General features: G+C 59.2%; 52 protein-coding genes, 1 other RNA gene and 1 pseudogene (1 of these 54 running past the window's edge). 32 read left to right on the top strand and 22 right to left on the bottom strand.

Annotated features, from left to right (window positions below):
* Together hemB and ppk1 are read left to right on the top strand one after the other, a co-directional pair.
* Positions 1-393: the 3' portion of a porphobilinogen synthase gene (gene hemB / locus ACMXYH_RS31220; RefSeq protein WP_415765903.1), read on the top strand. Its footprint begins 621 nt before the window's first position; 393 of the gene's 1014 nt are visible here — the last part of the coding sequence; its start codon lies beyond the left edge, outside the window; the stop codon is at positions 391-393.
* Between the two features lie 18 nt (positions 394-411).
* On the top strand, positions 412-2634 hold the full coding sequence (gene ppk1, locus ACMXYH_RS31215; protein WP_415765902.1) for a polyphosphate kinase 1: 2223 nt from the start codon (positions 412-414) through the stop codon (positions 2632-2634).
* Between the two features lie 168 nt (positions 2635-2802).
* Here the strand turns inward: ppk1 and ppx are convergent, their stop codons facing one another.
* From ppx to ACMXYH_RS31190, 5 genes are all read right to left on the bottom strand, one after another.
* Positions 2803-4305: an exopolyphosphatase gene (gene ppx, locus ACMXYH_RS31210; RefSeq protein WP_415765901.1), complete on the bottom strand. Its 1503-nt coding sequence runs from the start codon at positions 4303-4305 to the stop codon at positions 2803-2805.
* Positions 4306-4540: 235 nt separating this feature from the next.
* Positions 4541-5278 (bottom strand): amino acid ABC transporter ATP-binding protein, encoded by a 738-nt coding sequence (locus ACMXYH_RS31205; protein ID WP_149631192.1) that lies wholly within the window; start codon positions 5276-5278, stop codon positions 4541-4543.
* Entirely contained in the window at positions 5265-5915 is a 651-nt protein-coding gene (locus ACMXYH_RS31200) for an amino acid ABC transporter permease (RefSeq protein ID WP_033060645.1), read from the bottom strand. The genes ACMXYH_RS31205 and ACMXYH_RS31200 overlap by 14 nt, the downstream gene beginning before the upstream one ends.
* Positions 5912-6580, bottom strand: a complete 669-nt coding sequence (locus tag ACMXYH_RS31195) for an amino acid ABC transporter permease (protein ID WP_129440117.1) — start codon at positions 6578-6580, stop codon at positions 5912-5914. Before ACMXYH_RS31195 ends, ACMXYH_RS31200 begins: the two co-directional genes overlap by 4 nt.
* 36 nt (positions 6581-6616) lie before the next feature.
* Complete coding sequence (locus ACMXYH_RS31190) at positions 6617-7402, bottom strand: transporter substrate-binding domain-containing protein (protein ID WP_415767770.1); 786 nt, start codon at positions 7400-7402, stop codon at positions 6617-6619.
* Positions 7403-7658: 256 nt separating this feature from the next.
* Between ACMXYH_RS31190 and ACMXYH_RS31185 the strand changes: the two genes are divergently transcribed.
* The 5 genes from ACMXYH_RS31185 (at position 7659) to ACMXYH_RS31165 (ending at position 12996) form a co-directional block, all read left to right on the top strand.
* Positions 7659-8366, top strand: coding sequence for a FadR/GntR family transcriptional regulator (locus ACMXYH_RS31185; RefSeq protein WP_095126982.1), 708 nt, complete (start codon positions 7659-7661; stop codon positions 8364-8366).
* A gap of 120 nt (positions 8367-8486) precedes the next feature.
* Positions 8487-8816, top strand: a complete 330-nt coding sequence (trxA, locus tag ACMXYH_RS31180; protein ID WP_008150340.1) for a thioredoxin TrxA — start codon at positions 8487-8489, stop codon at positions 8814-8816.
* Between the two features lie 248 nt (positions 8817-9064).
* Positions 9065-10324 (top strand): transcription termination factor Rho, encoded by a 1260-nt coding sequence (gene rho, locus ACMXYH_RS31175; RefSeq protein ID WP_007942421.1) that lies wholly within the window; start codon positions 9065-9067, stop codon positions 10322-10324.
* 237 nt (positions 10325-10561) lie between these two features.
* Positions 10562-12028 carry a 4-hydroxy-3-polyprenylbenzoate decarboxylase gene (gene ubiD / locus ACMXYH_RS31170; RefSeq protein ID WP_056738783.1) on the top strand — a complete coding sequence of 489 codons (1467 nt, stop codon included), beginning with the start codon at positions 10562-10564 and terminating at the stop codon, positions 12026-12028.
* On the top strand, positions 12028-12996 hold the full coding sequence (locus ACMXYH_RS31165; protein ID WP_415765900.1) for a CDP-6-deoxy-delta-3,4-glucoseen reductase: 969 nt from the start codon (positions 12028-12030) through the stop codon (positions 12994-12996). The genes ubiD and ACMXYH_RS31165 overlap by 1 nt, the downstream gene beginning before the upstream one ends.
* A 14-nt stretch (positions 12997-13010) precedes the next feature.
* Here ACMXYH_RS31165 and ACMXYH_RS31160 read toward each other — a convergent pair whose 3' ends face one another.
* Positions 13011-13487 carry a sn-glycerol-3-phosphate transporter gene (locus ACMXYH_RS31160; RefSeq protein WP_165353253.1) on the bottom strand — a complete coding sequence of 159 codons (477 nt, stop codon included), beginning with the start codon at positions 13485-13487 and terminating at the stop codon, positions 13011-13013.
* Positions 13488-13838: 351 nt separating this feature from the next.
* Here ACMXYH_RS31160 and ACMXYH_RS31155 point away from each other — a divergent pair, with 351 nt between their 5' ends.
* A complete protein-coding gene (locus ACMXYH_RS31155; protein WP_129440131.1) occupies positions 13839-14507 on the top strand; it encodes a gamma-glutamylcyclotransferase in 669 nt (222 codons plus the stop codon).
* Here ACMXYH_RS31155 and glpT read toward each other — a convergent pair.
* Positions 14483-15832: a glycerol-3-phosphate transporter gene (gene glpT / locus ACMXYH_RS31150; RefSeq protein WP_129440133.1), complete on the bottom strand. Its 1350-nt coding sequence runs from the start codon at positions 15830-15832 to the stop codon at positions 14483-14485. The two genes, ACMXYH_RS31155 and glpT, sit on opposite strands and share 25 nt — an antisense overlap.
* A gap of 326 nt (positions 15833-16158) precedes the next feature.
* Here glpT and ACMXYH_RS31145 point away from each other — a divergent pair, with 326 nt between their 5' ends.
* Positions 16159-16773, top strand: a complete 615-nt coding sequence (locus ACMXYH_RS31145) for an energy transducer TonB (protein ID WP_415765899.1) — start codon at positions 16159-16161, stop codon at positions 16771-16773.
* Positions 16774-16834: 61 nt separating this feature from the next.
* On the opposite strand, the gene ACMXYH_RS31140 is transcribed toward ACMXYH_RS31145, so the two are convergent.
* On the bottom strand, positions 16835-17812 hold the full coding sequence (locus tag ACMXYH_RS31140; protein ID WP_415765898.1) for an NADPH:quinone oxidoreductase family protein: 978 nt from the start codon (positions 17810-17812) through the stop codon (positions 16835-16837).
* 150 nt (positions 17813-17962) lie between these two features.
* On the opposite strand from ACMXYH_RS31140, the gene ACMXYH_RS31135 reads away from it, so the two are divergent.
* Positions 17963-18370 carry a flagellar basal body-associated protein FliL gene (locus tag ACMXYH_RS31135; protein WP_033060630.1) on the top strand — a complete coding sequence of 136 codons (408 nt, stop codon included), beginning with the start codon at positions 17963-17965 and terminating at the stop codon, positions 18368-18370.
* Positions 18371-18495: 125 nt separating this feature from the next.
* Here the strand turns inward: ACMXYH_RS31135 and ACMXYH_RS31130 are convergent, their stop codons facing one another.
* Positions 18496-18948 carry an EVE domain-containing protein gene (locus ACMXYH_RS31130; protein ID WP_415765897.1) on the bottom strand — a complete coding sequence of 151 codons (453 nt, stop codon included), beginning with the start codon at positions 18946-18948 and terminating at the stop codon, positions 18496-18498.
* Positions 18949-19149: 201 nt separating this feature from the next.
* Between ACMXYH_RS31130 and ACMXYH_RS31125 the strand changes: the two genes are divergently transcribed.
* Positions 19150-19302 carry a hypothetical protein gene (locus ACMXYH_RS31125; protein WP_008024268.1) on the top strand — a complete coding sequence of 51 codons (153 nt, stop codon included), beginning with the start codon at positions 19150-19152 and terminating at the stop codon, positions 19300-19302.
* 34 nt (positions 19303-19336) lie between these two features.
* Here ACMXYH_RS31125 and ACMXYH_RS31120 read toward each other — a convergent pair whose 3' ends face one another.
* The 4 genes from ACMXYH_RS31120 to ACMXYH_RS31105 form a co-directional block, all read right to left on the bottom strand.
* The gene (locus ACMXYH_RS31120) at positions 19337-19942 is read right to left on the bottom strand and encodes a 5-formyltetrahydrofolate cyclo-ligase (protein ID WP_129440141.1); all 606 of its coding nucleotides are present in this window, start codon (positions 19940-19942) and stop codon (positions 19337-19339) included.
* A gap of 86 nt (positions 19943-20028) precedes the next feature.
* Positions 20029-20207, bottom strand: a non-coding RNA gene (gene ssrS, locus ACMXYH_RS31115) — 6S RNA.
* A gap of 30 nt (positions 20208-20237) precedes the next feature.
* Positions 20238-20555, bottom strand: a complete 318-nt coding sequence (locus tag ACMXYH_RS31110; RefSeq protein WP_007942435.1) for a cell division protein ZapA — start codon at positions 20553-20555, stop codon at positions 20238-20240.
* Complete coding sequence (locus tag ACMXYH_RS31105; RefSeq protein ID WP_007982902.1) at positions 20552-20761, bottom strand: TIGR02449 family protein; 210 nt, start codon at positions 20759-20761, stop codon at positions 20552-20554. Before ACMXYH_RS31105 ends, ACMXYH_RS31110 begins: the two co-directional genes overlap by 4 nt.
* A 128-nt stretch (positions 20762-20889) precedes the next feature.
* Between ACMXYH_RS31105 and ACMXYH_RS31100 the strand changes: the two genes are divergently transcribed.
* The 8 genes from ACMXYH_RS31100 (at position 20890) to gcvH (ending at position 29938) form a co-directional block, all read left to right on the top strand.
* Positions 20890-21450, top strand: coding sequence for a YecA family protein (locus ACMXYH_RS31100; RefSeq protein WP_129440143.1), 561 nt, complete (start codon positions 20890-20892; stop codon positions 21448-21450).
* Positions 21451-21477: 27 nt separating this feature from the next.
* Positions 21478-22812 (top strand): Xaa-Pro aminopeptidase, encoded by a 1335-nt coding sequence (gene pepP, locus ACMXYH_RS31095; protein WP_129440145.1) that lies wholly within the window; start codon positions 21478-21480, stop codon positions 22810-22812.
* Positions 22809-23996 (top strand): 2-octaprenyl-6-methoxyphenyl hydroxylase, encoded by a 1188-nt coding sequence (gene ubiH / locus ACMXYH_RS31090; protein WP_033060622.1) that lies wholly within the window; start codon positions 22809-22811, stop codon positions 23994-23996. Before pepP ends, ubiH begins: the two co-directional genes overlap by 4 nt.
* A gap of 66 nt (positions 23997-24062) precedes the next feature.
* Complete coding sequence (locus tag ACMXYH_RS31085; RefSeq protein ID WP_415767769.1) at positions 24063-25280, top strand: 2-octaprenyl-3-methyl-6-methoxy-1,4-benzoquinol hydroxylase; 1218 nt, start codon at positions 24063-24065, stop codon at positions 25278-25280.
* A 221-nt stretch (positions 25281-25501) separates the two neighbouring features.
* Positions 25502-26506, top strand: a complete 1005-nt coding sequence (locus tag ACMXYH_RS31080) for an extracellular solute-binding protein (RefSeq protein WP_415765896.1) — start codon at positions 25502-25504, stop codon at positions 26504-26506.
* 142 nt (positions 26507-26648) lie between these two features.
* Complete coding sequence (locus ACMXYH_RS31075; RefSeq protein ID WP_415765895.1) at positions 26649-28265, top strand: ABC transporter permease; 1617 nt, start codon at positions 26649-26651, stop codon at positions 28263-28265.
* Between the two features lie 156 nt (positions 28266-28421).
* Complete coding sequence (gcvT, locus tag ACMXYH_RS31070) at positions 28422-29504, top strand: glycine cleavage system aminomethyltransferase GcvT (protein ID WP_415765893.1); 1083 nt, start codon at positions 28422-28424, stop codon at positions 29502-29504.
* A 50-nt stretch (positions 29505-29554) separates the two neighbouring features.
* Positions 29555-29938, top strand: coding sequence for a glycine cleavage system protein GcvH (gene gcvH, locus ACMXYH_RS31065; protein ID WP_111448365.1), 384 nt, complete (start codon positions 29555-29557; stop codon positions 29936-29938).
* A gap of 129 nt (positions 29939-30067) precedes the next feature.
* Here the strand turns inward: gcvH and ACMXYH_RS31060 are convergent, their stop codons facing one another.
* Positions 30068-31207, bottom strand: a complete 1140-nt coding sequence (locus ACMXYH_RS31060; protein WP_415765892.1) for a DegT/DnrJ/EryC1/StrS family aminotransferase — start codon at positions 31205-31207, stop codon at positions 30068-30070.
* 141 nt (positions 31208-31348) lie between these two features.
* Here ACMXYH_RS31060 and gcvP point away from each other — a divergent pair, with 141 nt between their 5' ends.
* Positions 31349-34222: an aminomethyl-transferring glycine dehydrogenase gene (gcvP, locus tag ACMXYH_RS31055; protein WP_415765891.1), complete on the top strand. Its 2874-nt coding sequence runs from the start codon at positions 31349-31351 to the stop codon at positions 34220-34222.
* A 178-nt stretch (positions 34223-34400) separates the two neighbouring features.
* Here the strand turns inward: gcvP and ACMXYH_RS31050 are convergent, their stop codons facing one another.
* From ACMXYH_RS31050 to ACMXYH_RS31040, 3 genes are all read right to left on the bottom strand, one after another.
* Positions 34401-34718 carry a DUF2388 domain-containing protein gene (locus ACMXYH_RS31050; RefSeq protein WP_010466645.1) on the bottom strand — a complete coding sequence of 106 codons (318 nt, stop codon included), beginning with the start codon at positions 34716-34718 and terminating at the stop codon, positions 34401-34403.
* 73 nt (positions 34719-34791) lie between these two features.
* Positions 34792-36576, bottom strand: a complete 1785-nt coding sequence (locus ACMXYH_RS31045) for a GspE/PulE family protein (protein ID WP_415765890.1) — start codon at positions 36574-36576, stop codon at positions 34792-34794.
* Between the two features lie 90 nt (positions 36577-36666).
* On the bottom strand, positions 36667-37005 hold the full coding sequence (locus ACMXYH_RS31040; protein ID WP_129440166.1) for a hypothetical protein: 339 nt from the start codon (positions 37003-37005) through the stop codon (positions 36667-36669).
* Positions 37006-37131: 126 nt separating this feature from the next.
* On the opposite strand from ACMXYH_RS31040, the gene ACMXYH_RS31035 reads away from it, so the two are divergent.
* Positions 37132-37596 (top strand): Lrp/AsnC family transcriptional regulator, encoded by a 465-nt coding sequence (locus ACMXYH_RS31035; protein WP_046045137.1) that lies wholly within the window; start codon positions 37132-37134, stop codon positions 37594-37596.
* A gap of 115 nt (positions 37597-37711) precedes the next feature.
* Here ACMXYH_RS31035 and ACMXYH_RS31030 read toward each other — a convergent pair whose 3' ends face one another.
* Positions 37712-39079, bottom strand: coding sequence for an inorganic triphosphatase (locus ACMXYH_RS31030; RefSeq protein WP_129440168.1), 1368 nt, complete (start codon positions 39077-39079; stop codon positions 37712-37714).
* Positions 39080-39236: 157 nt separating this feature from the next.
* Between ACMXYH_RS31030 and argE the strand changes: the two genes are divergently transcribed.
* Both argE and argA read left to right on the top strand, forming a co-directional pair.
* Entirely contained in the window at positions 39237-40406 is a 1170-nt protein-coding gene (argE, locus tag ACMXYH_RS31025) for an acetylornithine deacetylase (protein WP_415765889.1), read from the top strand.
* Positions 40407-40672: 266 nt separating this feature from the next.
* Positions 40673-41971, top strand: coding sequence for an amino-acid N-acetyltransferase (gene argA / locus ACMXYH_RS31020; protein WP_134420805.1), 1299 nt, complete (start codon positions 40673-40675; stop codon positions 41969-41971).
* Positions 41972-42082: 111 nt separating this feature from the next.
* On the opposite strand, the pseudogene tauA reads toward argA, so the two are convergent.
* Positions 42083-43071, bottom strand: a pseudogene (gene tauA, locus ACMXYH_RS31015) (taurine ABC transporter substrate-binding protein).
* 350 nt (positions 43072-43421) lie between these two features.
* Here tauA and ACMXYH_RS31010 point away from each other — a divergent pair.
* From ACMXYH_RS31010 to ACMXYH_RS30970, 9 genes are all read left to right on the top strand, one after another.
* Positions 43422-44759, top strand: a complete 1338-nt coding sequence (locus tag ACMXYH_RS31010) for an OprD family outer membrane porin (protein WP_415765888.1) — start codon at positions 43422-43424, stop codon at positions 44757-44759.
* Between the two features lie 354 nt (positions 44760-45113).
* On the top strand, positions 45114-46493 hold the full coding sequence (locus ACMXYH_RS31005) for an OprD family porin (RefSeq protein WP_134420801.1): 1380 nt from the start codon (positions 45114-45116) through the stop codon (positions 46491-46493).
* Positions 46494-46788: 295 nt separating this feature from the next.
* A complete protein-coding gene (locus ACMXYH_RS31000; RefSeq protein ID WP_415765886.1) occupies positions 46789-47427 on the top strand; it encodes a peroxiredoxin in 639 nt (212 codons plus the stop codon).
* A gap of 334 nt (positions 47428-47761) precedes the next feature.
* Positions 47762-48355 carry an NADPH-dependent FMN reductase gene (gene ssuE, locus ACMXYH_RS30995; RefSeq protein ID WP_415765884.1) on the top strand — a complete coding sequence of 198 codons (594 nt, stop codon included), beginning with the start codon at positions 47762-47764 and terminating at the stop codon, positions 48353-48355.
* Positions 48356-48456: 101 nt separating this feature from the next.
* Entirely contained in the window at positions 48457-49422 is a 966-nt protein-coding gene (locus ACMXYH_RS30990; protein ID WP_415765883.1) for a sulfonate ABC transporter substrate-binding protein, read from the top strand.
* Positions 49423-49447: 25 nt separating this feature from the next.
* A complete protein-coding gene (gene ssuD, locus ACMXYH_RS30985) occupies positions 49448-50596 on the top strand; it encodes an FMNH2-dependent alkanesulfonate monooxygenase (RefSeq protein WP_415765881.1) in 1149 nt (382 codons plus the stop codon).
* An 8-nt stretch (positions 50597-50604) separates the two neighbouring features.
* Positions 50605-51387 carry an aliphatic sulfonate ABC transporter permease SsuC gene (ssuC, locus tag ACMXYH_RS30980; RefSeq protein WP_415765880.1) on the top strand — a complete coding sequence of 261 codons (783 nt, stop codon included), beginning with the start codon at positions 50605-50607 and terminating at the stop codon, positions 51385-51387.
* Complete coding sequence (gene ssuB / locus ACMXYH_RS30975; protein WP_129440195.1) at positions 51384-52190, top strand: aliphatic sulfonates ABC transporter ATP-binding protein; 807 nt, start codon at positions 51384-51386, stop codon at positions 52188-52190. The genes ssuC and ssuB overlap by 4 nt, the downstream gene beginning before the upstream one ends.
* A 33-nt stretch (positions 52191-52223) precedes the next feature.
* Positions 52224-52439 (top strand): TOBE domain-containing protein, encoded by a 216-nt coding sequence (locus ACMXYH_RS30970; protein WP_003229256.1) that lies wholly within the window; start codon positions 52224-52226, stop codon positions 52437-52439.
* A 63-nt stretch (positions 52440-52502) separates the two neighbouring features.
* On the opposite strand, the gene ACMXYH_RS30965 is transcribed toward ACMXYH_RS30970, so the two are convergent.
* The 3 genes from ACMXYH_RS30965 to ACMXYH_RS30955 form a co-directional block, all read right to left on the bottom strand.
* Complete coding sequence (locus tag ACMXYH_RS30965; RefSeq protein WP_415765879.1) at positions 52503-53267, bottom strand: hypothetical protein; 765 nt, start codon at positions 53265-53267, stop codon at positions 52503-52505.
* Between the two features lie 15 nt (positions 53268-53282).
* Entirely contained in the window at positions 53283-53915 is a 633-nt protein-coding gene (locus ACMXYH_RS30960) for a TetR/AcrR family transcriptional regulator (protein ID WP_129440199.1), read from the bottom strand.
* Between the two features lie 243 nt (positions 53916-54158).
* Entirely contained in the window at positions 54159-55535 is a 1377-nt protein-coding gene (locus tag ACMXYH_RS30955; protein WP_129440201.1) for a glutamine synthetase family protein, read from the bottom strand.
* Positions 55536-55643 lie beyond the last annotated feature (108 nt).

Here is a 55643-nt window from a genome sequence, read left to right as displayed (position 1 = left end):
AGCGCCTATTACGGCCCGTTCCGCGATGCGGTCGGTTCGGCGCTGAACCTGGGCAAGGCCAACAAGGCCTCCTATCAGATGGACCCGGCCAACAGCAACGAAGCCCTGCACGAAGTGGCGGCGGACTTGTCAGAAGGCGCGGACATGGTCATGGTCAAGCCAGGCATGCCGTATCTGGACATCCTCTACCGGGTCAAAGAAGAATTTAAAGTGCCGACCTTTGTTTATCAGGTCAGCGGTGAATATGCCATGCACATGGCAGCGATCCAGAATGGCTGGTTGAGCGAAGGGGTTATCCTCGAATCCCTGACCGCTTTTAAACGTGCAGGCGCTGATGGCATCCTGACTTACTTTGCCGTCCGTGCCGCTCAATTGTTACGAGAGCAAAAATAGCCCTCCCAGGAACATTCGATGAATACCGAAGGACTCACTGAAGTTGCCGTAAAAGATGCTCAACCTGTGGTGGAGCAAATCGCCGAAACCCCGCCGGAACTGGAGCCTGCTCCATCCGCGGTGATGGCCGAGACCGCAATAGCGGCGCCAGCGATTGCCATTCCCGGTCTGGATGACAGCAGCCTGTACATCCATCGCGAGCTCTCGCAACTGCAGTTCAACATCCGCGTGCTGGAGCAGGCGCTGGATGAGTCCTACCCGCTGCTGGAGCGGCTGAAGTTTCTGCTGATCTTCTCCAGCAACCTGGACGAGTTCTTCGAAATTCGTGTGGCCGGCCTGAAGAAGCAGATCACCTTCGCCCGTGAACAGGCTGGCGCCGATGGCCTGCAACCGCACCAGGCCCTGGCTCGCATCAGCGAACTGGTGCACGGTCACGTCGACCGCCAGTACGCGATCCTCAATGACATTCTGTTGCCGGAACTGGAAAAGCATCAGGTCCGCTTCATCCGCCGGCGTCACTGGACCACCAAGATCAAAACCTGGGTGCGCCGCTATTTCCGCGACGAGATCGCGCCGATCATTACCCCGATTGGCCTCGACCCGACGCACCCGTTCCCGTTGCTGGTCAACAAGAGCTTGAACTTCATCGTCGAGCTCGAAGGTATCGATGCCTTCGGCCGCGATTCCGGTCTGGCGATCATCCCGGCGCCACGTTTGCTGCCGCGCGTGATCAAGCTGCCGGAAGAAGTGGGCGGCTCGGGCGACAACTACGTGTTCCTGTCGTCGATGATCCACGCTCACGCCGATGACCTGTTCCAGGGCATGAAGGTCAAGGGCTGCTACCAGTTCCGTCTGACCCGAAACGCCGACCTCGCCGTCGACACCGAAGATGTAGAAGACCTGGCCCGCGCCCTGCGCGGCGAGTTGTTCTCGCGTCGCTACGGTGACGCGGTGCGTCTGGAAGTCGCTGACACCTGCCCGAAACACCTGTCCGACTACTTGCTCAAGCAGTTCAACCTGCACGAGACCGAGCTGTATCAGGTCAACGGTCCGGTCAACCTGACCCGCCTGTTCAGCATCACCGGTCTGGACAGTCAGCGAGCGCTGCAATACACGCCGTTCACCCCGCAGATCCCGAAACTGCTGCAAAACAGCGAGAACATCTTCAGCGTGATCAGCAAGCAGGACATCCTGTTGCTGCACCCGTTCGAGTCATTCACCCCGGTGGTCGACCTGCTGCGCCAGGCTGCCAAGGACCCGCATGTATTGGCGGTCCGTCAGACCCTGTACCGCTCCGGCGCCAACTCGGAAATCGTCGATGCGCTGGTCGATGCGGCGCGTAACGGCAAGGAAGTCACTGCGGTGATCGAGTTGCGTGCGCGGTTCGACGAAGAGTCCAACCTGCAACTGGCCAGCCGTCTGCAAGCGGCCGGTGCGGTGGTAATTTACGGCGTGGTCGGTTTCAAGACCCACGCCAAGATGATGCTGATCTTGCGTCGCGAGGCCGGCGAGATTGTGCGTTACGCGCATTTGGGTACCGGCAACTACCACGCGGCCAACGCCCGTCTGTACACCGACTACAGCTTGCTGACCTCGGATGACGCCTTGTGTGAAGACGTTGGCAAACTGTTCAGTCAACTGATCGGCATGGGTAAAACCCTGCGCATGAAGAAGCTGCTGCACGCGCCGTTCACGTTGAAGAAGGGCATGCTCGACATGATTGCCCGGGAGACCCAGTTCGCCCTCGATGGCAAACCGGCGCACATCATCGCCAAGTTCAACTCGCTGACCGATCCGAAGATCATCCGCGCGCTGTACAAGGCCAGTCAGTCCGGGGTGCGTATCGATCTGGTGGTGCGCGGCATGTGCTGCCTGCGTCCGGGCATCGCCGGGGTTTCGCACAACATCCACGTGCGCTCGATCATCGGGCGTTTCCTGGAGCACACCCGGGTGTTCTACTTCCTCAATGGCGGCGAAGAGCAGATGTTCCTGTCCAGTGCCGACTGGATGGAGCGCAACCTCGACAAGCGCGTCGAGACTTGCTTCCCGGTCGAGGGCAAGAAGCTGATCATGCGGGTCAAGAAAGAGCTGGAGCTTTATCTCACCGATAACACTCACAGCTGGAGCCTGCAGGCGGACGGCCGTTACATCCGCAACACGCCGACCGGCAACCAGAACCCGCGCAGCGCGCAGGCGACTTTGCTGGAACGTTTGGGCAGCCCGATTCTGACCGTGCGTTAATACGCAAAACCTGTGGGAGCGGGCTTGCTCGCGAAAGCGGAGTGTCAGTCAATACTGATGTCGACTGACACACTGCATTCGCGAGCAAGCCCGCTCCCACATGGGGATTGCGTCGTCTGCTGAATTGCGCACACAAAAAAGGCCTTCCGAAGAAGGCCTTTTTCAATTTCAGCGGACGTTAAGCACAAAGCCGACGCGGGTCAGCCACTCCGCTTCCAGGCCGAAGTCGGCCTGAGTCAGCTGGTTTTCGTCCAGCCAGTTTTCCGGGAACAACACATCCAGGCTGTCGCCATTGGCCTGCAGCACGACTTGGGGCATTTCCTGGGTGCCGCGAATGTGATGGAACAGAATCGCAAAGCGCAGCAGCACGCACAGGCGAATCAGCTTGATGCCTTCATCGCCGAAGTCGGCAAACTTGTCCCGGGGGATATTGCGGCGGTGGCCACGTACCAGTAGCGCGAGCATCAGTTGGTCTTCGCGGGAGAACCCGGCCAGGTCCGAATGCTCGATCAGGTAGGCGCCGTGCTTGTGGTAGTGATAGTGGGCGATGTCCAGGCCCACTTCATGGACCTTGGCGGCCCAGCCGAGCAATTCGCGCCAGACGCCGTCATCCAGATCCCAATCCTCAGCCACTTGATCGAAGGCATGCAACGCCTTGCGCTCAACCCGCGCCGCTTGTTCCAGATCGACGTGATAACGCTCCATCAACGAGCTGAGGGTGCGCTCACGGACGTCTTCGTGATGATGACGGCCCAACAGATCATAGAGCACGCCTTCACGCAGGGCGCCTTCGCAGTGGTCCATGCGTTGCAGCTCGAGCGCGTCGAAGATCGCTTCGAGAATCGCCAGGCCGGCAGGGAAGATCGCCCGGCGGTCGGGCTTGATGCCTTCGAAATCGATCTTCTCGACGTCGCCGAGTTTGAACAGCTTGCGTTTGAGCCAGGCCAGGCCTTCGGCATTGACCTCGCCGGTGCCGTGTCCGCCCGCCTTGAGCGCCAGACCGATGGCGCGAATGGTGCCCGAGGAGCCGATGGCTTCATCCCAGGTCAGGCGGTGCAGGGCGTGTTCGATGCTCATGATCTCCAGCCGCGCCGCGGTGTACGCCTGGGCGTAGCGGGCCGGGGTGATCTTGCCGTCCTTGAAATAGCGCTGGGTGTAGCTGACGCAGCCCATTTGCAGGCTTTCGCGCAGCAGCGGTTCGAAGCGCTGGCCGATGATGAATTCGGTACTGCCGCCGCCGATGTCGGCCACCAGGCGTTTGCCCGGGGTGTCGGCGAGGGTGTGGGAAACGCCGAGGTAAATCAGGCGGGCTTCTTCACGACCGGAGATGACTTCCACCGGGTGGCCAAGGATTTCTTCAGCGCGGCGGATAAATTCGCCACGGTTGCGGGCTTCACGCAGGGCGTTGGTGCCGACGATCCGCACGGCGCCGGGCGGCATACCGTTGATCAGTTGGGCAAAACGCTTAAGGCAATCGAGCCCGCGTTGCATGGATTCTTCACTGAGCTGGCGCTCATCGTCGATGCCTGCGGCCAGCTGAACCTTCTCCCCGAGACGCTCGAGAATACGGATTTCGCCGTTCTGGGCCTTGGCCACGACCATGTGAAAGCTGTTGGAGCCCAGGTCGATTGCGGCGATCAGGGACAGATTCTTGGCTTGAGATTGCGGCATGGTCAGGGGGTCTCGGTCGATAACCTCGACATCGTGCCACGATCAAACGCTGCCGCCAACGCGTAGGAGCTGCCGAAGGCTGCGATCTTTTACCGCGGGAATATTTGCGGTGTTGCTGATGGCCCCTTCGCGAGCAAGCCCGCTCCCACATTCAACCGAGTACCTCAGTAAGAACGCGGTCAACTGTGGGAGCGGGCTTGCTCGCGAAAGCTGCCTCGCAGGCGCCGAAGATCGATCAGCCCGCCGCCTCAACCGTCCCGATAAAATTCGCCAGCTCCGCCGTCTGCGGATTCGCGAACAGAATCTTCGGATCCCCGACCTCATGCACCTTGCCCTGATGCATGAACACCAACTTATCCCCAACCTCCCGGGCAAAACGCATTTCGTGGGTGACCATAATCAACGTCATCCCTTCCTTGGCCAGTTGCCGGACCACGCTCAGCACTTCATTGACCAATTCCGGGTCCAGCGCCGAAGTAATCTCATCGCACAGCAAGACCTTCGGTGACATCGCCAGCGCCCGGGCAATCGCCACCCGCTGTTGCTGCCCGCCAGACAACCGATCCGGGAAGGCATCGAATTTCTCCCCCAGCCCGACCCGCTCCAACATCTCCCGCGCCAGTTCGGCCGCTTTGGCTTTCGGTACTTTCTGCACCACTTGCGGTGCGAGCATCACGTTCTCGCCGACCGTCAGGTGCGGGAACAGGTTGAACTGCTGAAACACCATCCCGACTTTCTGTCGCAAGCTGCGCAGATCGGCACGAGCGGCGTCGAGGTAGTCGCCGTCGACTTCAATCACGCCGTCGTTGATCGATTCCAGGCCATTGAGGGTGCGCAGCAAGGTGGATTTCCCCGAGCCGCTGCGGCCGATGATCGCCACCACCTGGCCTTCCTCGACGCTCAGGTCGATGCCTTTGAGTACATGGTGATCGCCGTAATATTTATGCAAAGCGGAAATTCTAAGCAGAGGCATGCAGTCTCCTTTCCAGGTAGCGGGCACTGAGGGACAAGGGGTAGCAGAGCAGGAAGTAACCGAGGGCCACGAGGCCGTAGACCATGAACGGTTCGAAGGTCGCGTTGGCGAGCATGCCGCCGGTCTTGGTCAGTTCGGTGAAGCCGATGATCGAGGTGACGGCGGTGCCTTTGACCACTTGCACGGAGAAGCCCACGGTCGGCGCCACGGCGATTCGAAGCGCTTGCGGCAGGATCACGTAGCGCAGTTGCTCCAGAGGATTGAGCGCCAGGCTCGACGAGGCTTCCCACTGGCCGTTGGGGATCGATTCGACGCAACCACGCCAGATCTCCGCCAGGTAGGCGCTGGTGAACAGCGTCAGGGCAATCGCCGCGGCCATCCACGGCGAAATCTCCACCCCGGCCAACGCCACACCGAAGAACACCAGAAACAGCTGCATCAACAGCGGCGTGCCCTGGAACAGCTCGATGTAGGTGCGTGCGAAGCTGCGCGGCAGGGATTTCTTCGAGATGCGCATGACCATGATCAACAAGCCGATCAGTCCGCCACCGATAAACGCCACCAGCGACAGCGCCAGGGTCCATTGCAGGCCGGTGAGCAGGTTGCGTACGACGTCCCAGAATGTGAAATCGCTCATTGGCTGCTCCGGGCTATGTAGCGGCGACCAATCCAGTTCAGCAATTGGCGGATCATTAGCGCCATGCACAGGTAGACCAGCGTGGTCAGCGCATAGGTTTCAAAGGCGCGGAAGTTGCGCGACTGAATGAAGTTGGCGGCGAAGCTCAGCTCTTCGGTGGCGATCTGCGAGCAGACCGCCGAACCCAGCATCACGATGATGATCTGGCTGCTCAATGCCGGCCAAACCTTGCCCAGCGCCGGCAGCAGCACCACGTGGCGAAAGGCTTCGAAGCGCGTCATTGCCAGCGCCGCAGCGGCTTCAAGCTGTCCTCGAGGGATTGCCTGGATGCCGGCGCGGATGATCTCGGTGGAATAGGCGCCGAGGTTGATCACCATCGCCAGCACCGCCGCCTGCCATTCCGAAATCTGCACACCCAGTGACGGCAGGCCGAAGAAGATGAAAAACAACTGCACCAGAAATGGCGTGTTGCGGATCAACTCGACGTAGACCCCAAAAATGCCGGCGAACGGGCGGATGTTCCACGCCCGCACCAGCGCCCCGACGGTGCCCAGACCCACCCCGAGCACCGCGCCGATGGCCGTCAGTTCAAGGGTGAACAGCGCACCGCGCAGCAGCAGGTCGGTGTTTTGCACCACCGGAATGAAATCGAACTGATAAGCCATGTTTAGGCTCCTTGTTTAAACGGCGTCGCGCGACAGTCAGAGATCGGCCGGCAGCGGCTCTTTGAGCCAGGTCCGGGAGTTCTTCTCCAGCGCGCCGTCGGTCTTGGCGGTGGCGAGGATCTGGTTGACCTTGTCCAGCAGCGCCGGCTCGTTTTTGTTCACGCCGACATAGACCGGCGAATCCTTGAGCTTCACTTTCAGCGCCGGAATGCGTTTCGGGTTGCGCTCGCTGATGGTCACCATCACCACGTTGCCGCTGGCGATCAGATCGACTTGCCCGGCGAGGTAAGCGGCGATGGTCGAGTTGTTGTCTTCGAAGCGCTTGATGTTCACGCCTTCGGGCGCGACTTTGGTCAACTCGATGTCTTCGATGGCACCCCGGGTGACGCTGATGGTTTTGCCCTTGAGGTCGTCCAGGCCTTTGATGTCGGCATCCGGCGGACCGAATACGGCGAGGTAAAACGGCGCGTAGGCACGGGAGAAGTCGATGACCTTCTCCCGCTCGGGGTTCTTGCCGAGGCTGGAGATCACCAGATCGACCTTGCCGGTGGTCAGGAACGGAATGCGGTTGGTGCTGTTGACCGGCGTCAGCTCGAGTTTGACCTTGAGTTGGTCGGCCAGCAGTTTTGCAGTATCGATGTCCAGGCCGCGCGGTTTCATGTCCGGGCCGACCGAGCCGAAGGGCGGGAAGTCCTGAGGCACGGCAACCTTGAGGACGCCGCGCTTGACCACATCCTCCAGACCGTCGGCGTGGGCGGGCGCCTGGCTCAGCATCAGGCTGGCAAACAGGGCTGCGAGGAGGGCGCTGTAACGCTGGGTCATGGCAAATCTCCGAATCGGCGAGGAATGAATGCTGCGGATCGACAGAGCACGGGCCATGCCAACATCGGGTTTTGGGGGCGCAAGGCCACGGTTTTGCTGGTGTTGCTCGGTCTTACTGGTCTGAACAGTCGTGCGCGGTTTCGCACCCCGATAGCGCATCGCTGGAATTCGCCGAACCCCCATGGGGCACGACTTGCCGGGCGTCGCGAATAGCTTTACAACTAGCCGCTCATTAGCCCGGTTTCTCTGAAAAACCATGAACTCGATCTCCCGAGCCGTACCTGAAGTGGCGTTGCAAGCCATCCGCAAACTGATCACCGAGCAAGGTTTCGGGCCGGGCGATGCCTTGCCCTCGCAACGGGATTTGGCGGTGCAATTAGGGGTCAGTCGGGCGTCGCTGAGAGAGGCGTTGTCGTCGCTGAGTGCGCTGGGCGTGATCAGCATCCAGCCGGGCAAAGGCGTGTTCGTGCAGTCACCGGTTGATTTGCCGCGAGGTGATGCGGGGCTGAGTTGGCCGTTCGCGGCCCAGGCCTCGCCGCTGGACATCTTCCAGTTGCGCTATGCCCTGGAAGGCTTCGCTGCCGGTTTGGCCGCGGTGACCCTGAGTACTCACGAGCTCGATGCACTGGAAGATAACGTCGCCGCCATGCGCATCGAATTGAAGGCCGGCGACTTCGAGGCCGCGGCGCGACTGGATTTCGAGTTTCACCGGCGCATCCTGCTGGCGAGCGGCAATCAGGCGATGCTGAGCATTCTGACGGCCAGCGCCGACATTTTTCTAGAGAGCCAGAAACTACCGTTCATCCGGGCGGAACGGGCCATGGAAACCTGGCAGGAACACCGCAAAATCCTCCGCGCACTGGCCCGGCGGGCGTCCGGCGCAGCGCAGAAGGCCATGCACGAACATGTGCGTAACGCGGCACTGCGCACAGGAATTGCCTTCGTCGCTCCCGCCACCTCGTGACTTGGGCTATACCCAAACTCATGCGGCACCATAGTGAGACTCAATCATCTGCACCTTCCTGAACGAGGGAAGGGCGGCTATGATGGGCCACGTTTTTTTGCTTACAACCTGGAGACTTCCATGAGCAGCGATCTTATTAAACACGTCACCGACGCTAGCTTCGACGTCGACGTCCTCAAGGCCGAAGGCGCTGTACTGGTCGACTACTGGGCTGAATGGTGCGGCCCTTGCAAAATGATCGCTCCTGTTCTGGACGAAATTGCTGAAACCTACAAAGGCAAGCTGACCGTTGCCAAACTGAACATCGACGAAAACCAGGAAACTCCGGCCAAGCATGGCGTGCGTGGTATCCCGACTCTGATGCTGTTCAAGAACGGCAACGTTGAAGCCACCAAGGTTGGCGCGCTGTCGAAGTCGCAACTGGCTGCCTTCCTCGACGCCAACATCTAAGCGTCGTTTAAAGCGTCATCAAAAAGGCCCCGCACATCGCGGGGCCTTTTCGTTATTGAGGGCTAGACGCTCCGAAACTCAGGTGGTACATTCGGCCCCGCACTGGTTTCTCCACTGCCCCCTGCTAGCCGTCGCCGACGCACTCCTTTTCGAATAAGTACGCGATCCTGTCGCCTTCTCTGCGGCGCGGCCTCATTAAGCCAAAAGCTTAATTTCCCCCCCTCCATAAATGATTACGTCATTCCTATATGAATCTGACTGAACTCAAGCAAAAGCCGATTACCGAACTGCTCGAATTGGCCGAACAGATGGGCATAGAAAATATGGCCCGTTCGCGCAAGCAGGACGTGATTTTCTCCCTGCTCAAAAAGCACGCTAAAAGCGGCGAGGAAATCTCCGGTGATGGCGTGCTGGAGATTCTCCAGGACGGCTTCGGCTTCCTTCGCTCCGCTGACGCTTCCTATCTCGCCGGCCCAGACGATATCTACGTCTCGCCGAGTCAGATCCGTCGCTTCAACTTGCGCACCGGTGACACCATCGTTGGCAAGATCCGTCCCCCAAAGGAAGGCGAGCGTTATTTCGCGCTGCTCAAGGTCGACACGATCAACTACGATCGTCCCGAGAACGCGAAAAACAAGATTCTCTTCGAGAACCTGACCCCGCTGTTCCCGACCGTGCGCATGAAGATGGAAGCCGGCAACGGTTCCACCGAAGACTTGACCGGTCGTGTCATCGACCTGTGCGCCCCGATCGGCAAAGGCCAGCGCGGTCTGATCGTTGCACCGCCGAAAGCCGGTAAAACCATCATGCTGCAGAACATCGCAGCCAACATCGCGCGTAACAATCCTGAAGTTCATCTGATCGTATTGCTGATCGACGAACGTCCGGAAGAAGTGACCGAAATGCAGCGCACTGTGCGCGGCGAAGTGGTTGCCTCGACGTTCGATGAGCCGCCAACCCGCCACGTGCAGGTTGCCGAAATGGTGATCGAGAAGGCCAAGCGCCTGGTCGAACACAAGAAGGATGTGGTGATCCTGCTCGACTCCATCACCCGTCTGGCTCGCGCCTACAACACCGTGATCCCGAGCTCCGGCAAAGTACTCACCGGTGGTGTCGATGCCCACGCCCTGGAGAAACCGAAACGTTTCTTCGGCGCCGCGCGGAACATCGAAGAAGGCGGTTCGCTGACCATCATCGCCACCGCGCTGGTTGAAACCGGCTCGAAGATGGACGAAGTGATCTACGAAGAATTCAAAGGCACGGGCAACATGGAACTGCCGCTGGATCGTCGTATCGCCGAAAAACGCGTCTTCCCGGCCATCAACATCAACCGTTCCGGCACCCGCCGCGAAGAGTTGCTGACAGCCGATGACGAGTTGCAACGCATGTGGATCCTTCGCAAGCTGTTGCACCCGATGGACGAAATCGCTGCCATCGAATTCCTGGTCGACAAGCTGAAAACGACCAAGACCAACGATGAGTTCTTCCTGTCGATGAAACGCAAGTAAGTCGATAAGGGCTGTGCCCTGTGTGGCTGTCTCGTTAGTTCAAATTCGGATGCCGCAGGATATGAGCTTGCGGCGCCGAAGTTGACTAACAGAGACAGCCATACAGGGCACCAGAGCCGGGGAAACCCGGCTTTTTGCTATCTGATTTTTGATGAACCGGCAGTTCGTGGTTCTGAATAGAGGGGTTCGGCGCTAAACTGCCACCCCCGAACGGCTCGGCCAACACGAGGCTCACGCATGCAGTATCGCGACTTGCGCGACTTTATCAGCGGCCTGGAAAAGCGCGGCGAACTCAAGCGCATCCAGGTTCCGGTGTCCCCAGTGCTCGAAATGACCGAGGTATGCGACCGCACCCTGCGTGCCAAAGGTCCGGCTCTGCTTTTCGAAAAGCCCACGGGTTATGACATCCCGGTGCTCGGCAATCTGTTTGGCACCCCTGAGCGCGTGGCCCTGGGCATGGGCGCAGAGGCGGTCAGCGAATTGCGCGAGATCGGCAAGCTGCTGGCGTTCCTCAAGGAGCCCGAGCCACCGAAAGGCCTGAAAGATGCCTGGTCCAAGCTGCCGATCTTCCGCAAGATCATCGCCATGGCTCCGAAGGTGGTCAAAGATGCGGTCTGCCAGGAAGTGGTCATCGAAGGCGACGACGTCGACCTCGCGATGCTGCCGGTGCAGACCTGCTGGCCGGGCGACGTCGGCCCGCTGATCACCTGGGGCCTGACCGTCACCAAAGGGCCGAACAAGGATCGCCAGAATCTCGGTATCTACCGTCAGCAAGTGATTGGCCGCAACAAGGTCATCATGCGCTGGCTGAGCCATCGTGGCGGCGCGCTGGATTACCGCGAGTGGTGCGAGAAGCATCCTGGTCAACCGTTCCCGGTGTCCGTGGCGCTCGGCGCCGACCCGGCGACCATTCTTGGCGCTGTAACGCCTGTGCCGGACAGCCTTTCCGAATATGCTTTCGCTGGTTTATTGCGTGGCAATCGCACCGAGCTGGTGAAGTGCCGTGGCAACGACCTGCAAGTGCCGGCGACCGCCGAGATCATCCTTGAAGGCGTGATCCATCCGGGCGAGATGGCCGACGAAGGTCCGTACGGCGACCACACCGGTTACTACAACGAAGTCGATAGCTTCCCGGTGTTCACTGTCGAGCGCATCACCCACCGCATCAAACCGATCTACCACAGCACCTACACCGGCCGTCCGCCGGATGAGCCGGCGATTCTCGGCGTGGCGCTGAACGAAGTGTTCGTGCCGATCCTGCAGAAGCAGTTCCCCGAGATCACCGACTTCTACCTGCCGCCCGAAGGCTGCTCGTACCGCATGGCCATCGTGACCATGAAGAAGTCGTATCCCGGCCATGCCAAGCGGGTAATGCTCGGTGTCTGGTCGTTTTTGCGACAGTTCATGTACACCAAGTTCGTTATCGTCACTGACGACGATATCAACGCACGCGACTGGAACGACGTGATCTGGGCCATCACCACGCGCATGGACCCCAAGCGCGACACGGTGATGATCGACAACACGCCGATCGATTACCTGGACTTCGCCTCGCCGGTTTCCGGCCTGGGTTCGAAGATGGGGCTCGATGCCACGCATAAATGGCCGGGCGAAACCACTCGCGAGTGGGGCCGGGTGATCGTCAAGGACGAAGCCGTTACCCAGCGGATCGATGCCATCTGGAATCAGTTAGGAATAGATTGATGCGTGTAACCTTGCAGCCCTCCGGAGCAGTGCTACAGATTCTGCCCGGCGAGCGGATTCTCGATGGCGCGCGGCGTCTGGGCTATGAATGCCCGCAAAGCTGTCGAAACGGCAATTGCCACGTGTGCGCCGCACTGCTGGTGGAAGGGCGGGTCGAACAGGAAGGCGGTGTGCGCGACCATGGCGAGTTCTACACTTGCATAGCAGAGCCGCTGGAAGACTGCATCGTGCTGTGGGATGGCGTGCTCGCGCTGGGAGAATTGCCGGTGCGCAGCTTGTCGTGTCAGGTCATTGAATGCAGGGACGTCGGCGGCGATACCTGGCGTGTGCGACTGCGAGCGCCAGCCGGCAAGTCGCCGCGTTATCACGCCGGTCAGTACTTGATGATCGAGCGCGAGAGCGGCGAGAAATCCGCGTTCTCCCTGGCCTCGGCACCGCATGGCGGGCGTGATCTGGAAATCCATGTACTGGCGCGCGAAAGCAGTGCGCTGAGCTTGATCGACCAGTTGCAACGCAACCCGATGGTGCGGATCGAAATGCCGTTCGGCGACACCCATCTGGCGGAACTGCCGGACGGTCCGCTGGTGCTGATTGCCGCGGGCACCGGCATGGGCCAGATCCATAGCCTGATCGAACATTGCCGTGCGACGGGCTTCAAACATCCGGTGCATCTGTATTGGGGCGTGCGTCGTCCTGAAGACTTTTATGACATCGAACATTGGGATGAATGGCTGAAACTGCCCAATCTATTCCTGCATAAAGTCGTCAGCGATCAATGCGGCTGGCAGGGGCGCTGTGGCATGTTGCATGAGGCGGTGTGTGAGGACTTCCCGGATCTGAAATCCTTGCATGTCTACGCCAGCGGCTCTCCGGCCATGGTCTACGGCACACTGGATGCTTTGGTCGAAGCCGGGATGGACGCTCATCAAATGCGCGCCGATGTATTTGCTTACGCCCCGCGATCGTAGGTGGGCGAACCGTTCTAGAAGCGCACCCCGGTCGTCACCATGACGGCATTGAAGCCGAGCAACACCAGCTCGGCTGCCAACGGTCCGTAGTGTGCACCTATTGAAGGAATGATCACCGGCGCGACGCCGAAGTGATTCAGGGGGATCTTGTCCTTAGACTTGCCGCTGTAACCTTGTAGCAAGCCACCACTCAGTTTGAAGTACACGGGATAGTCGGCGCTCTCGTAGCGTTTGCCCGCATACGCATAATTTGAACGCTGGCTGAACGAGTTGCGAAAAGTTGCGCCACCAAACAACCAACCGGACGCTTGCTCACGCTCAAGGCCGATGAGCTCCTGATTGTTATTGTGATCGGAGTCGTCGGAGTAGTGTTTGGTAAAGACGCTGGCCTGCAAATACCAGGAGCCCGTGTCTTTCTCGGAGGTATCTTCTGCCCGCGACTGCTGCGCCATAAGCACCAGAAGTAATCCGTAAATCCATGGTTTTTTCATTGTTCAGGCCTGTAAGGCAGTTTGGCTTGCGCCTGTGGGTGGCCGTTATACGCCATACATACTGCAACGGACAGGCGGGAAAACTGAAGGATGTGTAGGAGGTTTCTCCTAAGTGGGCTTTATCCTAGACGCGCTAATGCTTATGTATATTTCATTCCGGTATTTAAGAATTTTTCTAAATGATATTAGGGTATATGGGCAGGCCTTCAGCTTTTGCATTTGATTGCTTATGGCTGCTCCGGAAGGTCGACCGTCTCTTAGCACTTTTCGTTTTAGTATTACTGCTATATGTTCTATGACGTGAATGTTGCTTATATTTTGTAATGATTGCAGGGCCGAAATTTCATCGCCATGAGTGCCATTGAATCTGCTTTTTTGAATCTGGCTTACCCTCCGCGGCTCGATCTGGGGCCGCAGCTCACGCACGAACAATTACTCAGCTCGATGCAGTCGACGATGGCGCGCCACAAGGGCGGGCCGGTGTGGCTGTTCGCTTACGGCTCGCTGATCTGGCGTCCCGAATGCGCAGCAGTGGAGCGAGTGCGCGGTCGTGTGCATGGCTACCATCGCGGTTTGTATTTGTGGTCCCACGAACATCGCGGCACGCCCGAAGTGCCTGGGCTGGTATTTGGCCTGGATCGCGGTGGTTCTTGCAGCGGCTTCGCCTATCGCTTGCCTGAAGAACAACTTGAAGCGTCTCTTTACGCACTTTGGCAGCGCGAAATGCCATTCCCGTCCTACCGTCCACACTGGCTCAACTGCCGTCTTGAAGACGGAAGTCAGGTTCAGGCGTTGGGGTTTGTATTGGAGCGGCATCTGCCCAGCTATGCGGGCAACTTGCCGGATCACGTGCTGAGCCACGTGTTCGAAAACGCTTGCGGGCGTTACGGCACGACTCGCGATTATGTCGAGCAGACCGCCCACGCCCTGCGTAGCCACGCCATGCCAGACCGGAATCTGGAGGCGCGGCTCAAGCGCTGCAAATCAAAGGCCGATCAGGCGATTGCTTCGCGACTCTGACTGGCGACTTGTTTGTGCCACAGCGTCGGCGCAAGGAAGGCCATCGCCAGTAAGCATGCGCCGATCAGCAGCACGAAACCGCCGTCCCAGCCGAAGTGGTCCACGGTGTAGCCCATCGCTGCACTGGCCGCGACCGAACCACCCAGATAACCGAACAGGCCCGTGAAGCCCGCTGCCGTACCGGCGGCTTTCTTCGGTGCCAATTCCAGCGCTTGCAAGCCGATCAGCATCACCGGGCCGTAAATCAGGAAGCCGATCGAGACGAGCGCGATCATGTCGACTGTCGGGTTGCCCGCCGGGTTGAGCCAGTACACCAGGGTCGCAACAGTCACCAATGCCATGAACACCATGCCGGTCAGGCCACGGTTGCCACGGAAGATCTTGTCCGACATCCAGCCGCACAACAGCGTGCCCGGAATACCTGCCCATTCGTAGAAGAAGTAGGCCCACGAGGTTTTATCCACGTTGAAGCCCTTGGCTTCTTTCAAGTAGGTCGGTGCCCAGTCCAGCACGCCGTAGCGCAACAGGTAGACGAAGACGTTGGCCAGGGCGATGTACCAGAGCATTTTGTTGCGTAGCACGTATTTGACGAAGATTTCCTTGGCGCTGAATTCTTCTTCGTGGCTGGCGTCGTAGCCTTCCGGGTAGTCGTTCTTGTACTTCTCGATGGGCGGCAGGCCCACCGATTGCGGGGTGTCGCGCATGGTGACGAAGGCAAACACCGCCACCGCCATGGCGACCGCCGCCGGCACGTAAAACGCTGCGTGCCAGTCATTGAACAGGCCCATGCCGAGCAGGAACAGCGGGCCGATCAGGCCGCCACCGACGTTATGCGCCACGTTCCACAAGGACACTACGCCGCCGCGTTCCTTCTGCGACCACCAGTGCACCATCGTCCGCCCACTCGGTGGCCAGCCCATGCCCTGGGCCCAGCCATTGATAAAGAGCAGGATGAACATGATGGTCACGCTGGACGTCGCCCAGGGCGCGAAGCCGAAAATGAACATCACACCGGCCGATACCAACAGGCCGAAGGGCAGGAAGAAACGCGGATTGGAACGGTCGGACACGATGCCCATCAGGAACTTGGACAGGCCGTAGGCAATGGCGATGGCCGACAGCGCCAGGCCCAGCTCACCGCGGGTATAGCCCTCTTCGATCAGATAGGGCATGGCCAGGGAGAAGTTTTTGCGCAGCAGGTAATAACCGGCATAGCCGATAAAAATACCGGCGAAGATCTGCCAGCGAAGGCGTCGGTAGGTGTTGTCTATTTTTTCTTCAGGCAATGGAGCCTGATGTGCGGCAGGACGAAAGAAAGCAAACATTCAAGAGCTCCAGATTTCTTGTTTTGACTGCGGATACGAATGTTACAGTTTCGTTACCGAAAATAGCACCGGTTAGCATCGGCCAAATAGTGGAAATGCTGGAGATTGCATGTTCTTTTATGAACATGTCGCTCAGGTATAAATGTAGGGCGTTGTGGGAAACGTTACTTGCAGGTCTTCATGCCGCATTTCGGTCCAGGGTAGGACGAGGCTTTGGGAAATGTCCTTCGTTTGAATGGGAAGTCATGGCGTTCTGTTGCAGCTCACCGAGCTTTAACCTTTGTGCAGATGCCGGGTCTGGCATTTCAGTCGTGAAGGGGAGGGTTATGCGGTGGTTTACGTGTGTGCTTTTGCTGGTTGTGTCGGTCGGTGTTCGGGCCCAGGAAGTGTTTCTGATCCCGGAAAACAATCCCAAGCCGATTTACCCACGGGCGCTTTTCAGGGCCGGGATAACAGGTGAAGTTCGAGTCAGGTTCACTGCCAATGCCGATGGCTCGGTCAGCAAAGTGAGCATTCTGCAAAGCGACCATCCTGATCTGGCCGAAGCGACCAGGAAGGCGATAGCGCAGTGGCGCTTTAAACCGTGGACGGTAGACAGCGACAAACCTGCGGAACAGGAAGTGACGGCGCCGATGGTTTTTAGACTGGATCTGGACACACCCATTCACACTAACCATTGGCTCAAACAGTTGAGATGTCGTGACCTCAACGAGGCGCTGGTGGATTTTCCGGAGTATGCGTGGGTTGATTCAAAGGTGTTTGATTACACTCGCGCCTATCTGTCGAACGTGATTTATACGACACAGTTGCAGAATGAGCAGCGTCTGGCCTTGATTGCCAAGCTGAATAAGCGGGTACCGAAAATCGTCAGGGATTGCCGGGCGAGCCCTGTCCGCAAGTACATGAGTTTGCTGCCGGAGGATATTCGGAAGTTGCTTTAGTCCCGGACAATAAAAAGCGGTCTGAACAACTTCATGTGAAGTCCAGACCGCTTCATTGGGCTCAGCGAACCTGAACCACCACTTTCCCGACCGCTTTGCGCTGGCCAAGATCATTGATCGCCTGCGCCGCATTGCTCAGGGGATACACCTGCGACACCAACGGCTTCAACTTGCCCTCGGCAAACCAGCCAAACAATTGCTGGAAGTTCGCCGCGTTGTCTTGAGGCTGGCGCTGGGCAAACGAGCCCCAGAACACGCCGACCACCGCTGCACCTTTGAGTAGCGCGAGATTGACTGGCAGTTCAGGGATGCGACCGCTGGCGAAGCCGACCACCAGCAGGCGTCCGTTCCAGGCAATGGCGCGGATGGCCTGGTCGAACAGATCGCCACCGACCGGGTCGTAGATCACGTCGGCGCCCTGGCCATCGGTCAGGCGCTTGATTTCGTCCTTGAGACTGGTTTCGCTGTAGTTGATCAGCTCATCGGCACCGGCAGATTTGGCCACCGCGAGTTTTTCGGCGCTGCTGGCGGCGGCGATCACGCGGGCGCCCATGGCTTTGCCGATTTCCACGGCGGCCAGACCGACACCGCCGGAAGCGCCGAGTACCAGCAAGGTTTCACCCGGTTGCAGGTTGCCCCGTTGCTTGAGCGCGTGCATCGAAGTGCCGTAGGTCATGCTGAACGCGGCGGCGGTGTTGAAGTCCATCGATGGCGGGATGGGCAGCACGTTATAGCCCGGCACCGCGACCTGTTCGGCGAAACTGCCCCAGCCGGTCAGCGCCATGACCCGGTCGCCGACCTTGAGGTGGCTGACCTTTTCGCCTACTTCGCTGACCACGCCAGCCGCTTCGCCGCCCGGAGAAAACGGGAAGGGCGGCTTGAACTGATATTTGCCCTCGATGATCAACGTGTCCGGGAAATTCACCCCGGCGGCGTGCACGTCCAGCAGGATTTCATTCTTCTTCGCGACAGGACTGGCGACGTCTTCCAGCACCAGCGATTCGGCAGGGCCGAAGGCTTTGCACAGCACGGCTTTCATCAGGGCTATTCCTTTGGGAGTGATGGCCGATAAGTGTAGGTGTGTGAGTCGATGGGTCAACGAGCATGCCCGGCCCTGATAGTCAGCCATAAGCTTGTGCTTGAGCGGCGGGTCGTTATGCTAGGCCGCAAACCGGATAAGGAGCGAATTGTGAAAGCGTGGATCATGTTGTTGCTGGCCCTGTCTCTGCCTGTGGCAGCGATGGCCGAAGAAGCCAAAGAAGGTGCAGCTCCGAAGGTCAATTACATCACCCTGAGCCCGCCGTTCGTGGGCAACTACGGGCTGGACGGGACGCCGAAGCTCAAGGTCTACAAGGCCGATGTGGCATTGCGAGTGACCGGTGATGAGGCGACCAAACTGGTGAAAGCCAATGAGCCGTTGATTCGTAATCAACTGGTGGCGTTGTTTGCCCAGCAGACAACTGAAGCGATGAACAACGTCGAGGCCAAGGAAAAGCTGCGTCAGGAAGCCCTGAAGCAGACCCAGCAAATCATGAACGACGAAACCGGCAAGCCTGTGGTTGAGGATCTGTTGTTCAACAACCTGATAATCCAGTAAGACTTTTGTTGTCTGAACCGGCCTCATGGCGAGCAAGCTCGCTCCCACAATGGATCTGCATTCACTGAAGATCCCCTGTGGGAGCGAGCTTGCTCGCGATGGCATTCTTTCAGGCAATTAATCAATCAAGGCCTTAATGCAATCACCGCCGCCCACTGCTCGGCCGTCACTGGCATCACCGACAGTCGCGAGCCTTTCTGCACCAGCGGCATCTCGGCCAGCGCCGCCTGCTGTTTCAGATAATCCAGCTTAAGCACTTTGGGAAACGTCTCGACATGCGCGACATCGATCGCGCTCCAGGCGTTTTTCTCTGGCGTGGCTTTCGGATCGTAGTAATGACTCTCCGGCTCCAGCGCCGTCGGGTCTGGATACGCGGCTTCGACGATCTTTCCGATCCCGGCGATCCCCGGTTCGGGGCAGCTGGAGTGATAGAAGAAAAACTCGTCGCCCACCGCCATGGCCCGCAGAAAATTACGCGCCTGGTAGTTGCGAACCCCGTCCCAGCGCGCTTTGCCAAGCGTCTCCAGGCCCTTGATCGAGAGCTCGTCGGGCTCGGATTTCATCAGCCAATAAGCCATGGTTTTTGCTCCTTGCGAAGTGGGTGGGCAAGTTGTCGGGGAATTTTATGACAAACCGACGGTCGGTTGACGCCAGCGTTTGCGTGTCGGTTCACGTTGTCGCAAAATGCCGGCCTTCTAAGCTTGACGCTGCTGCACGGCCTACACCTACAACGGAAACCGCTGCTGTCATCGTGTTGATGTGCCTTTGGGGGGCAATCGATGAAACGCAAACCGGATTTACTATGGATTTTGGTTATTTTGTTCGGCCTCGGCGTCGTGACCACCGGCTATGCCCAAAGCCTGTGGAGCAACAAGACCGACGCTCCGATCGAAATCGCGCAGCAACAACAGCCGTCGGCCTTCAAACGCTGAAACTGTCTTCGGACGCCGCTGATTCCAGTGGCGTCTAGCCGGCGAAATACCGCGCCTTGTCTGTCACCGTTCCCTGTAACGGCACATCCCAGCTCGCTTGAGCCAATCGTTCGACCTTCTGACATTCATGGGCCAGCCCCAATAGCGTCGGCTTGCGCCAGTTTTTACGTCGTGCCAGGTACGCCAGGCTTCGATCATAGAAACCGCCGCCCATGCCCAGGCGTCCGCCGACATCGTCAAACCCCACCAATGGCAACAGCACCAGATCGAGCGCCCAGACTTTGCGTTGCCGGGCGAGGTTGTGCCGGGGTTCGAGAATACGAAAGCGGTTGGGTTTGAGTTTTTCACCGGGGCGAATTCGCTGGAACACCATTTTGGTTCGTGGCCAGGCGCTGAGCACCGGCAGATACGTTGCCTTGCCTCGACGCTGAGCGGCACGCAGCAAAACACGCGGATCGATTTCACCGTCGGTGGGTAGATAAAGGGAGATGTGTTTTGCGCGGCGAAACAGCGGGTGCTGAGCCAATTGCGTGTACAGCCCGCGAGCGGCCTGGCGCTGCTGACTGGGTGTCAGTGCGCGGCGGGCCTTGCGCAGCATGCGTCGAAGTTGCGGGCGGGGCAGCAGCGCAGGTTCGGTCATGAATTCGGGCTTCGGCAGTGCGGGTACATAAAGCGTACCGGTAAAAAAGCCGATGCCGGTATTTAAACCGGCATCGGACTGGAATCAGGCTCCCCGGATGTACCGCTGTCGACTTAGCCCTTGAACCCGAAAGTTCAAGGTGGAAGATGCAGTAGGCTTTAAGGCTTTCCGTCTAGCGGACATGCACACCAGCCCAACGTGCAACCTCCAGGGTATAGCAAATCGGCTCAGGGACATCGCCAACTGGCAAGCACCCCAGGGAGTGATGCGAGTATACCCCAAGCGGTTTCGCGTTTCAGCCCTTGGTGACGTCCGGATCGGTTGCGAGCACCAGATCGACGCGATCCAGCAGGTCGCGAACCTGCTCGCGGGTCGAGCCGCTGGCCTGCACATCCGGGCGTTCTTCCTTGTGCAGAAGGTCGTGCGTGATGTTCAGGGCGGCCATCACGGCGATGCGATCGGCGCCGATGACTTTGCCGCTGCTGCGGATTTCGCGCATTTTGCCGTCCAGGTAACGGGCGGCGCTCACCAGATTGCTGCGCTCTTCCTGGGGGCAGATGATCGAATATTCTTTATCGAGGATCTGCACGGTAACGCTATTGCTTGAACTCATGAGTCTTGCTCCAGGGCCTTGAGGCGCGAAATCATTGATTCGACCTTACGCCGGGCGATTTCGTTCTTTTCAATGAGGTGAGCGCGTTCCTCGCGCCAGGTCTTTTCCTGAGCTAATAGGAGTCCGTTTTGACTCTTTAGTTGCTCGACGCGGGTAATTAGCAGTTCGAGTCTGGCCATTAGCGCTTGTAGGTCGGTGTCTTCCATTGGGTCCACTGAAATTGTGTCAGATGGGTGATAGCTGGCGGACAGCCTTTAATAGTCTTGGCGAGTCTGTCGATGTAGGATACAAGGCCTTCATTCTAGACATAGCGCCGTCTGGCGCCTAGCTGCCCATGCCCATTCAGAATTCCCCGTACCAAGCCTTCGCCAAACTGCTGACTTCCAGCGGTCATAATGCCTCGCCTGCCGAACTGCATGGCCTGCTGCTCGGCCGCAGTTGCGCCGGTGCCGGTTTCGATGCCGAAGGTTGGCTGATTGATGCCGCCGAGCTGCTCGAAAGCGAGCCGCAGGATAATGTCCGCAACGCCTTGATTGGCTTGCAGGAGATGGTCAAGGGCGAGCTCACTGGCGACGACGTGACCGTCGTTCTGCTGCTGCCGACCGATGACGAGCCGCTGGCCGACCGCGCCGCCGCACTGGGCCAATGGTGCCAGGGCTTCCTCAGCGGTTTCGGCCTGAACTGCCGTGACAGCAGCATGCTGAGCACCGAGGCCACCGAAGTACTTCAGGATCTGGCGGCTATTTCACAGGTGCAAGACGCCCTGGAAGAGTCCGACGACGGCGAAAGCGATTACATGGAAGTGATGGAGTACCTGCGCGTCGCGCCGCTGCTGCTGTTCACCGAAACCAAAAAGCCGGACGCGCCCGCTGCCGCCAAACCGTCGTTGCATTAATCGCGTGCCAGGGAAAGCCATCTGCCCATGATTCATATCCCGAAATCGGAATACAGCCGTCGCCGCAAGGCCCTGATGGCGCAGATGGAACCCAATAGCATCGCCATCCTGCCCGCCGCCGCCGTTGCGATCCGCAACCGCGACGTCGAGCACGTCTACCGTCAAGACAGCGACTTCCAGTACCTCAGCGGTTTTCCCGAGCCTCAGGCGGTCATCGTTTTGATGCCAGGGCGTTCACATGGCGAATACATATTGTTCTGCCGTGAACGCAATGCCGAACGGGAGTTGTGGGACGGCTTGCGCGCCGGGCAGGAAGGCGCGATTCGCGACTTTGGCGCCGACGACGCCTTCCCCATCACCGACATCGACGACATCCTGCCGGGCCTGATCGAAGGTCGCGACCGGGTGTATTCGGCCATGGGCAGCAACCCGGAATTCGACCGGCACCTGATGGACTGGATCAACGTGATCCGCTCTAAAGCGCACCTCGGCGCCCAGCCGCCGAACGAATTCGTTGCTCTGGATCACCTGCTTCACGACATGCGCCTGTATAAATCGGCGGCAGAAGTGAAAGTGATGCGCGAAGCCGCACGGATTTCCGCCCAGGCACACATCCGCGCGATGCAGGCCAGCCGAGTCGGGCTGCATGAGTTCAGCCTCGAAGCCGAGCTCGACTACGAGTTCCGCAAGGGCGGGGCGAAAATGCCGGCCTACGGTTCGATCGTCGCCGCTGGGCGCAACAGCTGCATCCTGCATTACCAGCAGAATGACGCAGTGCTCAAGGACGGCGATCTGGTGTTGATCGATGCCGGTTGCGAGATCGATTGCTACGCCAGCGACATCACCCGCACCTGGCCGGTCAACGGCAAGTATTCAGCGGAACAGAAGGCGATCTACGAGTTGGTGCTGGCGTCGCAAGAAGCTGCGTTTGCGGAAATCGCCCCGGACAAACACTGGAATCAAGCCCACGAAGCCACGGTCCGGGTGATTACTGCCGGGTTGGTGAAGTTGGGCCTGTTGCAGGGCGACGTCGACGAGTTGATCGCCAGCGAAGCCTATAAAGCGTTTTACATGCACCGCGCCGGCCACTGGCTGGGCATGGATGTGCATGATGTCGGCGAATACAAGGTCGGCGGTGAATGGCGCGTGCTGGAAGTCGGCATGGCGCTGACCGTGGAACCGGGCATCTACATTGCCCCGGGCAACCAGAACGTAGCGAAGAAATGGCGCGGCATTGGCGTGCGCATCGAGGACGACGTAGTGGTCACCAAAAGCGGCTGTGAAATCCTGACCAAAGGCGTACCGAAAACGGTCGCCGAGATCGAGGCCTTGATGGCCGCCGCGCGGGCACAAGCGGCATGAGTCGAGTCAATCTGGCAATCATCGGTGGCGGTCTGGTCGGCGCCAGCCTGGCGTTGGCACTTCAGGCCGGAGCCAAGGCTCGTGGCTGGAAGATCGTGCTGATCGAACCGTTCGCCCCCGGCGATACTTATCAACCGAGCTACGACGCCCGTTCTTCGGCGTTGTCCTACGGTGCCAAGCAAATTTATCAACGGTTGGGCGTGTGGCAGGAAATCTCCCGCCGCGCCGAGCCGATCAAGCAAATTCATGTGTCCGACCGTGGGCGCTTCTCCACCGCGCGATTGTCGGCGATGGAAGAGGGCGTTCCGGCGCTGGGTTATGTGGTGGAAAACGCCTGGCTCGGCCAATGCCTCTGGCAGGGGCTGGACAAGGACGTGATCAGCTGGCGTTGCCCGGCGGAAGTCACGCGCATGGAGCCGCTGATCGATGGCTATCGCCTGACCCTCAACGACGAAACCACTCTGGAATGCGATCTTGCGGTGCTGGCTGATGGCGGCCGTTCCGGTCTGCGCGAGCAACTGGGGATCGGCATCAAAAAGCGCCCGTACAACCAGAGCGCGTTGATTGCCAACATCACACCGAGTGAAGCGCACAACGGCATGGCCTTCGAGCGTTTCACCGATGACGGGCCGATGGCCTTGTTGCCGTTGCCGGAAAACCGCTGCGCACTGGTCTGGACTCGATTGGGAATGGACGCGCAACGGCTCGCGGCCCTCGATGAAAAGAGCTTCCTCAGCGAGTTGCAAGGCGTGTTCGGTTATCGCCTCGGCACTTTGAAGCAGGTTGGTGCGCGGCATTTGTACCCGCTGACATTGATCGAGGCCGAAGAGCAGGTGCGTCCGCATCTGGCGATTCTCGGCAATGCTGCCCACAGCCTGCACCCGATTGCAGGGCAAGGTTTCAACCTGTCTTTGCGTGATGCTCAAGCGCTGGCCGATGCGTTGCTGGCCAGCGAAACATCTCCCGGAGACTTTGCGACCTTGCAGGCCTACCGCGAGCGTCAGCGTCTGGATCAGAACCTGACTGTGGGTTTCTCCGATCAGGTCACCCGTTTGTTCGGCAGCACTCAACCGCTGGTTTCCCTGGGCCGCAACATCGGTCTGCTCGGTCTTGATCTGCTGCCGCCGGCCAAACGCTGGTTCGCGCGGCAGGCCATGGGTTTGGGTACGCGTCCCGATGCTTAAGTGGCGGTCGGAAAATCCCTTTATATGCGGCTCAAGCCGCAAGCGAGACAGGCTTAAAGCATGGAAATGCGCGCAGATCTGCTGATTGTCGGGGCCGGAATGGTCGGCAGTGCCCTGGCGCTGGCGTTGCAGGACAGCGGGCTGGAAGTCCTGCTGCTGGACGGTAGCCCGATGAGCGTCAAACCCTTCGATGCCCAGGCTTCGTTCGAGCCGCGAGTGAGCGCCTTATCGACTGCCAGCCAGCGGATTCTCGAACGTCTGGGCGTCTGGGACGGCATCGCCAATCGGCGCAGCAGCCCTTACACCGACATGCACGTTTGGGACGGCAGCGGCACCGGGCAAATCCATTTTTCGGCGGACAGTGTGCATGCCGACGTGCTGGGGCATATCGTCGAGAACCGCGTGGTTCAGGACGCCTTGCTCGACCGTTTGCACGACTGCGACCTCGGAATGCTGGCCAACGCGCGCCTGGAGCAAATGCGTCGCTCCGGCGACGACTGGCTGCTGACCCTGGCCGATGGCCGCACCTTGCGCGCACCTTTGGTGATCGCAGCGGATGGCGCTAATTCCGCCGTTCGGCGTCTGACCGGTATGGCGACGCGCGAGTGGGACTACATGCACCACGCGATCGTCACCAGCGTGCGCAGCGCCAAGCCTCATCAAATGACTGCCTGGCAGCGTTTCACCGACAACGGTCCGCTGGCGTTTCTGCCGCTGGAGCGTGACGGTCAGCAGGATTGGTGTTCGATCGTCTGGTCGACCACCCCGAGCGAAGCCGAACGCCTGATGGCGCTGGATGACGAAGGTTTCTGCAAAGAGCTGGAGCGGGCCTTCGAAGGCCGACTGGGCTCGGTGCTGAGCGCCGATCCGCGTCTGTGCGTGCCGTTGCGGCAGCGTCATGCCAAGCGTTATGTGGCTGAAGGATTGGCGTTGATCGGTGATGCGGCCCACACCATTCACCCATTGGCCGGGCAGGGCGTGAACCTTGGTTTTCTCGATGCCGCCGTGCTGGCCGAAGTGCTGTTGCAGGCGGCCACGCGTGGCGAGCGTCTGGCGGATGTGAAAGTGCTCAGCCGTTACGAACGTCGGCGCATGCCTCACAACCTGGCGTTGATGGCGGCGATGGAGGGTTTCGAACGTCTGTTCCAGGCTGATCCGTTGCCGGTGCGCTGGTTGCGCAATGCCGGGTTGAAGATGGTCGACCAGATGCCCGAAGCCAAGGCGCTGTTCGTGCGTGAAGCGCTGGGATTGATCGGGGATCTACCGGCACTCGCCAAGGCCTGAGATTTTCATTGCGGCAGATGGCCTCTTCGCGAGCAAGCCCGCTCCCACATGGGAATGCATTTCAACTGTGGGAGCGGGCTTGCTCGCGAAGACGTCGGTACATCCACCACACATTCCAACTTGTGCAACATCTGGTAACTCCTCCGCAAACTGTTCGATTGAGAACCTAAATGTGAGTCCATATCATTTGGCCTCACTTTTTCAATCGAGAGATCGCTCCCATGTTGGTACCGAAGCGTCTACTGACCGCACTCGCCTTGACCGTGATTGGCAGCACCGCAGCCCAGGCCGCTGACGAGGTGGTGGTTTACTCCTCGCGTATCGACGAGCTGATCAAGCCGGTCTTCGATGCCTACACCGCGAAAACCGGCGTGCAGGTGAAGTTCATCACCGACAAGGAAGCGCCGCTGATGCAGCGGATCAAGGCCGAGGGCGAGAACGCCACCGCGGATCTGCTGCTGACCGTCGATGCCGGCAACCTCTGGCAGGCCGAGCAAATGGGCATCCTGCAACCGTTCACTTCCAAGGTGATCGACGCCAACATCCCGCTGCAATACCGCTCATCCGCCCATGCCTGGACTGGCTTGAGCCTGCGGGCGAGGACCATCGCTTACTCCACCGATCGGGTGAAACCCGGTGAGTTGACCACCTACGAAGGTCTGGCCGACAAGAACTGGGAAGGTCGCCTGTGCCTGCGCACAGCGAAGAAGGTCTACAACCAGTCACTGACTGCCACCATGATCGAAGTCCATGGCGCCGACAAAACCGAGAGGATTCTCAAGGGCTGGGTGAGTAACCTGTCCACCGACGTATTCTCGGATGACATCGCGGTGCTGGAGGCCATCAACGCGGGTCAATGCGACGTCGGTATCGTCAACACGTACTACTACGGCCGTCTGCACAAGCAGAAGCCTGACCTGGCGGTGAAGTTGTTCTGGCCGAACCAGAGCGACCGTGGCGTGCACGTGAACCTGTCGGGTATCGGCCTGACCAAACATGCTCCGCACCCGGAAGCGGCCAAGGCCTTGGTGGAATGGATGACCACACCTGAAGCGCAGAAGATCTTTGCTGACGTGAACCAGGAATTCCCGGCCAACCCTGCGGTTCAGCCTTCTGCAGAAGTGGCGAGCTGGGGCAAGTTTGTCGCCGATACCTTGCCTGTGGAAATTGCCGGCAAGCGTCAGGCTGAAGCGATTCGCATGATGGATCGGGCGGGCTGGAACTGACGCTGCACCTTTAAAGATCAAAAGATCGCAGCGTGCGGCAGCTCCTACATTGGGATGATGTACACCCGGTAGGAGCTGCCGCAGGCTGCGATCTTTTTGCGTATGACGCACATTTCGCTGATTTTCCTCAGAGAGCTTTTCCTTGGCCCACCCCGCCCAACGCCGCTGGTATCCCCTGGTCTTCGCCATCGCTGCGCTGGTCCTGCTGCCACTCAGCGTTTTGCTGTTGTCCTGGCAAACCATCGATCATCAGATCTGGTCCCACCTCTGGGATACCCAGATGCCGCGCCTGCTGGGCAATACCCTGACCCTGGTACTCGGTGTCGGTATCGGCGTGACGCTTTTGGGCGTGAGCCTCGCCTGGCTCACCAGCCTCTGCGAATTCCCCGGTCGGCGTTGGCTGGACTGGGCGCTCATGCTGCCATTCGCCATTCCCGCCTACGTGCTGGCATTCGTCTTCGTCGGCCTGTTGGATTTCGCAGGCCCCGTGCAAACCCTGTTGCGTGAATGGTTCGGCTCGGGCTTGAGGCTGCCGCGCGTGCGCTCCACTGGCGGCGTGGTTCTGGTGCTGGTGCTGGTCTTCTATCCCTATGTTTATCTGTTGGCGCGAACTGCGTTCCTGGCGCAGGGCAAAGGCTTGATGGAAGCGGCGCGAGTCTTGGGGCAATCCCCGTGGCAAGCGTTCTGGCGAGTCGCTTTGCCCATGGCGCGCCCGGCCATCGGCGCTGGCGTGGCACTGGCGCTGATGGAAACGCTGGCGGATTTCGGTGCGGTGTCGGTGTTCAACTTCGACACGTTCACGACCGCCATCTACAAGACCTGGTACGGATTTTTCAGCCTCTCCACCGCCGCGCAACTGGCCAGCCTGTTGCTGCTGGTGGTGATGGTTGTGCTGTACGGCGAGCGCCGTGCTCGCGGGGCCAACCGGGCGAGCAACGAACGGCCACGGGTCAAGGCGCTGTATCACCTGCACGGTTTCAAAGCGCTGGCGGCCATGAGTTGGTGCGGTTTGGTGTTCGCCTGCGCTTTCGTCATTCCAGTGCTTCAACTGGTGATGTGGTTCTGGCAGCGCGGGCGTTTCGATCTGGATGAACGTTACGCGGGGCTAATCGTCCATACCTTGTACCTGGGCGGCATGGCGGCGCTGATCACCGTCAGTGTTGCTTTAGTGCTGGCGTTTGCCCGGCGTCTGGCTCCGACCCGAGCGATCCGCACCGGCATCAGCCTGGCCAACCTCGGCTACGCCTTGCCAGGTTCGGTGCTGGCGGTGTCGATCATGCTGGCGTTCAGTTACCTGGACCGCGAACTGGTAATCCCGTTGTCGGGTTGGCTGGGGGGCGCCGGCAAGCCATTGTTGCTGGGCAGCCTCTCGGCGTTGTTGCTGGCGTATCTGGTGCGCTTCATCGCGGTGGCTTATGGGCCGCTGGAAAGCAGTCTGGCGCGAATACGGCCATCTTTGCCCGAAGCGGCACGTAGCCTTGGCGTCAGTGGGCCACGACTGTTTTTCAAAGTGTATCTGCCGTTATTGCTGCCAGGAACGTTGAGCGCTGCGTTGCTGGTGTTCGTCGATGTGCTCAAGGAAATGCCCGCGACCCTTCTGATGCGCCCGTTTGGCTGGGACACGCTGGCGGTGCGCATCTTCGAAATGACCAGCGAAGGCGAGTGGGCGAGGGCCTCTTTGCCGGCCTTGACTCTGGTTTTGGTCGGCCTGCTACCGGTCATCGGATTGATTCGACGTTCAGCGCATCGAAACGCCTAGGTGCCAGTCCTACACCTTGAGGCTACAATGCGCGGCATTCGGTGCGGTCCGTCCTACGGATCAGGTAGCTGAAATCGGCTGAAAGCCTTCTATTTCAAGGCTTTCACCCCGTGCAGCACCGGCCCGCACCTTCGCCACGCCCGGAAGGAGAAACCCATGGGACAGCGCACGCCTCTGTATGACCTTCATCTCGCCCTCGGCGCGAAGATGGTCGATTTTGGCGGTTGGGATATGCCTTTGCATTACGGCTCGCAGGTCGAGGAACACCATCAGGTGCGTCGCGATTGCGGGGTTTTCGATGTATCCCACATGACCGTGATCGATGTCAGCGGCCCTCAGGCCAAGGCCTGGCTCCAGCATTTGCTGGCCAATGACGTCGAACGTCTGCACAGCCCTGGCCGTGCCTTGTACAGCACCATGCTCAACGAGCGCGGCGGCATCGTCGACGACATGATCGTCTACCGTCTCGACGAAGGTTATCGGCTGGTGGTCAACGCCTCCACCCGTAATCAGGACCTCGCCTGGATGCAGGCCCATATCGATGGTTTCGATCTGCGGCTCAACGAGCGCTCCGAGCTGGCGATGCTGGCCATTCAAGGCCCCCAGGCCCGGCACAAAATCTCCGAACTGGTGACCCAGTCCCGCGGCAACCTGATTCAGATGCTCAAGCCCTTCGAAGGCCAGGCTGATGGTGACTGGTTCATCGCGCGTACGGGTTACACCGGCGAAGATGGCCTGGAAATCGTTCTGCCGGCCAGTCAAGCGCCAGGATTCTTCAACGATCTGGTGGGCGCGGGCATCTCGCCGATCGGCCTCGGGGCGCGCGATACTCTGCGGGTCGAAGCCGGCATGAACCTCTACGGTCAGGACATTCATCAAGACGTATCACCACTGGCCTCCAACATGGCCTGGAGCATTGCCTGGGAACCGGCTACTCGCCAGTTCATCGGTCGCAGCGCTCTTGAAGCCGAACGGGCGGGTGGCGTGCAGCACAAACTGGTCGGTCTGGTCCTTGAGGAGCGTGGGGTTTTGCGCGCTCATCAAGTGGTCCGCATCGCCAATGTTGGCGAAGGGGAGATCACCAGTGGTAGTTTCTCTCCTACGCTTAGCAAGTCGATAGCACTGGCGCGCGTGCCGATGGCAACTGCCGACCGCGCAGAAGTGGAAATCCGTGGCAAGTGGTACCCGGTCCGAGTGGTCAAACCGACCTTCGTACGCCATGGCAAAACCTTGATCTAACCTTTTCTGGCGGGCAACGACCGCTGACAATTCTCTTGAGGACACAGAACATGAGCGATATTCCTGCCGACCTGCGTTTTGCCGAAAGTCATGAGTGGGCCCGTCTCGAAGCCGATGGCAGCGTCACCGTGGGCATCAGCGATCACGCTCAGGAAGCCTTGGGCGATGTGGTGTTCGTTGAATTGACTGAAGTCGGAACAGTCTTTGCTGCCGGTGATCAATCCGGTGTGGTGGAGTCGGTTAAAGCCGCTTCGGACATCTACTCCCCGGTTGCCGGTGAAGTGATTGCCATCAACGAAGAACTGAGCGCTAACCCTGAGTTGCTCAACTCCGACCCGTACGGCGCCTGGATCTTCAAGCTCAAGCCAAGCAACGCGGCTGACCTGGACAAGCTGCTCGACGCAGCAGGCTACAAAGCCGCTATCGGCGAGTAATCTTCGTCCTGCGAAATCCATGTGGGAGCGGCGGTGCGACGATTCGACTTGCTCGCGAAGGCGGTGTATCAGTCAACATTCATTTCGACTGATACACCGCCTTCGCGAGCAAGCCCGCTCCCACAGGTTTTATGGCTTTAGAACGGCTTTCACCGCCGCCACCGAACGCTCAACATCCGCTTTGCTCATGGCGGTAAACATCGGCAGCGAAACAATCAGGCGACCGACCCGCTCGGCGACCGGAAACATCCCTTCCTTAAACCCGCGCTCGCGATAAAGACTCAGCAGGTGGATCGGCGGGTAGTGATAGCCGATACCAACCCCCAGTGCCTGCATCTGCTCCATGAAGGTAGCCCGCGCCGGTTGGCCATCCTTACGCTCTGGCAGCACCAACTGAAACAAATGCCAGTTGCTGTTCTCGAAATCCGCCGGGGGTAGTTGAGCCCCATACAACGCTTCGAAATCCTCGCCAAAACAAGCGAAATAGTGCCTGGCCAGTTCACGGCGATGAGCAGTGATTGCTTCGATGTGAGCAAATTGCCCAAGGCCGATGGCCGCCGCAACATCGGTCATGTTGAACTTGCCGCCCAGCACATCGACATCCAGACCATCGAAGCCGCTGCGGGTGACGCCCTGTAAACGGTACTTTTGCCCCAGTCGCACTTCCTCGGCATTGTTCAATACAAGGCAACCGCCCTCTGACGAGGTGACGTTCTTGTTCGCCTGGAAACTGAAGGACACGAAATCGCCGGTCGAGCCAATGCGTTGGCCGTTCCAGCTCGAGCCCAAGGCTTGCGCGGCGTCTTCGACAATCCGCAATCCGTGTTTTTTGGCGATCGCATACAACCGGCTCATGTCCACCGGCAAACCGGCGAGGTACACCGGAATGATCGCTTTGGTGCGCGGGGTGATTGCCGCTTCCAGCTGATCCAGGTTGATGTTGCGGGTAATCGGGTCGATGTCGGCAAACACCGGCGTGGCGCCGACTTCCAGAATGACGTTGGCGGTGGCCACCCAGGAAATCGGCGTGGTGATCACTTCATCGCCCGGTCCGACCCCGGCAATGCGCAGGGCGATTTCCATGGTGCAGGTGCCGGAATTGAAAGTGAGTACCGGGCGCCCGCCAAAAAACTCCGAGAGTTGTTGTTCAAAGGCCTGGACCTTGGGGCCGCTGGTAATCCAGCCCGAGCGCAACACGTCGCCAACAGCGGCAATCGTGGCTTCGTCGATGGTGGGTTTGGAGAACGGCAGGAAAGGCAGTTGGCTCATAAATACAGTTACCTGATCAGCGGACATTGGGCACATGCCGAGCATGATGATCCGCAATGGCCGTTGGCGCCAGGTATCGACTGCTATGCTGGTTTGACCGTGTTGCATCGACGTTGAGCGCCAGTCAAGAGAGAGCCCGTCATGTCCCAGTTGCCGTCCTTGAGCCAGTTACGCGACCCCAATGCCTTCCTTCGCCGCCACCTCGGGCCCGATGCCGCCGAGCAACAGGCGATGCTCGACAGCCTCGGCCTCGGCAGCCGGGTCGAGTTGATCGAGCAGACGGTGCCGCCAGGAATCCGCCTGAACAGGCCGCTCGACCTGCCACCCGCGCTCGACGAAGAAGCCGCACTGGCCAAACTGCGCGGTTACGCCGAGCAAAACCAGGTCTGGACCAGCCTGATCGGCATGGGTTACCACGGCACCCTCACACCGACCGTCATTGTGCGCAACGTGCTGGAAAATCCCGGTTGGTACACCGCGTACACGCCGTATCAACCAGAGATCGCCCAAGGGCGGCTCGAAGCGCTGCTGAACTTCCAGCAATTGACCATCGACCTCACCGGCCTGGAACTGGCCAACGCCTCGCTGCTGGACGAAGCGACGGCGGCGGCAGAAGCCATGGCACTGGCCAAGCGTGTCGCCAAGTCCAGAAGCAATCTGTTCTTCGTCGACGAAAACTGTCATCCGCAGACCATTTCCGTGGTACAGACCCGAGCAGAAGGATTCGGCTTCGAGCTCATCATCGACACTGTGGATAACTTGAAACAGCACCAGGTGTTCGGCGCGCTCCTGCAATATCCCGACACCCACGGTGAGATCCGCGATCTTCGTCCCTTGATCGATCATCTGCATGCTCAGCAAGCCTTGGCATGTGTCGCCACCGACCTGCTGAGTCTGCTGTTACTGATGCCGCCAGGGGAGTTGGGCGCCGACGTAGTGTTCGGTTCATCCCAGCGTTTCGGCGTGCCCATGGGTTACGGTGGGCCTCACGCGGCGTTTTTTGCCAGTCGCGATGAGTACAAACGGGCGATTCCCGGGCGAATTATCGGCGTGTCGAAGGACGCTCGCGGCAACGTCGCCCTGCGCATGGCCCTGCAAACCCGCGAGCAACATATTCGCCGGGAGAAAGCCAACTCGAACATTTGCACCGCTCAGGTGCTGCTGGCCAACATTGCCAGTTTCTATGCGGTTTACCACGGTCCGGAAGGGCTCAAACGCATTGCCCAACGCGTCCATCGGCTGACCAGCATCCTCGCCGCTGGTCTGGAGCGCCACGGAATCACCCGCCTCAACACACACTTTTTCGACACGCTGACGCTCGAGGTCGGAGGCACTCAGACGGCAATCATCGAAAGTGCCAAGGCTGCACAGATCAACCTGCGTATTCTCGGGCGCGGGCAGTTGGGGCTGAGCCTCGACGAAACCTCTGACGAATCCACCGTCGCGAAGTTGTTTGATGTGTTCCTCGGTTCTGATCATGGGCTCAACGTCGACGAACTGGACGCTGAAACCCTTGCTTGCGGCATTCCCGCAGGTCTGCTGCGTACCTCGCCTTATCTGCGTCACCCGGTGTTCAGCGCCCATCACAGCGAAACCGAGATGCTGCGCTACCTCAAGCAACTGGAGAACAAGGACCTGGCGCTCAATCAATCGATGATCCCGCTGGGCTCCTGCACCATGAAGCTCAATGCCACCAGCGAGATGATCCCGATCACGTGGCCGCAGTTCGCCAACCTGCACCCGTTTGTGCCGAAAGAGCAGGCGGTGGGTTATTCGCTGATGATCGAAGAACTGGAGCGCTGGCTCTGCGCTATCACCGGTTTCGACGCGATCTGTATGCAGCCCAACTCCGGGGCCCAAGGCGAGTACGCCGGGTTGCTGGCGATTCGTAAATATCACGAGAGTCGTCATGAGGGCGCGCGGGATATCTGCCTGATCCCGTCCTCGGCCCACGGCACCAACCCGGCTTCGGCGCAGATGGCCGGGATGCGCGTGGTGATCGTCGAATGCGACGAGGCGGGCAACGTTGATCTGGATGACCTCAAAGGCAAAGCCGCAGAGGCCGGAGACAAACTCGCCTGCCTGATGGCGACGTATCCTTCGACCCACGGCGTGTACGAGGAAGGCATCAGCGAAATCTGCGAAGTTATCCACAGCCACGGCGGCCAGGTGTACATGGATGGCGCCAACCTCAACGCCCAGGTCGGACTGGCGCGCCCGGCGGACATCGGCGCCGACGTGTCCCACATGAACCTGCACAAGACCTTCTGCATTCCACATGGTGGCGGCGGGCCGGGCATGGGGCCGATTGGTGTGCGGGCGCATCTGGCGCCGTTCGTGGCCAATCACCCGGTGATGCCGATTGACGGGCCGCTGGCGCAAAACGGCGCAGTCAGCGCGGCGCCTTGGGGCAGCGCGAGCATTCTGCCGATCAGCTGGATGTACATCGCGATGATGGGGCCGCAATTGGCGGATGCCAGTGAGGTGGCGATCCTCGCCGCGAATTACCTGGCGCAGCACTTGTCCGGGGCGTTTCCGGTGCTTTACACCGGGCGCAATGAGCGGGTGGCTCACGAATGCATTCTTGACCTGCGGCCACTCAAGGCGCTGACCGGGATCAGCGAGGAGGACGTCGCCAAGCGGCTGATGGATTACGGGTTCCATGCACCGACCATGTCGTTCCCGGTGCCGGGGACGTTGATGGTCGAACCGACCGAAAGTGAATCGAAGGCAGAGCTGGACCGGTTTATTGGAGCGATGCTGAGTATCCGCGCGGAAATCACCGAGGTGCAGAACGGCAACTGGCCGGCCGATGACAACCCGCTGAAACGTTCGCCGCATACCCTGGCGGATATCACCGGGGTCTGGGAACGGCCCTACAGTATCGAGCAGGCGGTTACGCCGGATGCTCATACCAAGGCGCATAAGTACTGGCCGGTGGTGAACCGGGTGGACAATGTTTACGGTGACCGCAATCTATTCTGTGCATGTGTCCCGGTAGACGATTACCGCTGATCTGCAGGGCAACACAAATCCAATGTGGGAGCGGGCTTGCTCGCGAAAGCGGTTCAACATTCAAAACTGATGTCGACTGACATACCGCTTTCGCGAGCAAGCCCGCTCCCACAGGGTCTTGTGTTGGGGCATAAAAAATGCCGCTCATGGGAGCGGCATTTTTGTTCAGCAGTAAACCTTATTCCGAGGCGACGGCATTCTTCGCCAGGATCGCGTTCGCCAGTTCCATGTCCGTGGCCTGCAGGCCAGGGTTGTCAGCGCGGACTTTCTGCATCGCGGCCTCCAGGTATGGACCGCGAATGCCGCCGTCACTGGCGACAAAGCTGCCGGCATCGTCTTGGGCGGCAACGATCAGCTTGTGATCCTTGAAAGTCAGGTAGGTCGAACCGGTAGTCGCACCGGACGAGATGACGTTACGCCAAAAGCTATCGGCCATCGCCGAACCGACAGGAAGGGACAACAAGGCGATGGTAGCGACAGCAAGTTTGAGACGCATATTGGGTGACTCCACTGGGTTAACTACGGCGTTTGATTGCCAATCCCCCAATCGAGTTCCATGACGACCGCGCCTACCTTTGCTCGCTCTGCGGCGTTACTCGCAGCACCTCCTCAATCGTCGTCAAACCCGCCGCCACTTTTTGCGCCCCCGACAACCGCAAACTGCGCATGCCTTCCTTGAAGGCCTGACGCCGCACGGCCAGCAAATCGGTGTCGGGATTGATCAGTGCTTTGACGCCGTCCGTCAGCTGCATGATTTCATAGACCCCGGCGCGGCCGCGGTAACCGGTATCGCGGCATTCCAGGCAACCGATGGCGCGATGTGCGTTGTTCGGCAACGGTGCCTGCCAGGGCCGGGTCAAGGTTTGCCAATCTTCTTCACCCAGGGTCAGCGGCGCCTTGCAATGCGGGCACAAGGTGCGGACCAGGCGCTGGGCCATGACGCCGAGTACCGTGGCTTTGATCAGGTAATGCGGCACACCCAGTTCCAGCAAGCGGCTGATCGCGCTCGGCGCATCGTTGGTGTGCAGCGTCGACAGCACCAAGTGGCCAGTGAGCGCGGCCTGGATCGCCATTTCAGCTGTTTCCAGATCACGGATCTCACCGATCATGATGATGTCCGGGTCCTGTCGCATCAGCGCGCGCACACCGGCGGCGAAGGTCAGGTCGATGTTGTGCTGAACTTGCATCTGGTTGAACGCCGGCTCGACCATTTCGATCGGGTCTTCGATGGTGCAGAGGTTGACCTCCGGCGTCGCCAGTTTCTTTAGCGTGGTGTACAGCGTGGTGGTCTTGCCGGAACCGGTCGGGCCGGTGACCAGAATGATGCCGTTGGGCTGGCTCGTCATGTCTTGCCAGCGGCGCAGGTCTTCGGCGGAGAAGCCCAACTGATCAAAGTCCTTGAGCAGTACCTCCGGGTCGAAGATCCGCATGACCATTTTTTCACCGAATGCGGTCGGCAATGTCGACAGCCGCAGCTCGACTTCGCCACCGTCCGGGGTTTTGGTCTTGACTCGGCCGTCCTGGGGTTTGCGTTTTTCCGCGACGTTCATCCGCCCGAGGCTTTTCAGGCGGCTGACGATGGCCATGGTCACTTGCGGTGGGAATTGATAGACGTTGTGCAGCACGCCGTCGATGCGAAAGCGCACCGTGCCTTGTTCGCGCCGGGGTTCGATGTGGATATCGCTGGCCCGTTGCTGGAACGCGTACTGGAACAACCAGTCGACGATGTTGACGATGTGCGCGTCGTTGGCGTCCGGCTCCTGGTCGCTGGCGCCGAGGTTGAGCAGCTGCTCGAAATTGCCCAGGGTGTTCATCTGCTGATCGGCGTTGGTCGCGCCGCTGACCGATTTGGCCAGGCGGAAAAACTCCACGCTGAAGCGCTGGATGTCGACCGGGTTGGCGACCACACGCTTGATCGGCAGTTTCAGCACATGGGTCAGGTCGGCTTCCCAGCCGGTGACGTAGGGCTGGGCGCTGGCCACGGTGACGGCGTCGCGGTCGATAGACACCGCAAGAATCTTGTGGCGCTGGGCGAAGGCGTAGGACATCAGCGGCGTAATCGCTGCAACGTTGATTTTCAGCGGGTCGATACGCAGATAAGGCTGACCGGCCTGCTGTGACAGCCACAGGGTCAGGCTTTCCAGGTCGAGGTGTTTACCGGGACGGCTAAGGTCGTCCAGGTGTTGGCTGGCGATGAATTCCAGCGGGTGCATCTGGCTATTGGCAGCGTGACGGCGTCGGGCATTGAGCGCGTGCTCGGCCGAGTCCTGGCTGATAAAGCCTTGGGCGACCAGTTCACGCAGCAAATCATTGAGATCCAGCCAGCGGTCCTGAATGGCAAGTTGAACGGACATGCGGGCTCCTCATGAACAACAGTTCGCAAAGGATAGTCGCGGAGCCGCAGACCGTTGGGCCACTACCCGACGAAGCCGTGTCGAGTTTTTTCAGCCCGCCGCCTGAGCCGGTTCATTCCATACGCAATCAACCGCTTGCAGATCAACCGAACAGACGCTGATCAGGTTACGAAATTTTTCCGCGATCACTTGGGCACGGTGCCAGCTCAGGCCGTCTATCACGATGTCAATCGACAGCAGATCGTCCATCCGCTGCACGTTGACCTGTTGCGGCGTCAGAAACTGCAAAGCGAACAGGTTGAGCGCCCGGCACAGCAGGTCCGGTTCGGCCTCGGCCAACAGTTGGTAATGAACACGGCAGTGGGCGTTGCTGACGTTCCAGACATCGGCGCGGGTGTGCGGGGTGTTCACGGCTTCTAGATGCGGCATGGTCTGTCTCCAAAATCACTGGAGGAATTTTTACATTCGGTGCCGGGCATTTCTTATCTATGATTGGGCTTATTGGCGATTGTTTGAATTGCTTGATTCGGTAAGTTATCAATTAAAGGTTTTTTTATGCATAGCGAGCTGGATGGCTACGACCGCAAGATTCTGGCGTTGCTGCAAGAGGACGCTTCGCTCTCCAGCGCGCAGATCGCCGAGCAGGTGGGGCTTTCGCAATCGCCGTGCTGGCGGCGGATACAGCGGATGAAGGAGGAGGGGATCATTCGCGGGCAGGTGACCTTGCTCGACCGGAAGAAAATCGGGCTTAACACGCAGATCTTCGCCGAAATCAAACTCAACGCTCACGGGCGTTCGAACTTCACCGAATTCACCGAGGCAATTCGCGGCTTTCCCGAAGTGCTGGAGTGTTATGTGCTGATGGGGTCGGTGGATTTCTTGCTGAGGATTGTTACGGCGGACATTGAGGCGTACGAACGGTTCTTCTTCGAGAAGCTGTCGATGGTGCCGGGGATTCAAGAGGTGAACTCGATCGTGGCGTTATCGGAAATCAAATCCACGACGAGTTTGCCGGTCTGATGTTTTTGCGGTGGATGTGCAGGCCTCATCGCGAGCAAGCTCGCTCCCACAGTTAACCGAGTTGTCTGAATGGACGCGGTCTAATGTGGGAGCGAGCTTGCTCGCGATGGCGGTATTACATACGCAGCAGCATCTTCCACGCACGATTCTGATACACCGCAATCGCCTGCTGCTTGCGCGCATCCAGCGATTCATCGGTGATCGGCTCGTTCGCCAATTGAGCAAGCTGTTTCAGCTCACCGTACAAGCGATCCATTTCCGGGATGTCCAGCACGCTGCGGGCGTGGTGCAGCCAAGCCTGGATGCGCTCGATGCGCGGCAGTTGCTCGGCCAGGTCTTCCGGTTGTTGCTGGTAACGCTGCAGTTGCAGGGAAGTCGCTTCTTCACCCAGCAAACGCGGCAGCCAGCTACCCAATTGCGCAGCGCCCTGGCGATTGCCGCGGACGTTGCGATCGGCAGCCCAGGTGCGGGCCAGCAACCAGCGCGAAGTGTTCAGCGAGAACAGGCCCCAACGCGGGTCTTCCAGTTCTTCGAGGAACTGCTCCGGCGCGGCTTTGCGTACGTCTTCGTCGTCGACACCGGCTTGCACCAGCGGACGCCAGTCTTCGAGCAAGGCATCCAGCGCGACGCGCAGATCGTGCGTCGACTGACGCGGTGCGGCTTGACCCAGGCTGCTAAGCAGCGCGCGCAACTCAGCCAGGTTTTCGACCCAGTCCAGCAACAGGCGCCAGTGACCATTGAAGCGATACTGCTCGGCGAGACGCTGGCTGCTGCTCAGCAAGTGCCAGCTCAGCGCGGCAAAAGCGTCGTCCAGCGGGGTTTCGGCGGTGATCTGTGGCGCCGGCAGGCTCAACGAGTAGCTGTTGGCGTCGTACAGGCGATAACCGCGCTCGGCCTTGCTGATGTCACATGGCATCAGGGCCAGGGTCGCGGCCAGTTCGGCGGCCAGTTCCAGCAGGGCGGCCGGCTCGCCTTCGCGCAGTTCAAGTTCCAGCTCGCAGATTTCTTCTTTCTGCTTGCCCACGATCACGTGACCCAGATCCAGCGCGGCTTCGATGACCACTTTGGTCTTGCCACGGCCCCAGGCGATTTCAGCGCGTTCGCGGACGAAATCGGTGGTGAAGATCGGCTTCAGGGTTTTCTTGTCCAGCTCGGCCAACTCTTCAGGCCAGCATTCGCCGTCGAGTTTCTTCACGTCGAGCTTGGCTTTGGGCAGGTTCCAGTCGTATTCGTTACGCTCGGACAAACCGGCGACGCTCTGGCCGCGGGTCTTGAGGGTCTGAATCACTTCTTCACCATCGCGGCGCAGGCGCAGGGCAACCTTGGCGCGGGCCAGGTCGCGCTCAGGCGTGTCGAAGTACTGGTTCATCAACTCACGGCGTTCCCAGCCACTTTTGTTGCGTTTTTTCAGGAGCGGGTGCTCGCGCAGGGCAGCGAGGGTTTCTCGGCTGACGCGGAGTTTGATTTCGGTTTCTTTCTGCATGGCCGGAAAATCCAGGATCGGGAGCGCAGCCGGGGGAATGTGTGGCTGCCAAGGTCGTGCAGTGTACAGCACTGACCAAACCTACGCGCCGCGCCGGTTTATTCCTGTCGCCAGATGGTTCTATGATGGGGTTCAAGTCGGGAGTTGGGAGTCAGCGATGCTTTTGCCGTCCATGAAAGATCAATTCGCTGCGCTGATCGCTGCGCCGTCCGTCAGCTGTACGCAGGCCAGCCTCGATCAATCCAACCGTCCAGTGATTGACCTGTTGGCAACGTGGCTCGGTGATTTGGGTTTTGCCTGTGATATCCAGCAGGTCAGCCCCGGAAAATTCAACCTGCTGGCCAGTTTTGGTTCCGGCCCCGGTGGCTTGGTGCTGGCCGGTCACAGCGACACGGTGCCGTTCGATGGCGCGTTGTGGCAAACCGATCCGCTGAAGCTGACCGAAGTCGACGGCCGCTGGGTCGGGCTGGGCAGTTGCGACATGAAGGGATTTTTCGCGCTGGCCATCGAAGCCGTCATACCTCTGCTCGATCAGCCGTTCAAGCAACCGTTGTTGATCCTTGCTACCTGTGATGAAGAAAGCTCAATGTCCGGTGCTCGCGCCTTGGCCGAAGCCGGGCGGCCGCTGGGTCGTGCGGCGGTGATCGGCGAGCCGACCGGGCTCAAGCCGATCCGCATGCACAAAGGCATCATGATGGAGCGCATCGACATCCTCGGTCAGAGCGGCCACTCCTCGGATCCACGCCTCGGCCACAGCGCCCTCGAAGCCATGCACGACGCCATCGGTGAACTGCGCGGTTTGCGCCTGTTGTGGCAGCGCAAATTTCGTAATCCGCAGTTCGGTGTACCGACGCCGACCCTGAATTTCGGCTGCATCCATGGTGGCGATAACCCCAACCGCATTTGTGGCCAGTGTTCGCTGGAGTTCGACCTGCGGCCTCTGCCGGGCATGGACCCCAAAGCCCTGCGCGCGGAGATTTTGCAGAGGCTTAACCCGGTTGCCGAACGGCATCAGGTGAAGATCGATTACGCGCCGCTGTTCCCCGAAGTGCCGCCGTTCGAACAGGCCGAGGATGCAGAATTGGTCCGGGTCGCGGAAAAGCTCACCGGCCATCGTGCCGAAGCAGTGGCGTTCGGCACCGAAGCGCCTTATCTTCAGCGTCTTGGCTGCGAAACACTGGTGCTCGGCCCTGGCGACATCGCCTGTGCGCACCAACCGGGGGAATACCTCGAAATGTCACGTTTGCAGCCTACGGTGCATCTATTACGTCAACTGATTGAATATTACTGCCTGACACCGGCCAAAACGCCAATGCCAGTCAATTGAGCACAAATCCATGTGGGAGCGGGCTTGCTCGCGAAGGCGGTGTGTCAGACACATCAGATGCGACTGACACACCGCCTTCGCGAGCAAGCCCGCTCCCACAGGGTCTGTGCTATGACAGACATGTCGGTTAAATTGCCAATGTCCCAACCCGTATTCATGAGGAGAGCGCGCGTGTCGCCAAGCCTGTTCCGACGATAACCATCAGCCCGCTGTGCGTTTTCTGTTTCGCCCATTTTTTGGCTGCTATTTATTACAGGCCCAGGTTCATGCCCGAATACGTTAATTGGCTTCGTCATGCTTCGCCTTACATCAACGCCCACCGCGATTGCACCTTCGTCGTCATGCTGCCCGGCGACGGCGTGGAGCACCCGAACTTCGGCAATATCGTCCACGACCTGGTGCTGTTGCACAGCCTGGGCGTGCGACTGGTGCTGGTTCACGGTTCCCGTCCGCAAATTGAAACCCGCCTCGCTGCGCGCGGCCTGACCCCGCATTACCACCACGGGATGCGCATCACCGATGCCGCGACGCTGGAGTGTGTGATCGATGCGGTTGGCCAGCTGCGTATCGCCATCGAAGCGCGGCTGTCCATGGACATGGCTTCATCGCCGATGCAGGGCTCGCGTCTGCGGGTGGCTAGCGGCAACCTGGTAACCGCGCGGCCGATTGGCGTGCTGGAAGGCGTCGACTATCACCACACCGGCGAAGTGCGTCGGGTTGACCGCAAGGGCATCAATCGCCTGCTGGATGAGCGTTCCATCGTGCTGTTGTCGCCACTGGGTTACTCGCCGACCGGTGAGATTTTCAACCTCGCCTGCGAAGACGTCGCCACCCGCGCGGCCATCGATCTGGGGGCGGACAAGTTGCTGTTGTTTGGCGCCGACCTGGGTCTGATCGATGAACACGGTCGTCTGGTTCGTGAGTTGCGTCCGCAACAAGTGCCGGCGCATCTGCAGCGTCTGGGCAGCAACTATCAGGCTGAGCTGTTGGATGCGGCCGCTGAGGCCTGCCGCGGCGGTGTGGCTCGCAGTCATATCGTCAGCTACGCCGAAGACGGCGCGCTGCTGACTGAACTGTTCACCCGCGACGGTGGCGGTACGCTGGTGGCCCAGGAGCAGTTCGAGGTTGTGCGCGAAGCGGCGATCGAAGATGTCGGTGGTTTGCTGGATTTGATCAGCCCGCTGGAAGAGCAGGGCATTCTGGTGCGGCGTTCCCGCGAGGTGCTGGAGCGTGAGATCGAGCAGTTCAGTGTGGTCGAGCGCGAAGGCATGATCATCGCCTGTGCGGCGCTGTATCAGATTGCTGATTCGGATGCGGGGGAGTTGGCGTGTCTGGCGGTGAACCCGGAATACCGCCATGGCGGTCGTGGTGACGAGTTGCTGGAGCGCATCGAAACCCGCGCCCGGGCGCAGGGGCTGAAAACCTTGTTCGTACTGACGACCCGGACCGCTCACTGGTTTCGCGAGCGTGGGTTTGTGCCGAGCAGCGTAGAGCGTCTGCCGTCGGCGCGGGCGTCGCTGTACAACTATCAGCGTAATTCGAAGATCTTCGAAAAAACCTTGTAACCGCAGGGCCCCCATCGCGAGCAAGCTCGCTCCCACAGTGGTTTTGTAAACGCCAAAGATCCCTGTGGGAGCGAGCTTGCTCGCGATCGGCTGCGCAGCAGCCGTCAGCAATCATTGGGTGACAAACTTCGCACTGACATACGGCGAATAATCCGGCAGCCCGTCTCGACCTTTCCTTGTTCCTTCAAGAACTTCGCCGTCTCGCCAATCGCCTTGGCCGTGCCGCCGTCCAGCAGCGCGGTGGTCTGTTGGGCTTTAGCATCCGGGAACGTGGAACCGGCCAGCAACTCCGGCACATCGACGGCGTTGGCACCGGTCAGTTTGGCGATTTTCTGCACCGGTACCGAGTCAGCGGTCCAGCTGTCTTTATGCGCGGCATAGTCGGCGAACGAGTCCAGCGTGACCTTGGCAAATTTAGCCACAACCTCTGGGTGCTTCTCGGCGTAATCCTTGCGCGCGACCCAGACCTCGAAGGTCGGTGCACCCCATTGGCCAACCTGTGCAGCGTCGGTCAAGGTCTTGCCAGTCTTGCGAATTTCCCCCAGCGCTGGTGACCAGACAAACGCACCATCGATGTCACCACGCTTCCACGCCGCCGCGATTTCCGCCGGTTGCAAATTCACCACTTTGACTTTCGAGGCATCCAGGCCCCAGTGCTTCAACGCACCCAGCAAACTGTAGTGGGAGGTTGAAACGAAAGGGGTGGCGATGGTCTTGCCGATCAGATCTTCCGGTTTATCGATACCGCTGCCGTTGCGTACCACCAGTGCTTCAGCGGCGTTGATCTGGGCGGAAACAATGAACGCAACGATTGGCAGATTGCGCGAAGCACCGGCTGCCAGCGGACTGGAGCCGAGGTTGCCAATCTGCACGTCGCCGGAAGCAATGGCCGTAACCACTTCCGGGCCGCTATTAAAACGACGCCAGTCAATTTTCTGGCCTATGGTCTTCTCGTACAGTCCATCTGCCTGGGGGACTTTGCTGGGGTCGATGCCGGTTTGATAGCCGACCGTGAAGTTCGCCGCGTGAGCGCTCAAAGAAACTACTAGCAATACACAAACTGTAACAATTAAGCTGGATAGTGCGCGTTTGGTCGTCATGGCGCTGCCTTTCGATAGGGATTGATTGCGAGTTGCGTCAAAGCTAATCGATCTAAAAAAAAGGCTAACAAATACCATTTAGGAATTAGCTTATGAGCGGGTGCAACGTCCCGGTTCAATGGGAATGTGCAGAGATAAATTCCTAAACGGTATGAAAAAGAATTGGGTGATTCTTTTTGGGCTTATGGCCCGGCAGGAGCGAATTGACTGGGGATTAGACTATGGTCGTAGACACACATAGTTACGATTGACTTGTGAGTCACGGTCTGGCGCTAATCGCGCATCTTAGGATCCCGGGCACACGACCCAGGACCAGGAACACAAGAATTAGAAACGAGAGGAGCGAAACAATGAACAAGTCCACCTTGGCTCTGGCCGTGGCCGTTGGGGTTTTGACGCAGCAGGCAGGCGCCGCGGGTTTCATCGAAGACAGCAAGGCTTCCGTCAGTTCCCGGACCATGTATTACGACGCCGATATGCGTGAAGGTGCTAGTACTCCTGGCAACAGACAGCGAGAAGCCGGTGAGGGTCTCAAGTTCGATTACCTGTCCGGTTTCACCCAAGGTACCGTTGGTTTTGGTATCGACGCCCAGGCGCTGGTCGGCATCCATCTGGATGGTGGCAAGGGTCATCATCCGGCCAACAGCACGTTCATCCCTAGCGATTCCGATGGTTCGGCGGTGGATGAGTGGAGCCGTCTAGCGGGCAACGTCAAGGCACGCTTCTCGAAGACTGAGGCCCACTTGGGCGGCGCTCTGCAGCCAAACATGCCGATCCTCATCGCGAACGACAGCCGTTTGCTGCCACAAACCTTTGAAGGTGGCACCCTCACCTCGAAGGAAATCGACAACGTGACCTTCAACGTGGGTCAGCTGGAGCACGCGGTGGGTCGCGCCTCCTCCAACAGCACTGGCCTGGCAGTGGCTGGCGGTACTCAGGACAGCAACAAGTTCCGTTACGCCGGTGCGGACTGGAAGGTCACCAAAGACCTCATGCTGCAGTACTACTATGCGAACCTGGAAGACTACTACAAGCAGAACTTCCTCGGCTTGGTACACGTCTACCCAATCGCTCCGAACCAGTCGTTCAAGACCGATCTTCGTTATTTCGACAGCAGCTCCGACGGCAAGAACGGCGATGCCGGCTACCAATTCAACAACAACAATGGCTTCGCCAAGGAAAGGGGCGTGGTCGATAACAAGACCTGGAACGGCACGTTCACCTATACCCTGGGTGGCAGCGCGTTTCTGCTCGGGCATCAGCGTGTCAGCGATGACGGCGGCTTCGTTTTCCTGAACCAAGGTAACGTTGTCGATGGCAACGGTCGCAACGAAGGGGCGGGCGGCGCCAGTTTCTACTCGTTTACCGACGCTACGGTTGGCAGCTTTATCCGTGCCGGTGAAAACACCACGTACGGTCAGTACTCCTATGACTTCGCCTCACTGGGCGTGCCAGGGTTGAAAGCTTCGATTGGTTACTTGAATGGCCAAGACATCAAGGCTACCAGCGGTGTTGGTAAAGACCTGAGTGAGCACGAGACCGACGCGCGTGTGGACTACGTGATTCAAACGGGTGCACTTAAAGGATTTGGTACAACACTGCGTCACGGTACCTACCGTGGCAACACCAGCACTCCTGATCAAGACCAGACCCGTCTGATCTTCAACTACACCTACAGCTTCTTGTAATAGCCGTCAGAAAAAGCCTCGCCCGCCGGCGAGGTTTTTTTTGTGCTTTTTTCAATATTCCAAATTGAGCTTATGTAGTAATTTTTTATTCTTTTTAGCTTTTAAGTCAAACGCCTAAAGTGGGTGGCTTATGAGCCGATACCTGGTGTCCCGACTCAGAGTAATAGCGCGAAGCTATATTCCTGAATGGCATGAAAAATGATGAAATAATTCTTTTTGTGTTTATTATGCGGGCCAAAATCACAGGGGGCAGGCCATCGTCGTAGTCACACGGTCTGGCACTGACCGAGCATTTCAGGATCCAGGGCATTCGACCCAGGACCTCAAGAATTAGAAACGATAGGAGCGAAACAAATGAACAAGTCCACCTTGGCCCTGGCTGTGGCCGTAGGGGTTTTGGCGCAGCAGGCAGGCGCCGCCGGTTTCATCGAAGACAGCAAAGCTACATTGGGGCTGCGTAACTTCTACATCAATAACGATAACCGTGACAGTGCTGCTGGCACTCCTGCCAACAAGGCTGCCGGTGTTCAGAGCAAAGCTGAAGAATGGGGCCAAGGCTTCGACCTGCGCTTCATCTCCGGCTACACCCAAGGCACCGTCGGCTTCGGTATCGATGCTATCGGCCTGTTGGGCGTGCGTCTGGATACAGGCGGCGGCACTAACGGCGCTACTGCTGCCTCTTACGGCGGCACTGTTTTCCCAAGCGAATCCAACGGCAAAGCGGTTGATAACTTCTCCAGCCTCGGCCTGACTGCCAAAGCCAAGATCTCCCAGACCGAACTGAAGTTGGGCACTCTGCAGCCAAAACTGCCGGTTATCGTGACCAACGATGGCCGTCTGCTGCCGCAAACCTTTCAAGGTGGTCAGATCACCTCGAACGAGATCAAGGATCTGACACTGGTTGGTGGTCAGATCGAACACGCCAAGGGTCGTAACTCCAGCAACAACGAAGAGTTGTCGATTGCTGGTGCGAACACGCGCGGTACTGGCTTCCGTGACAGCAACAAGTTCATCTACGGTGGCGGTGACTACAAAATCACCAAAGACCTGACTGCCCAGTACTACTACGGCAACCTGGAAGATTTCTACAAACAACACTTCCTGGGTCTGGTTCACAACTGGGCAATCGGTCCTGGTGTGTTGAAGTCTGACTTGCGTTACTTCAACAGCTCTGACGATGGTGCCAACGGCCACGACTCGGCTTACTTCAGCAACGGTAACTACCAAGGCTTCAAAGCGGGTAAAGGCAAGGTCGACAACAACTTGTACAGCGGCCTGTTCCTGTACACCGTTGCCGGTCACACCTTCGGTGGTGGTTATCAGGTCAGCAACGGCAGCAGCGACTTCCCTTATTTGAACCAGGGTGACGGCGCGTCGGCTTACCTGACTACCGACATGCAGATCCAGAAGTTCGCCCGTGCCGGCGAACGTACCTGGCAAGCTCGTTACTCGTATGACTTCGCCAAGGTTGGCCTGCCAGGCGCTACTGCCGGCATCGTTTACCTGCGCGGTGACAACATCGACACTATCGCCAACACCACCGCTCACCCGGTTTCCGGTAGTGGCCGTTCCGAATGGGAACGCGACCTTACCCTGGCGTACGTAGTCCAGGAAGGCGCACTGAAAAACCTGGGCTTCACATGGAAAAACGCCATGTGGCGCAACGACGTCCCAGGCCAACGCGACCAGGACGAAAACCGTCTGATCGTCAGCTACTCGATCCCGCTGTTGTAATAGCACTCGCGTAACTGAAGTAAAAAAAGCCCCGCCCGGCATCTCGCCGGGCGGGGCTTTTGCGTTTTCAAGTCAGGCTCACCCCCGTAAACCCTCCTCGAAGTTTCCCTCTTTGTGCAGCAACTCAAGGCCTTCTCGAACCTTGTGGGCGATAGTCGTCCCGACCGCCGTCGAGGTCCAGTGAACACATTTTTAATATTCATTTACGATCTAAACAAATCGATATTTATTCTTTTTAATGAATAAAAAATGCAGGCACAGTTGACCTCAACAAGCACTCACCAGGAGCAGCACGATGAGCCTCAGACTGGGCGATATCGCCCCCGACTTTGAACAGGATTCCAGCGCCGGCACCCTCCGTTTCCACGAATGGCTGGGCGATAGCTGGGGCGTGCTGTTTTCCCATCCGGCGGACTTCACCCCGGTATGCACCACCGAGTTGGGCTTCACTGCCAAGCTCAAGGACGAATTTGCCCAACGTAGTGTGAAAGCGATTGCCCTGTCCGTGGATCCGGTGGACTCGCACCACAAGTGGATCGAGGACATCAACGAAACCCAGAACACCCTCGTCAACTTCCCGATACTTGCCGACGCCGACCGCAAGGTCTCGGACCTCTACGACCTGATCCACCCGAACGCCAACGACACCCTGACCGTGCGCTCGCTGTTCGTGATCGACCCGAACAAAAAGGTTCGGCTGACCATCACCTACCCGGCGAGCACCGGCCGTAACTTCCATGAAATTCTGCGAGTGATCGACTCGCTGCAACTCACCGACAACTACAAGGTGGCCACCCCGGCCAACTGGCAGGACGGTGATGAAGTAGTGATCGTGCCGTCGCTCAAGGACGAAGACGAAATCAAGAAACGCTTTCCCAAGGGCTATCGCGCGGTGAAGCCGTACCTGCGTCTGACGCCACAGCCGAACAGATAAACCTCCAGCACCTGCGGTGAGGCTGAAATCGCTATCGCGAGCAAGCTCGCTCCCACAGGTACAGCGCGCTCTAATGTGGGAGCGAGCTTGCTCGCGAAGACGGCCGGCCAGGCACCGCAGAATCCAGATTGAACCGTATCCACAAAGCAGGGGATTTCAGGCCGTTTTTACGGCCTGTTTTTTTGCCCGGAAAAAGCCATTTCATATAGAACCGTAACGAATAACTAAATGAATAAATATGATTTATGGATATAAAAATCACCTGTTAAGGTCACTTCCATCAAAGCGAGATCGCAAACCGCGAATCGCTAACACCGTTCAAGGAATCGTCTGAATGCTGGTCGTCTCACTCGGTGGCAGTCCCAGCCAACGCTCCCGTTCCGGGGTGCTGCTGGAGCGCTCCCAACGCTGGTTGCAGGAGCAAGGTGTGGAAGTGGTGAGTTACCAGGTACGGGACTTCCCGGCCGAAGACTTGCTGCATGCGCGCTTCGACAGCCCGAAGGTGATCGACCTGCTGCAACAGATTGAAAACGCCGATGGCCTGCTGATCGCCACGCCGATCTACAAAGCGTCGTTCTCCGGCGCATTGAAAACCGTGCTGGACCTGCTGCCCGAGCGCGCCCTGGCCCACAAGGTGGTGTTGCCAATGGCCACCGGCGGCAGCATCGCCCACATGCTGGCGGTGGATTACGCGCTCAAGCCGGTGCTGTCGGCGTTGAAAGCCCAGGAAATGCTCCACGGGATTTTCGCCGTAGACAGCCAGATTGCTTACGGCGAAGGCAGCGTCCAGGCGCAGTTGGCACCGGAGCTGGAAGAAAGACTGAATGAATCGCTGGAGCTGTTTTTCAGCGCCATGGCGAGGCGGCCCAAGCCGATCGATCCGAACCTGTTGAATGAACGTTTATTGAGTGCTCGCTGGAGCATTTAAGCCAGCACTCAAGCCACACCTGAATTTGATCCACTCACCTTACTCAGCCGCTAACGGCCAAGCAGGTGCAGCCAAAACCCAACTGCAAAAAGGAGAGCGCTATGCGCACTGTCATTTTGCGTCGTGGTCTGGTCGCTCTGTTTGCTGCGGCTGTGTCCTTCGGCGTTATTTCTCAAGCTCAAGCCGAGACGCTAAGAATCGGTTATCAAAAGTACGGCACCCTGGTGCTGCTCAAAGCCAAAGGCACTTTGGAAAAACGCCTCGCCGCCCAAGGTGTGGACGTGCAATGGACTGAATTCCCCGGCGGCCCGCAACTGCTCGAAGGCCTGAACGTCGGCTCCATCGACTTCGGCGTTACAGGCGAAACTCCTCCCGTATTCGCTCAAGCAGCCGGCGCCGATCTGCTCTATGTCGCCTACGAACCACCAGCGCCGCACAGCGAAGCAATCCTGGTGCCAAAGGACTCGGCGATTAAATCGGTGCAGGACCTCAAGGGCAAGAAAGTCGTCCTGAACAAAGGCTCCAACGTTCACTATCTGCTGGTCCGCGCACTGGAAGATGCCGGCCTCAAATACACCGACGTCCAGACCGTATTCCTGCCGCCGGCCGATGCCCGCGCTGCGTTCGAACGTGGCAGCGTTGATGCCTGGGTGATCTGGGACCCGTACCAGGCCGCCGCCGAACAACAGTTGCAGGCACGTACCCTGCGTGATGGCCAAGGCATCGTCGACAACCATCAGTTCTACCTCGCGACCAAGCCTTATGCGCAGAAAAATCCTGAGGTGATCAAGACCCTGGTGGAAGAAGTGCGCGCCGTCGGCGAATGGTCCAAGGCCAATCCCGAGGACGTGACTAAACAAGTCTCGCCACTGCTCGGTCTGCCGGCAGATATCACCCTGACGTCGGTGAAACGCCAAGGCTACGGCGCGTTGTTCCTCACGCCTGAAGTGGTCGCCGCGCAACAGAAAATCGCCGACAGCTTCTACCAGCTCAAGCTGATTCCAAAGCCGCTGAGCATCAAAGACGTGATCTGGACGCCTCCGGCGGCCGTTGCCAAAGCTCAGTAATTCGAATCCCTAAGGAGACCACTCCATGAGCCTCAATATCTTCTGGTTCCTGCCTACCCACGGCGACGGCCATTACCTTGGCACCGCCGAAGGCGCTCGCGCCGTCGACCACGGTTATCTGCAACAAGTCGCGCAAGCGGCGGATCGTCTGGGCTTCGGCGGGATGCTGATCCCTACCGGTCGCTCTTGCGAAGATTCGTGGCTGGTGGCCGCATCGCTGATCCCGGTGACCCAGCGTTTGAAATTCCTCGTCGCCCTGCGCCCCGGGATCATTTCCCCGACGGTGGCAGCGCGTCAGGCCGCGACGCTGGATCGCCTGTCCGGCGGCCGTGCGTTGTTCAACCTGGTAACCGGCGGTGATCCGGAAGAATTGGCCGGCGACGGTTTGTTCCTGACTCACGAAGAGCGCTATCAAGCCTCGGTGGAATTCACCCGCATCTGGCGCCGCGTGCTGGAAGGCGAAACCGTCGATTACGACGGTCAGCACATCAGCGTGAAGGGCGCCAAATTGCTCTACCCGCCGATTCAGCAACCGCGTCCGCCGCTGTACTTCGGCGGTTCTTCGGAAGCGGCGCAAGACCTCGCGGCAGAGCAGGTCGAAATGGTCCTGACCTGGGGCGAACCACCGGCCGCCGTTGCCGAGAAGATCGAACAAGTACGCGCTAAAGCCGCAAAGCTCGGTCGTACCGTTCGCTTCGGCATTCGTTTGCATGTGATCGTTCGTGAAACCAATGCCGAAGCCTGGCAAGCGGCGGATCGGTTGATCTCTCATCTGGACGACGAAACCATCTCCCGTGCCCAAGCCTCGCTGGCGCGCTTCGATTCCGTTGGTCAGCAACGCATGGCCGCGCTGCATGGCGGCAGCCGTGACAACCTGGAAGTCAGCCCCAACCTGTGGGCCGGTGTCGGCCTGGTGCGTGGCGGGGCCGGTACAGCGTTGGTGGGCGATGGTCCGACCGTGGCCGCCCGCGTGAAGGAATACGCGGACCTGGGCATCGACACGTTCATCTTCTCCGGTTACCCACACCTGGAAGAGTCGTACCGCGTCGCCGAATTACTGTTCCCGCACCTGGACATCGAACGTCCGGAATTGCCGAAAAGCGCCGGTTACGTCAGCCCGTTTGGTGAGATGGTCGCCAACGACATTCTTCCCAAAGCCGCGTCGCAGAGCTGAGGCGCGCCATGAAGAAACTTATCCATAGCCTCGCGCCTTGGGCGTTGCCGGTGTTGCTGCTGGCGGTGTGGCAGTTGTCGGTGTCGGCGGGCTGGTTGTCGACACGGATTCTGCCGGCGCCAATCGCCGTCATCGAAGCCGGCGTCAGCCTGGTGCGCAGCGGTGAAATCTGGACTCACCTGGCGATCAGCGGCTGGCGTGCGGCGCTGGGCTTCGCCATCGGTGGCAGCATCGGTCTGACCCTGGGCTTCATCACCGGCCTGTCGAAATGGGGCGAGCGCCTGCTCGACAGTTCGGTGCAGATGATCCGCAACGTGCCGCACCTGGCGCTGATTCCACTGGTGATCCTGTGGTTCGGCATCGATGAGTCGGCGAAGATTTTCCTGGTGGCATTGGGCACGTTGTTCCCGATCTACCTCAACACCTATCACGGCATCCGCAACGTCGATTCGGCGTTGGTGGAAATGTCCCGCAGTTATGGTTTGTCCGGTTTCAGCCTGTTCCGTCAGGTGATCCTGCCGGGGGCGCTGCCTTCGATTCTGGTCGGCGTGCGGTTCGCGCTGGGCTTCATGTGGCTGACGTTGATCGTCGCGGAAACCATTTCCGCCAGCTCCGGCATCGGCTACCTGGCGATGAATGCCCGGGAGTTCCTGCAAACCGACGTGGTGGTACTGGCGATTCTTTTGTACGCCGTGCTCGGCAAACTCGCCGACCTCGCGGCCCGTGGACTTGAACGCGTGTGGTTGCGCTGGCACCCGGCCTATCAGGTTGTTAAAGGAGGTGCGGCATGACGGCTCAACAACCTCCACGCCTGCTGCGCGGGATTCCGCTGGTGGTGCGCAAACTGCAAAAAACCTTTGGCTCGCGGCAAGTGCTGCGCGAGATAGATCTGCACATCCCGGCCGGTCAGTTTGTCGCCGTGGTCGGTCGTAGCGGTTGCGGCAAAAGTACCTTGCTGCGCTTGCTCGCCGGTCTCGACAAACCCACGGGCGGTGAATTGCTGGCCGGTTCCGCACCGCTGAGTGAGGCGCGGGAAGACACTCGATTGATGTTCCAGGAAGCACGTTTGCTGCCGTGGAAAAAGGTCATCGACAACGTCGGCCTCGGGCTCAAGGGCAACTGGCGGCCACAAGCGCTGGAAGCCCTGGAGTCGGTCGGTCTGGCCGACCGCGCCAATGAATGGCCGGCCGCCTTGTCCGGTGGCCAGAAGCAACGTGTGGCCCTGGCCCGCGCGCTGATCCATCAACCGCGGTTGCTGTTGCTGGACGAACCGCTGGGCGCGCTGGATGCACTGACCCGAATTGAAATGCAGCAGCTGATCGAACGGCTCTGGCAGAAGCACGGTTTCACCGTGCTGCTGGTCACCCACGATGTCAGTGAAGCGGTGGCGATTGCCGATCGGGTGATCCTGATCGAAGAGGGCGAAGTCGGCCTCGACCTGCACGTTGAGCTGCCGCGCCCTCGGGTTCGCGGCTCCCATCGGCTGGCGGCGCTGGAAACCGAAGTCCTCAATCGCGTGCTGGCGTTGCCCGGCGAACCGCCGGCACCGGAACCTGTTTCACCATTGCCCACGCAATTGCGTTGGGCTCAATAACTCAAGCCTTATCCAACGACGGGAATCAACATCATGACAATCAAAGCCATCAACGTTCGCAACCAGTTCAAAGGCTCCATCAAGGAAATCGTACTCGGCGACGTGCTGTCCGAAATCGACGTACAGACCGCTTCCGGCATCGTCACCTCGGTGATCACCACTCGCTCGGTGAAAGAGCTGGAACTGGTGGTCGGCAGCGAAGTGATCGCGTTTGTGAAATCCACCGAGGTGTCGATCGCCAAGTTGTAAGCGCGTGCATTGCGCTCAACCCCGAAGGGTGTGAACCCTTCGGGGTTTTTTATGCGCGGGTGTTCAGGGCTCGGGTGCGCAGCGCCAACCGGCGGCGGGCGCGTAGGAACCGAGTGAAGACAATAGGCGTGGGTCGCTGAATAGCTCGCTTGCGTTTGGATCGATGTCTGCCGGCAACAGTGGCTGGCAGGTCAGCATGGGCAGTGTGGAATAGTCGATGTGCCACGGGGTTTGCCCGGCGTGGTGACGGCCGAAAGAGAGTTCGCAGGCAAGCTGCGGCTGAGCGGTGGCCGAGTCGATGTGTTCGCGCAAATGACCACCGGGTTCCAGCGCGACAACCCGGCTGGCGGCGAACAGAAAGTAGTCACCGGCCAGCACCAGGCAGGCAAATCGCGCCGGATCATCGACCGCCTGCAACCACTGACCGCGACAGGTGCCGCGAGAGTCCGGCAGCCGCTCCCAGATCTCGTAGTAGCTGTCGTCCAGGGCGGTTTCGATCAGGCGTTCGCTGGTTTCGAAATGCATGCGCCCGATGTCTTCTTCGGTGCTGACCGGCTGGTAGTCGAGTTTGCGGTGCCACTGGCAAATGTCGCCGTTGACCTCGGTTACGCCGGCGAAGCCTTTTTGCTCGCTCAGGGTCAGCAAGTCAGCGTGACTCAGTTGCTCCAGCGGCAGCGCCGCAAGCGTTGCCGGCGGGATGCGCAGGTCGGCAAACAAGCGCGGGGTTTGCAACCAGTACACGGCTGTTTCGCTGTCGACGCGCCCCGACTGGAATTTGATCAGGCGTCGTTGCCACACGCCAAGGTAGTTGTCTGGAACGTGTGCCATGAACACCTCGTTGCGTTATGCGTCGCGCTTGGACAGGTAGGGCGGCAAATACAGACCCAGATAGGCGTCGAATACCCGCATGCCTTCTTCGGCCATGCGTGGGGTGATCTGTCCGTGTTGTTGCACCGAGCGCGCATAGACGCGGTCGCCGAGCTCCATGGCCAGGGCAAACACATCAACGTCCGTCGGCAGTCTCGGCAGCTCGAAGTGGTGGTCGAAGAGTTTGTGCATCAGGTCGCCGAGTTCGATGTCGTGCTGGCGGTCGGCCTGGGTGACTTCGGTCAGCCCGTGCTGGGCAAGAATGAGCTGTCGGGCGGCGGCGTCTTCGCTGTAGATCGCGAGCATGCGTTGTTCCACCATCCGCGACAGATCGCGCCAGCCGTTGAGGGCGTCATGGTCGATGGGCGCTTGCAGGCAGGCACGGAACGCAGCATGGACGTCGGCCGTCAGGGCTTCGAGCAGCGCCGGGACGCTGGCAAAGAAGTGGTAGACGGAGGAGGGCGGGATCTCCGCGCGTTCGGCGACGCTATAGATCGAGAGACTGGCCACGCCCTCGGCAGCCAGCAGCGTGCGGGCGGCATCGAGTATCGAATCGATCCGGGCCTGGCTGCGGGCGCGGGGTTTGCGAATGGTGGCGGTGCGCGTCATTGAAGTCTCCTGCGGGGCAGCGGGCATTGTACGAGCAGGGTTTGATGTTGTCTGCCCGGACGCCTTCGCGAGCAAGCCCGCTCCCACATTTGATCTCCAGTGAACATAGTGTTTGTGTACGGCAGAGATCAAATGTGGGAGCGGGCTTGCTCGCGAAGCAGGCGCCTCGGTCCCGCTGAAAAAAAGCCATAAAAAAACGCCGCAGGCCTTTTCAGCCGGCGGCGTTGTTTTTACTGCAACCGCTTAAACGGTATGCAGGTACCAGTTGTACTCGAGGTCGGAGATGGAGTGTTCGAACTCCTCCAGCTCGCTTTCCTTACAGGCCACGAAGATATCGATGTATTTCGGATCGATGTACTTGGCCATGACTTCGCTGTCGTCCAGCTCACGCAATGCATCGCGCAGGTTGTTCGGCAGGCTTTGCTCGTTCTGCTCGTAGGAGTTGCCTTCCACGGGTGCGCCCGGTTCGATCTTGTTGGTCAGGCCGTGGTGCACGCCTGCCAGGACCGAAGCCATCAGCAGGTACGGGTTGGCATCGGCGCCGGCAACGCGGTGTTCCAGACGGACCGCATCGGCGGAACCCGTCGGCACACGCACTGCAACAGTACGGTTGTCCAGACCCCAGCACGGTGCGTTCGGCACGTAGAACTGTGCGCCGAAACGACGGTAGGAGTTGACGTTCGGGCAGAGGAAAGCCATCTGCGCCGGTAGGGTCTCGAGCACACCGCCGATCGCGTGACGCAGTGCGGCGTTCTGCTCGGGATCCTCACTGGCAAAAATGTTTTTGCCGTCTCTATCAAGAATCGAGATATGTACGTGCAGACCGTTGCCCGCCTGGCCCGGATAAGGCTTGGCCATGAAGGTGGTGTCCATTTCATGGTCGTAGGCGATGTTTTTGATCAAACGCTTGAGCAGGACCGCGTAGTCGCAGGCCTTGATCGGGTCGGCCACGTGGTGCAGGTTCACTTCGAACTGCGCCGGGGCACTTTCCTTGACGATCGCGTCGGCAGGGATGCCTTGCTCTTTCGCACCTTCCAGAATGTCCTGGAGGCAGTCGACGTATTCGTCGAGGTCGTCGATCAGGTAAACCTGTGTCGAATGCGGGCGTTTGCCGGAGATTGGCGAGCGAGGTGGTTGTGGGCGACCGTTCACGTTCTCCTGGTCGATCAAATAGAACTCCAGTTCGAACGCGGCGCAGATGGTCAGACCCATCTCGTCGAACTTGGCAACGACTTGACGCAGAACTTCACGGGGATCCGCGAAGAAAGGTTCACCTTCGAGTTCGTGCATGGTCATTAACAGTTGCGCGGTAGGGCGCTTCTGCCAAGGCTCGTTGCACAGGGTGTCAGGGATTGGATAGCAGATTCGGTCAGCATCGCCGATGTCCAGGCCCAGGCCGGTGCTTTCCACCGTCGAGCCATTGATATCCAGAGCAAATAGAGAGGCCGGCAGGTTGATGCCTTTCTCGTAAACCTTGTGGAGGCTGGTGCGTTCAATGCGCTTGCCGCGCACCACACCATTCATATCCGCAATCAGAAGGTCAACGTACAGAACCTCAGGATGTTCCTTAAGGAACGCGTTCGCTTCGTTAAGCTGAACGGCACGCGGGGGTACCGACATGATGCAACACCTTTGTTGTTAAAAATATCAATCATTGATCTCTTCGGGTTTCAGTCAACCCGAACGGCATGCCGAAGTCAAGCGAGGCCTTTTTTGCCCTAAAAAAGC

The organism is Pseudomonas frigoris, from assembly GCF_047758635.1.
GTDB lineage: Bacteria > Pseudomonadota > Gammaproteobacteria > Pseudomonadales > Pseudomonadaceae > Aquipseudomonas > Aquipseudomonas frigoris.
The sequence above is the reverse complement of the archived record's forward strand: the minus strand, read 5'-3'. Positions and strand labels throughout refer to the sequence as shown.

What these genes read in the sequence shown, in the direction of transcription:
- gcvP (WP_415765891.1), top strand. Translation starts at nt 31,349, where the DNA reads ATGTCCCAGTTGCCGTCCTTGAGCCAGTTACGCGACCCCAATGCCTTC.
- ACMXYH_RS30990 (WP_415765883.1), top strand. Translation starts at nt 48,457, where the DNA reads ATGCGCACTGTCATTTTGCGTCGTGGTCTGGTCGCTCTGTTTGCTGCG.
- ACMXYH_RS31155 (WP_129440131.1), top strand. Translation starts at nt 13,839, where the DNA reads ATGAGTGCCATTGAATCTGCTTTTTTGAATCTGGCTTACCCTCCGCGG.
- ACMXYH_RS31040 (WP_129440166.1), bottom strand. Translation starts at nt 37,005, where the DNA reads ATGCCGCATCTAGAAGCCGTGAACACCCCGCACACCCGCGCCGATGTC.
- argA (WP_134420805.1), top strand. Translation starts at nt 40,673, where the DNA reads ATGCCCGAATACGTTAATTGGCTTCGTCATGCTTCGCCTTACATCAAC.
- ppx (WP_415765901.1), bottom strand. Translation starts at nt 4,305, where the DNA reads ATGCCGCAATCTCAAGCCAAGAATCTGTCCCTGATCGCCGCAATCGAC.
- ACMXYH_RS31165 (WP_415765900.1), top strand. Translation starts at nt 12,028, where the DNA reads ATGCGTGTAACCTTGCAGCCCTCCGGAGCAGTGCTACAGATTCTGCCC.
- ubiH (WP_033060622.1), top strand. Translation starts at nt 22,809, where the DNA reads ATGAGTCGAGTCAATCTGGCAATCATCGGTGGCGGTCTGGTCGGCGCC.
- ACMXYH_RS30970 (WP_003229256.1), top strand. Translation starts at nt 52,224, where the DNA reads ATGACAATCAAAGCCATCAACGTTCGCAACCAGTTCAAAGGCTCCATC.
- ACMXYH_RS31035 (WP_046045137.1), top strand. Translation starts at nt 37,132, where the DNA reads ATGCATAGCGAGCTGGATGGCTACGACCGCAAGATTCTGGCGTTGCTG.
- ACMXYH_RS31160 (WP_165353253.1), bottom strand. Translation starts at nt 13,487, where the DNA reads ATGAAAAAACCATGGATTTACGGATTACTTCTGGTGCTTATGGCGCAG.
- ACMXYH_RS31200 (WP_033060645.1), bottom strand. Translation starts at nt 5,915, where the DNA reads ATGAGCGATTTCACATTCTGGGACGTCGTACGCAACCTGCTCACCGGC.
- trxA (WP_008150340.1), top strand. Translation starts at nt 8,487, where the DNA reads ATGAGCAGCGATCTTATTAAACACGTCACCGACGCTAGCTTCGACGTC.
- ACMXYH_RS30965 (WP_415765879.1), bottom strand. Translation starts at nt 53,267, where the DNA reads ATGGCACACGTTCCAGACAACTACCTTGGCGTGTGGCAACGACGCCTG.
- gcvT (WP_415765893.1), top strand. Translation starts at nt 28,422, where the DNA reads ATGGGACAGCGCACGCCTCTGTATGACCTTCATCTCGCCCTCGGCGCG.
- ACMXYH_RS31185 (WP_095126982.1), top strand. Translation starts at nt 7,659, where the DNA reads ATGAACTCGATCTCCCGAGCCGTACCTGAAGTGGCGTTGCAAGCCATC.
- ACMXYH_RS31060 (WP_415765892.1), bottom strand. Translation starts at nt 31,207, where the DNA reads ATGAGCCAACTGCCTTTCCTGCCGTTCTCCAAACCCACCATCGACGAA.
- ACMXYH_RS31125 (WP_008024268.1), top strand. Translation starts at nt 19,150, where the DNA reads ATGAAACGCAAACCGGATTTACTATGGATTTTGGTTATTTTGTTCGGC.
- ssuD (WP_415765881.1), top strand. Translation starts at nt 49,448, where the DNA reads ATGAGCCTCAATATCTTCTGGTTCCTGCCTACCCACGGCGACGGCCAT.
- ACMXYH_RS31000 (WP_415765886.1), top strand. Translation starts at nt 46,789, where the DNA reads ATGAGCCTCAGACTGGGCGATATCGCCCCCGACTTTGAACAGGATTCC.
- ACMXYH_RS31010 (WP_415765888.1), top strand. Translation starts at nt 43,422, where the DNA reads ATGAACAAGTCCACCTTGGCTCTGGCCGTGGCCGTTGGGGTTTTGACG.
- ACMXYH_RS31205 (WP_149631192.1), bottom strand. Translation starts at nt 5,278, where the DNA reads ATGCCTCTGCTTAGAATTTCCGCTTTGCATAAATATTACGGCGATCAC.
- pepP (WP_129440145.1), top strand. Translation starts at nt 21,478, where the DNA reads ATGATTCATATCCCGAAATCGGAATACAGCCGTCGCCGCAAGGCCCTG.
- gcvH (WP_111448365.1), top strand. Translation starts at nt 29,555, where the DNA reads ATGAGCGATATTCCTGCCGACCTGCGTTTTGCCGAAAGTCATGAGTGG.
- ACMXYH_RS30955 (WP_129440201.1), bottom strand. Translation starts at nt 55,535, where the DNA reads ATGTCGGTACCCCCGCGTGCCGTTCAGCTTAACGAAGCGAACGCGTTC.
- ACMXYH_RS31045 (WP_415765890.1), bottom strand. Translation starts at nt 36,576, where the DNA reads ATGTCCGTTCAACTTGCCATTCAGGACCGCTGGCTGGATCTCAATGAT.
- ppk1 (WP_415765902.1), top strand. Translation starts at nt 412, where the DNA reads ATGAATACCGAAGGACTCACTGAAGTTGCCGTAAAAGATGCTCAACCT.
- ubiD (WP_056738783.1), top strand. Translation starts at nt 10,562, where the DNA reads ATGCAGTATCGCGACTTGCGCGACTTTATCAGCGGCCTGGAAAAGCGC.
- ACMXYH_RS31005 (WP_134420801.1), top strand. Translation starts at nt 45,114, where the DNA reads ATGAACAAGTCCACCTTGGCCCTGGCTGTGGCCGTAGGGGTTTTGGCG.
- ACMXYH_RS31110 (WP_007942435.1), bottom strand. Translation starts at nt 20,555, where the DNA reads ATGAGTTCAAGCAATAGCGTTACCGTGCAGATCCTCGATAAAGAATAT.
- ACMXYH_RS31120 (WP_129440141.1), bottom strand. Translation starts at nt 19,942, where the DNA reads ATGACCGAACCTGCGCTGCTGCCCCGCCCGCAACTTCGACGCATGCTG.
- ACMXYH_RS31085 (WP_415767769.1), top strand. Translation starts at nt 24,063, where the DNA reads ATGCGCGCAGATCTGCTGATTGTCGGGGCCGGAATGGTCGGCAGTGCC.
- ssuE (WP_415765884.1), top strand. Translation starts at nt 47,762, where the DNA reads ATGCTGGTCGTCTCACTCGGTGGCAGTCCCAGCCAACGCTCCCGTTCC.
- ACMXYH_RS30960 (WP_129440199.1), bottom strand. Translation starts at nt 53,915, where the DNA reads ATGACGCGCACCGCCACCATTCGCAAACCCCGCGCCCGCAGCCAGGCC.
- ssuC (WP_415765880.1), top strand. Translation starts at nt 50,605, where the DNA reads ATGAAGAAACTTATCCATAGCCTCGCGCCTTGGGCGTTGCCGGTGTTG.
- ACMXYH_RS31130 (WP_415765897.1), bottom strand. Translation starts at nt 18,948, where the DNA reads ATGGCTTATTGGCTGATGAAATCCGAGCCCGACGAGCTCTCGATCAAG.
- ACMXYH_RS31100 (WP_129440143.1), top strand. Translation starts at nt 20,890, where the DNA reads ATGCCCATTCAGAATTCCCCGTACCAAGCCTTCGCCAAACTGCTGACT.
- ACMXYH_RS31080 (WP_415765896.1), top strand. Translation starts at nt 25,502, where the DNA reads ATGTTGGTACCGAAGCGTCTACTGACCGCACTCGCCTTGACCGTGATT.
- ACMXYH_RS31030 (WP_129440168.1), bottom strand. Translation starts at nt 39,079, where the DNA reads ATGCAGAAAGAAACCGAAATCAAACTCCGCGTCAGCCGAGAAACCCTC.
- ACMXYH_RS31050 (WP_010466645.1), bottom strand. Translation starts at nt 34,718, where the DNA reads ATGCGTCTCAAACTTGCTGTCGCTACCATCGCCTTGTTGTCCCTTCCT.
- ACMXYH_RS31195 (WP_129440117.1), bottom strand. Translation starts at nt 6,580, where the DNA reads ATGGCTTATCAGTTCGATTTCATTCCGGTGGTGCAAAACACCGACCTG.
- ACMXYH_RS31105 (WP_007982902.1), bottom strand. Translation starts at nt 20,761, where the DNA reads ATGGAAGACACCGACCTACAAGCGCTAATGGCCAGACTCGAACTGCTA.
- ACMXYH_RS31145 (WP_415765899.1), top strand. Translation starts at nt 16,159, where the DNA reads ATGCGGTGGTTTACGTGTGTGCTTTTGCTGGTTGTGTCGGTCGGTGTT.
- ACMXYH_RS31140 (WP_415765898.1), bottom strand. Translation starts at nt 17,812, where the DNA reads ATGAAAGCCGTGCTGTGCAAAGCCTTCGGCCCTGCCGAATCGCTGGTG.
- argE (WP_415765889.1), top strand. Translation starts at nt 39,237, where the DNA reads ATGCTTTTGCCGTCCATGAAAGATCAATTCGCTGCGCTGATCGCTGCG.
- rho (WP_007942421.1), top strand. Translation starts at nt 9,065, where the DNA reads ATGAATCTGACTGAACTCAAGCAAAAGCCGATTACCGAACTGCTCGAA.
- ssuB (WP_129440195.1), top strand. Translation starts at nt 51,384, where the DNA reads ATGACGGCTCAACAACCTCCACGCCTGCTGCGCGGGATTCCGCTGGTG.
- glpT (WP_129440133.1), bottom strand. Translation starts at nt 15,832, where the DNA reads ATGTTTGCTTTCTTTCGTCCTGCCGCACATCAGGCTCCATTGCCTGAA.
- ACMXYH_RS31190 (WP_415767770.1), bottom strand. Translation starts at nt 7,402, where the DNA reads ATGACCCAGCGTTACAGCGCCCTCCTCGCAGCCCTGTTTGCCAGCCTG.